This is a genomic window from Senegalia sp. (in: firmicutes) (assembly GCF_052088025.1).
Lineage (GTDB): Bacteria > Bacillota > Clostridia > Tissierellales > SIT17 > Anaeromonas.
Map to the genome: position 1 here is coordinate 1 of NZ_JBQCYD010000017.1, position 42,661 is coordinate 42,661.

The following is a 42,661-nucleotide window of genomic DNA, read 5'->3' on the forward strand; positions in this document are numbered from 1 at the left end:
GCAATTCATCTCCATACTTGAAAGTAGGAGCTTTCTTGCAGGTATATCCAGTAAGTAAAAAAACAGGATCAAAGTTTTGACCCTGTTTTAATATTAAAATATTGAATTTTTAGTTTATTTAAAATATTCCTGTTATAAATATAATTACTAATGCTACTGGTATAATGTATTTTACTGCAACAGCCCACCAATCATATACTTTAAATCCACTACTTGAACCTATATTAGTATCTTCTTTATAGTTTTCAAATTTCCATTTAAATAGCGTATACAAAGCAAGTGTTAAAGCGCCAAGTGGCATAAGTATATTTCCTGATAAATAATCAGCAAAATCAAAGAAATTTTTATCTCCTATAAGTATGTCTGACCACGGTCCTTTTGCCATTATAGTTGGAATTCCTACTATAAATATAAGTGCTAAAGATATCCAAACTGATTTTTTTCTATCTAAATTAAATACTTCCTTTCCTGTCATTACTATAGGCTCTAAATATCCTAATGCGGATGAGAGAGAGGCAAAAATTAATAGTAAAAAGAACATAGACCCAAATAAACCACTAAAAGGTATCTTGTCAAATAGATTTGACATTGTAACAAACAATAAAGATGGTCCTTGATCTGGTTGTAAACCTAGAGCAAATATAGCAGGAAACATTACTGTACCAGCTATTAAAGCTGCTATTACATCAAAAGCTATAACAAGTACTCCATCAGTTGGTATGTCACTTTTATTATCAAGATATGAACCATATACAAATGCTCCACCACTTGCAATCCCTATAGAAAAAAATGTTTGACCAAGTGCAGTTAAAATTGTATCTCCATTTATTTTAGAAAAATCTACATTTAAATACCATTTAAAGCCTTCCATAGCGCCAGGAAGAGTAATAGATCTTATAGCTAGTACTATAAGCATTATAAATAATGCTGGCATCATAATTTTACATGCCTTTTCTATTCCTTTTTCAAGGCCTCTAGCGGATATAATACCTATTATTATTATACAAACTAAAGTAAAGCCTGCAACCATAAGTGGATTAGATGTAAATTCTGTAAATGTAGCATTATATGCATCTGATGAAAGTCCACTTAACTGTCCTGTTATCATTTTATATAAATATGCTAATATCCAACCTATAATTTGTATATAATATGTTAAAATAACAAATGCTGATAATACTCCAAACCAACCAAAAAGTGTCCACGGACTTCCCTTTTTAGTTAGTTTTCTCATTCCCTTTACAGGGCTTAGCTGAGTTTTCCTACCTAAACTCATTTCCATAGTAAAAAGTGGTATTCCAATGATAATACAAATTATCAAATATACCATTACAAATGCTCCACCACCATTTTGTCCTACTAAATATGGGAACCTCCAAATATTTCCAAGTCCTATGGCAAATCCTGCAGTAGACATTATAAAACCAAATCTGGATCCCCAGTTTTCTCTTTTTTCACCCTTGCCAGATGTATTGTCTTTCATTTCCATAAACAATCACTCCTTGATTTATTTTTAACAAATCATGTGGTAAATATAGATATATAGATAATTAAAGGGAACAGCAACTGTTCCCTTTAATTATTTAAGCTTCAAATTTAGTTATACCATCTACTTGTGTAGATAAGGCTTCTAAAGCTCTTTTGATCATTTTTTTCCTTAATTTAAATTCTCCATCACTAGCTAAATCTGGATTACCTACCGGATAAGGAATTGCTATAGTAGGTACTATCCTATTAGCTCCTACAGATTCACATATAGTAGTTATTGTAGCCATGTGAACAACAGGAATTCCATATCTTTCTATTTCTTTTACCATCGTTGCACCGCAACGTGTACAGGTACCTCAGGTAGATGTAACTATAACACCATCTACTCCATTTTCTTTTAATTCTTTTCCTATTTCTACTCCGAACTTTATAGAGTTTCCTACAGATGTTCCTGTACCTGTAGTTGTATAGAAGTATTTAAATACATCTCCTATAACACCTTCTTTTTCATATTCTTTTAACATATCTAAAGGAGCAACTCTATCAGGTATTTCGTTTGCATATACAGGATCATATCCTCCATGAATAGTGCAATATTCATTTTTAAGTGAATCTATTTTTGATACATCATATTTTCCCCATTCTCTAGCACTTGCTGATTGAATATGATCAGGGTTTCCAAGTGGTACTATACCTCCAGTAGTAACTAAAGCTATAGTAGCTTTTGATAAATCTTTTATAGGAGCTGCTGGTTCAACTGTATCAAATACAGGCATTGGTAATTCAGTTTCAAATTTTTCTCCATTTAATCTTTTAAGAAGCATTTCAACTGCTCTTTTTGAGCCTCTTTTATCAGTAACTTTTGTTACTCGTCTCCCTTGTGGTATATAACCTTCTTCTTCAGGTTTATTTAACTCTTCACCCTTAGCCAATTTCTTTGTTATATTTGCCATTTTAGGAAGTGCTTTTCTCATATCTCCAGCTGAGTCTTTTGTTTGAATTACTATAGCCTTAGATTTAGTTAAATCTACCCCTGGATTTTCTTCATACATTCCAGTAACAGCTGGTATATTAAATTCATCTTTCACAGTATTACATACACCTGCACATGCCATTCCATATCTACCAGCATTAAAAGCAGGTCCAGCTACTACAATATCAGGTTTTTCTTCTTTTACTATTTTTCTAATATATTCTAAAGCTTTTTCAGTATTTTCATTGAAGTAATTATCCCCACATATAATAGTACCTACAACTTCACCTTCATCTTTTATAAGCTTTTCAAAACCCATTGCAGGACCTATAGCTTCTCTTTTAAATTCAGCTTCCATGGAAGCTTTATCTTCACCACCTACTTGGCCAAAAAATTGATTTACATAATATAGTACTTTGAATTTCTCCGTCATTTTAATCCTCCTTTCAATTATTAGTATAATTCTACTGTTAAATTATGATATCCGATTTCTGATGTTGATCCTATTATAGCGTTTAACTCACAATCTATGCTACCATCCTCTTTAAGTGAGCCTTCCCAACCACCTGCAAGTGTTGTTATTGCTTCTTTATTACCTAATACTTTTTCAGCAGCTGGCAGATGTACTAAATGACTTACATTTCCAGTAGAAATTACAGCTACTGCTTCCTTTTTAGTATCGGCTAATGGTTGGCTATCTCCCTTCCAACCTGAACATTCATCAGTTATTAAAACAGTTTTAATTCCTTTATCTTCTAATGATTTACAAATCATAAGTAAATCTGAATCTGGATTACCATATCCTTCTTCTGATACTATAACTCCATCTGCTCCAATAGTCTCACATAATTTACTTGTATAATCACATGTCCTAAATTTACCATTAAGTGTAGTTAATTCTGGAGTAAGTATAACTCCAAGGAAATTGATAGTTTTACCATGTTCTTTATATAAATCCAATATAGTAGAATTGTTTTGATGCTGATAAGTGGTTATCTTATCACATGCAGCAACACAGTTTCCACTTATTACAGCTCCATCTAATTCTTCATTTGGGTGAAGTAATGTAGGAAGTATTTTTTGGCTATTAACTCCATATATATATCCATCATGTAGTAATCCTTGTGAAATTAACATTTCAACATAAGCTACTTTTGGTAAATTAGGATATTTTTCAGTTTCTTTAGCATGACTTTCTAACTCATATGTTAAAACTTCATCTGGCTCACTTTCTCTTGCAGCTTCTCCAACATATTCAGCTGCACTAAGTCCTGCAATTCTAATAGTATCTTCATGGCTATGAGGCTCTAAATCATCAATAGGGGTAATATCTACTACTAAATTATATGTTTTAGAAAATGGCGTCCATTTTGCTCCTTCTCCCCACATATCAATTATACCTTCTTGAAAACCTACTATATCACCTACCGTTACTATAGCTGCTCCATCTAATACATTAACCTTGCCACTACCTAATTGTGCCATTTTTGTTGTAACCCCAGGAAAACCATTTCCTTCACCTTCTATTTTCACTCTAGGTTCTATTACATCTTTTACAGGAATTATTCTTACCTTTTCTCCTGGACGTGCTATAGCTAAACTCACTTCTTTAACTCTTTCATCTTCTTTTAGTTTATTGATAAGTCCTTTTTCACTTACTGTGAGTACTCCATCTTTAAAATTAGTTTCATCCCCTAATTTTATATCTTTAACATGCATTTTTCTTAATTCAAGTTTCACAAAAATCACCTCCAAATATTTTTAAATACATATTTTTTCATTCTCTAAATGTTCTTCTAGTCCTGACTTTAATAATTCACTATCAATCAATGCATAGTCATTTTTGTTTTTATTATCTGGCTTTCTCACCTCCATATTTTTTTTATAATTTAAAATACTATTTTCTATAGTTTCAATATGAAAACTATCTATATCATTTTTTCTTCCTATAATTATTGAACGATAAGGTGAATAAATCATTCTAATACTTGCTCCTAGTGGATGTGTTATCAGCTCATGTCCTCTATATACCAAATCCCTAACCTTTATTAGTACATCTAAAAAGGATCCTTCTATAAATTCCATGTTTTTGAATTCTTCTTTTACTTTTGGATTATTTGTAACTATAAAATAATTCAGATAATATCACTCCTTTTCTTATATTAAAATAATATTAACTCTTTAATGATATTATACATGTATTTCAATTGTATTTCAATAGTATTTAGTTAAACTTTTATCTAAATTTCATCTTTAAAATAAAAAACACTTTATAGCTGTGCCAAATGCACATTCTATAAAGTGTTTTTTATAATAATTCTTTTTTTATTTTATCTACAAAAGCATCTATATGCTCTTTAGTATATTTTTTAGCTTTTTCTTTGTCATTTTCCTTTATTGCATCTAAGACATTTTCTAAGGTTTCAGAAAATAGATTAATTTTATCAAAATACTTTTCACAATAATGCCATAACCTTTCAGTATGATAATGTAAGCTTTTTAATATGTCTTTAAGCCAAGGATTACCACAACTTTCAAATATTATTTCATGAAATCTTTCATCATCATTTATAGCTTCTTGATAATTTATACTAATATCATATTCTTTCAATCTGTCAATTATTTCTTCAAGCTCTTGTATAGATTCTTTATCAATCCTTTCTACTGTAAGAGAGGCTGCAAAAGGATCTAATTCTCTAGTAATCTCAAATATAGATTTCATTTCCATAAAGTCTATAGCTGAAACTTGAGCACCAACTCTAGGTATGATATTTAACAGCTTATCTTGCATAAGCAACTGAAAAACTTTTCTAATAGGTGTCCTACTTACATTAAATTCATCTGCAATATCTATTTCATTTAGTACCTCACCAGGATCATATTCTAATTTAATAATCCTTTTTTTTAATGTTTTATATATTTGATCAGAATCAAGTTTTTCTTGCATTTGACATTTCTCCTTATACTAAGCTTAAGTTTTATTTCATTTTTTGTATCTTTTCAGAACTAATAAACAAACCTTCAACATCTTTACTGTTTTTATTAAAAACCATTGTTATAATAACTTCCTTTGATTCATTAGAATAATCAGCACTATATATCAGCTTCATGTTGTCTTTTTCTAATGCTTCTGTAGTTAATAATTTTTTTGTATCTTTTATATATTCTCCAATCAAATCAAATATGGGTAATAATTGTTCATTAAATAATTCCTTGTTTAATTGATTTTTCATATTATCACTAAGATCCTTACTAAAAGAATCATAATCTTCTTTATTCATAGAAATTAAAATATTTTCGACCTTAGGATCTGTCCAATCTTGTATGCTTTGTTCAGGAGTTTTAGCTGAATTTTCTTTGTTTTCATTGTCATTATTACATGAGATAAGGAAAGTAAAAGATAGAATTATTAATACTATAATAATATTTTTCATCTAAAAAACCTCTTTCATTTTTTTCTTGTATTTAAATATTATATTTAAAAGCATAAGTGTCCAAATAATTAAATAAGACCATATAAATATTTTGTTTTTGATAATTATAATAGGTAAATTAATTAGAGTATGTATAATAAATGCATATAATAAATATTTATATTCTTTCTTTTTAACACTATATAATACAATTAAAGATAAAGCAATATGTATGATTATTGCTAAGGTTCTCTCTGTTCCTGCTAAAATTATATTTTCTGCTGATATATTACTTAATAAATTATTACCATTAAAAAATTCATAATATATTTTTATATAAGGCAATCCTACAAAATAAAATGCTTCCATTGCTCCATGACCTATTCCAAAGGCAATTCCTTTAAACCAAGTAATATTTCCCCTTAAGATGAATTTAAAAGATAAAAATCTACCACCTTCTTCAAATAAAGCTGCACTTAAAGCTAAAATTATAGCATATATATAAGTTTTTGAAGAAATATTTACTATAAACCACGGTCTTAAAGTCAAATAATTTAGTATTGGTATTCGAATTGATATTTGCACTATGAAAAATGTCAATATTCCTATTATAGCCCAAATAATAGTTTTCTTCTCTTTTTTAAATAAAAACATTAAAAATATTATTGGTAAAATTGCTGTTAAAATGATAGTTATAATTATTGAAATATGTTTAATTAAATCCATATCACACCTCTTTTCTTTCTTAGAGTATTAATATTATATCATATTAATATGTTTTGTTTAAATTTGCAAATAAAATCTTTTATTATTATATCACAAAAAAACTATCACTTTTAAAAAGTGATAGTTTTATAATCTTCTTTTAAATAATTAGTTAATGGCTCTCCCATATATTTAACATCTATATCTAAGTCTTCTAGTTTTTCTGTAACGCCATAGTTATTTGAACATGCCTTACATGCAACTATATCAATACCTTCTTCTTTCATTTTTGAAATATAGTCTTGTAATTCTTCATCTTCACTTAATAATTTTGAAGATGGTCCCCAAATTATTAAAGTTAAATCCTTCCACCATTTATGAATTTTAGCATTTAAAGCATACATAAATACCATGTTTAAAGCTACTTCCCTGTCCCCGCTAGTCCATATTATAACTAATTTATCATTCACATACATCAACTCCTTTTAGAAGTTTATACCCTAAAAAGATGTATTAATATATTTCTTTGTCAATAAAAAATTGAAAAACCAAAAACAAATCCCATAAATAGCAGCTACTATAGTAACTACAGCAATCCAAATTATGATATTAGACATACCCATTTCTATGGTAGCTTTATATGTGATACCTAATGTAAATATGGATACTACTATGCCACCAATTGTAAAGAAAGCTAAATTAATTCCAAATAAATGTTTCTTTCTTTTAGCCAATTGGGGTAAGAAAAAATGCAAGTATTTATATTGAATCAAGTCTAAAATTAAAATTAGCAATATTAACCATATAAATCCAAATGGTGGTGGAAAGTCTGCCCCTAAAAGCATGATAAATGTCCAACCAACAAAAAATAGTATAGTATTGATTTTAATAACTTTCATATTATCCATATTATATCTCCTCTAGTATTCTATTATATCTGTTTATTATTTTTTCTTTACCATTTAATATTTACTAAATCTCTAAAGCTGGTAGATTTTCATCATATTTATAAGTCCAAATTTCAATAATCTTTATCTTTTCATCATTATTTATTAGAACAACTTCATTTAAATAATTAACAAATTCTTCCGTTCCCCAACATTTTGTATTTTTGTATTTATCAAATTCTAGCAAATACTCTTTAAGCCTTTTAATGATTTCTTCAGGTCCATCAATTATCGGAGCACCTTGATTATATTCATCTGTTATTAATGCTTTCATTGTCAAAGCTCCTTTTAAAATATTTCTTTACTTAACCGTATTCCTCTGTATACTATGACAAAATTGTTACTATCATTTTTTACACATATTTAGAAATTATATTTTATTCAATAACAATATGAAAATGAAATTAGTTTATATTGATAAATTCCATATCATTGAATATTCAATTTCCCCGATTTTATTATCTTTCTTTTCTTCATATATTTTAAATTCATGTTTTTTATAAAATTTTACTGCCTTTAAATTTTTAGCATAAACATTTAATCTCAAAGTTGGATATTCTTTCTTGCATACATTAAGTAATTTTTCTCCTATTCCATTAGAATGATACTTGTTTGAAACAAATAGTCCTGCAATATATGACTTTTCCATAACTCCTATAAATCCCTTGATTTCATTATTTTCTTCATAAACAAAGACAGTTGAATCGGGTAAAACATTCTTAACATAATCATAATTGCTTTTCCAGTATTCTTCCGAAATAAAGTCATGTGCTTTAATATTCTCTTCAATCCAAATTTTCATTACATCATCTATTTTTAATATATCTAATTCTTTTATCATTAGTTCTTCCCCTTATTTTACAATGTTTTGTTGCACATAATTCTACAACTAAGATTCTTCACTTTGCTTAGGATGACAGAATTATCGATTTAGAATTCTTTCATTCTTTCTATACTTTCTTTTACTACATATACCATATCATCCTCTGCTCCTAGGCTAAAATTAAATATAATGCCTTGCCCACCTCCAGCTCCAATTGCTGAAATAAAAATATTATTTTCATGACCTACTATAGTAACACTTAAACTTGCCCTATTTCCATTTCTCATAAAATATTTATCGTAAACCCTAACTGCTACATTTGTATCTTTAAAACTATAGTTACTTTCATCAACCAAATTCATAGTTATTCCACTATTATTAATATCATTCTCTAAATGATTAACAACTTCGTCAAAGTTCCCTATAATATTTTCTTGATATTTTGCCATGATTTAACCCCCTATATTAATGATCCTTGCTTTATTTATAATTTTATTATAAATTTCAATTAAGTAAGGTTCATCCGAATACTTATCTAATTCAGAAATTTTAATCCATCCTACATCACTAGTTTCAGCTTCATTTAATATCAATTTTTCATTTTCATCTGCTATTAATATATAAGAAATATTTAAATGTAAATGAGAAGATACATATTTTCCTCTTTTAACATGTCCATATACTGGTATTATGTCAATAGAGGCTATTGTATCTGTCAAAGGTAAAACTTTAGAAATTCCTGTTTCTTCTTTAGCTTCTTTTATTGCAATTTTCAACATTTCTCTATCACCATCTGCATGACCACCAGTCCAAGCCCAAGTTTTATAAATATTATGATAAATCATCAGTGCTTTATCCAAAGACTTATTTAATATTAATCCTGAACTTGTCATATGAGCTATTTCATTTTCCCTAGTCAGTATATTATCACAGAATTTATCTATATAGTCCAATATAACTTTTTTATCATTTAATTCTTGTTCATTAAGTGGATTATATTTTCTTATTTCTTCAATGTAGTTCATAATTTCTCTTCTCCTTTATACAAAGCCAAACATTGCTATAATTACATAAAAGCTAAATATTAAAATAATATTTAATAATAGGAACAACCATTGTCTTTTATATATACTAAAAATACTTCCTATTACTCCTAAAATAGGATTGATAAATATACTTACAATTCCTATAGGTCTAGGACCTTGCCCTACTAAGTTTTCTAAACTATCATAGGGAATTATAAAAGCTATAATTAATAAAACTATGCCTATTATTAATGTTAATTTGGGTATGATTTTAGTTTTCAATTTTCCGCCTCCTTAGATAATATATTCTCAATTTTCTCTCTCGTCTCTACTGTCAACCTTCCTTTTAATGCTCTTTGTAATAGATTTGGGTTTTTAATACCTTTTAAAAGAAGTTGTTTTTCTATTAGTTCTGATTTGTATTCTCTATTTGGAATCAGATTATATATTACGTACCAATCTTCTAAAGAAGTAAAAGGAATATTAACTCCATTAATAATTCTAAATTCAGATATAGAATTACCATTAAAATCATATTCAAATACTCCACTTTTATGCTTAATTGCAAATCCTGCCATTACATCAATATCAGTACCATCTATTATATACTCATAAAAATATTTAGTTGAATATATATCAGTTTTTTCCCATTTTTTCTTTTTACCAATACCTTTTAGTATTTCATCTGCTTTGTGAATATCCTTTATATCTACAAAAATATCTATGTCATTTGGTTTATCGATAAGTCCAAATTGATTTAAAAGTACTGAAGCACCTACTGCCCATCTTATATTTGAATTATTAAGTTTTTCTCCGATATAACTAAGTGTCTCAAGCATTTTATCTATCTCCTTCTATTCTAGCAAGCCCTACTTCTATTCTACCCCTAACTAAGGTATAATTCCAAATCCAATAATAATCAATATAGAATATATAAGCAATAATATATTTCCTCCAAAACCTATTTTAGATAATATTTTAATTATTCTATTTTTTGATACCTTTGAATTTTTAATATATAACTCTCCTAAGCGTAGATAAATTAATAATATAAATAAATTTAAAATACTTGAAAAAAATATTGGTAAAAGCTCAGATCCTTTTATCCTTAACCCTGACATTAAAGCAAATATACTAAAAATCAACAATAAATATGATATAATAATTAAAAAAATTCTAATAAATCTAACAAAAACTTTAATAATTCCACCTCGCTTTAAATTACCAGAATAAAGCACAAGATTCACTTCTTTTTCTTCCACCTTTTCATAGCGTTTTTGTAACTATATCAGTGTTATAACCTATTATTAATTTACATCTCTTTATCATATTTGAAACGAAAATATATTCCATAAATTAGACTAAATATAAATGCAAAAACAAAAATAAAAATAACTCTTAAATCAACTTCCATTAATCCAAGGAATGCAGTTAATCCTGGAAACACAAATATCAACATATCATATGTTTTAGCTTTTGCTCTATTAGCTATCATGATATTTCTTTCATCATTTTCATCAATTTCAATTTGTTCTTTAATATTTGGTTTGTTTTTAAGTGTCTTTTCAATCATAATATTACTAATGCCACGGCCAAATAAAACTGCCCCTAAACCTATACAAATATTAAGTAAAACTAATACAATGCCTTGTGAATATTGCCCTAAAAAAATTCCAATTACCGCTAATAATGCTCCTGCTAAAGTGAAAATTAAACTCCTTTTATTTTTTTCCATTTTATTACCTCCCTAGGCATAATGCTTTTACTATTTATATTCTTTAAGTAGTTTTTTAAATATAACAATTCCAATTACATACATAAATACTAAGAGAATTCCTAGATAAATAACCAATAAATCTGAATCTATTACATCTAAAGCACCAAGCATTCCAAATACTATTATAGAAATTCCAATAATAATTAAAGTTATATTATATGCAATACGACCTGAACGATTTCTTAAGTTTTCTTTCAGTTCATCTTTAAGATTTATCTGTTCTTCTTCTAATTTTTTCTTATACTCATCTCTTCTTTTAGGAGATGACCAATATAAGTATTTTAAAACTATACTTATACCCCCTATAACTCCTCCAATTGAAATACTAAATAACATAGAACCTAAAGAACTATCAATTCTAATAGTAAAAAATGAACTTATTACACCTATTAGAATATAAACTAATCCAATATACAAATTATCCTTCTTCATCACTATTTCCTCCTTTATTTGGGAAAAATATTTGCTCAATGTTTAACTCAAAAAAGTCTGATATCTTAAAAGCTAAATCTAAAGAGGGATTATACTTACCATTTTCTATGGCACTAATTGTCTGTCTTGAGACTCTCAGTATCTTTGCAAAGTCTCCCTGATTTAAACCCTTATCTTTCCTTAGTTTTTCAACTATATTATCCAAATATAATCATCCTCTCTTTTGCCAAGTTACCTTTACAATTATATTATCAATTCCTTTTATTTTTGTCAAGGTCCCTTTACAAAAAAATATTTTTAGCTTAAAAACTTTAAAATATAGAAAAAGGAGAAGCCATGATTATTCATGGTTTCTCCTCCTTTAATTATCTAATTATCTTTTTTATCTAAATCATTTTGCAAGTCTTTACATCTATTTATCCACAATATTTCATAGTCTTCTTTTGTAATTATTCTTTCTTCCAATTTAGAGATATTTATTAATTCAACACCAATTTTATATAGTGCAAATGCCCTAGTATGACCATCCGTAAAAATTATTCTTCCATTTAATTTTTTAATTGGTATAGGTTTATATTTTTTAAGAGTATTATGATTTAACCATTTAGAAACTTCTTTTAATTTATCCTCAGATATAAATAACTGGGAGGGCTGAATATCTAATATTTTCATTTTTAATGTTTCTGTCAATTGGTTTCACCTCTGTTTCTATGAAATATAATTTCTATTAAACTTATGGATTCTTGGGCTGTTCTAAATCTTCATTATCAAAAAAATTTGTCCCATCATTTGTGTTAGAAGCATTTAGACCAAACATAGAGATATACTTTTCTCCATCTATTTCATAATGAATTCTAATAATATTATAATACAAAAAATACTTTTCATATTGAGTTTTATATGTCTTTATCTTATAGCTATATCTTTTCTCTGTTTTTTCTAATTTATCTTTTATAATTTTATTATTTTCAGTAGTATAAGGAGCAGTATCTGCTGATTCTTCTGGAACTTCTATTTCTATCTCCGGTATACTATCTGTTTCTACCCTTTTCTCATCTTTAATAAAAGTTATATATATAATGTCATTATCACCTTTAAGATGAACTGCTGGGATATCACCTTCTACATTACCAGAAATTGTATCCATTATTTTTTCAATTTTATTTTCACTAAATTTCCTATATTCATCTTCTTGGTAAGTTCTGATAATAGGATTTCTAGTTTCACTTTTATCATTAATATCTACTTCTATTTTTACATTAGTTTCAGATATATTTCTCTCATCTTCTGGAGTGGGTCTAATTGCACGATCTATATAGAATATAATCCCCGCTAACACTATAAAAAATATTAATATTACAAAAAATATAATTTTAAGTGTTTTTATTGCTATAACTTTATTCATTTTGTCCCTCCTTATAATATATAGAGTTAAAGAATCATTGCTTGGCCATAATTATACTAATATGTAGTAGCCTTATACTAAAAATATCAATAGCTACTTAATCTTCATTCTAAATTTCAGCTTCTTGATTCTTATATAATGTCTTTATGACCGAAAATATACGCCCACCTGCCCAAACAAGTAAGATAGAGTATATAAGTCTACTGATTAAAGCTTCTTCATTACTAATTAAATTAGACATTACTGCAAAAACTCCTAAAAAACAAAGTATATCTATAAATTTATTGATTTTTTTATCCAACTTTAAACTACTCCTTTATAAAAACTACACATTTATTTTAATTTCTAAAATTCATATTCAAAATACTCTTTTACAAAATTAGCCATAGGTTTTTCATTATCATTTTCTATATAATCAAGGTCAGTATCATAGAAATATAAATATGCTATACTCTTTTTCTTATCAGATGTTCCAATCATACCAAATGATTTTGGGTATTCTCCATTATAATTGTTATTTTCATCTACTATTTTAAAGTCATAACTATTAATGGAAAACTCGTACTCAGGGATATAATATTTCCTTTCATCAGCATCGGAAACAACTTTTCGTTTTAAAAAACTATATATTTTTGTTAACTTTTCTTTTTCATTCTCATAGGTTTCTTCATCATGTTCAGCAACAAGAGTAATTGCATCTGACGCAAAAAGTATTATTGATTTATTATTATATTTATATGATATATTTTTGTACTCAGGTAAATCTTCAATATCAGGCATAAAATCTTTAACATCCGTATCAATATCTCTTCCATTATTAATATAATGGTTAATATCAGTACTAGATTTACTACATCCAGTAAACATTAGTATTGTAAGAATCAATAATATAAATAAATATTTATTTCTCATATCTAATCCATCTCCCGAAAAAATCTTTTGAATGTTTCATAATTTTTCAATTCTATGTAATAATATATGAAATTTATACTTAGTCTTCTTTCATCCTTTCAAGTATAATAGTAGCATGATTTCCGTCAACAGATGAAAACAATGCATTGCCACTTCCTTTTATGTTGCTTATAATATTAGATATTCTCCATCCTTTTTTTGCATAATCATTTAAAGTATCCTCTAATTCCTCGGTAAGGGTTAAGTTACCAAGATTACATTTAAAAACTTTATATTCATACATAGTAAATACATCTCCTTATATTTAAAAGATTGTCCTTATGGGTGTTGACCCCTTTTATTTGCCACAACTCTTAGATTAAATATTTTAAAATAGAATTGAGAAACAACAATTAATGCAAAAAAAGCTCCAGATATAATCAGCCTGTATGTTAAATTTGGAATTAAATTTACTAGAAATAATATAGGTACGATTAAAGGAACACTAATTCGGTAAAAGGGTGTTGATGTTATTTCTATTATATCTCCATCTTTAACTGTTATTTTATTACTGTTAGCTGTGAATTGTGTGACTTTTAAGTTAGCTTTACCTTCAGGAATTTCAATTTCTATATGTTCTTTCTCCTTAATACTAGCTGCTCTTTGTCCATTTAATTTTATCTGAATTTTTGAAGCCACCCCTAACCATCCAGTATTCCGTTTAATAATTATAGACAAATTATCATCTCCCTCTGTTGTCTTGTATTTATTTTAAAATAAACAATAAAAGAATTTATTCTTTATATTTTCGTTCCAAAAGTATGGGGGTTGTATTAACTACAATAGATATAATTGTCAAAATCCATAATACCCTTTCCATACCAGGAACTACATCTAATAAAGCTGACCAATCTTCTACTTTTACCCATCCAGATACAAGGCTGTATTCTGCACAAAGAGTCAATGCTGTAAATGATAATCCCATTGCCATGGCAAACTTATAATCCTTTCCAGTCTTATACATATACAAATTTATAAAAGTAGCTACTATAGCAATAAGCCCTAATATTATCCACATAATTATACCTCCATTATATTGTTATTTATGTCACATAGTATAAAGAATGTGTAATAAATAACTTCTAATTTATTACTCATCAGAGTTGCTTCCACTCGCTAATACTCCAAAGATAATCCCTAAGCTAAGTCCTAGAGGTAAGTTTTTAAATATTATTCCAAATGCACTTCCCAGTGAAATTCCTATTGCAAGATAGGAGCCTCTATTAGATTTATTGTTATCATCCATACATAACCTCCTCAAAGTTTTAGTTCGCTATATTCTACTATTATGACACCATTATAAAGAATATGTAACTTCTAATTTTACTTAAATTTCTCAGGTTTTTCAACTCTCATTTCTATTATATATCCACACTCTGTACAAATATCTGCTATTATAGGTGAACCAAACTTAAATCTACTTTTAATAGGGAACATGGAACCTTCTCCATAAGTATCTCCTTGACCAATTTCTTCACAACCACATTTAGGACATTTATCACTTTTAATCATTATACCACCTCGTTTTAAGATTCTTCGCTTGATCTCAGAATAACAATATCATTTTCTATGCTTGTATAAATTATATCATTTTTACCATTTAATTAAAAACATAAAAAAAGAAAAGCAGAAGAATCTTACTTTTTCTTCCACTTTCCTTTTAAATATTATTTTATTTTTCGACAACATATTTCCCCGGAAATATATCTATTCTACAGTAACCGACTTTGCAAGATTTCTTGGTTTATCGACATCTGCTCCTTTTAATGTAGCTACGTGATATGCAAGTAGTTGTAGTGGTATTACACTTAATATTGGTGATAAATCATCATCTATATTAGGTATATACATCACTTCATCAGAAGCTTGATCTATTGATGTATTATCAACTTTTGCAAGGGATATTATTTTTGCACCTCTTGCACTTACTTCTCTTATATTACTTACTGTTTTTTCAAATAATCTATCTTGGGTTGCTAGTGCTATTACTGGAGTTCCATCTTCTATTAAAGCTATTGTACCATGCTTTAACTCTCCTGCTGGCATTGCTTCAGAATGGATATATGATATTTCCTTAAGTTTAAGTGATCCTTCAAGAGCTACATCATAATCTATTCCTCTACCTATATAGAATATATGATTCTTGTTATATATTTGCTCTGCAAGTGAAATTATATTTTCTGATTTATCTAATATATCTTCTATTTTAGATGGAGTATCTCTTAAATCATCTATTAATTTGTGATACTTTTCTTTACTTATAGTTCCTTTTTTATTAGCCATATCAAGAGCAATCAGTGCCATTGATACTAATTGAGTAGTATATGCTTTTGTTGATGCTACGGCTATTTCAGGTCCTGCCCAAGTGTAAAATACATCATCAGCTTCTCTTGCCATTGTACATCCAACTACATTGGTTACGGCAAGGGTTCTGGCTCCTTTTTCTTTAGCCATCCTAAGTGCTGCTAATGTATCTGCTGTTTCACCTGATTGACTCACTACTATCATAAGTGTTTTATTATCTATAAATGGATTATTATATCTGAATTCAGATCCTACTTCTGCTATAACAGGTACATTTACATATTTTTGTATAAGGCTTTTTCCAAGTAATCCTGCATGATAAGCCGTACCACATGCTACTATATACACTCTATTTATATTATCTAAATCTTCTTTTGTTAGTGTTATATCATCTAATCTAATATCATTGTTTTTGTTTAATCTTGGAGATAATGTATCTTTTACTGCTTTTGGTTGTTCAAATATTTCCTTTAACATAAAATGGTCATATCCACCTTTTTCTGCAGCTTCTATATCCCAGTCAACTACATAAACTTCCTTTTCAATAGATTTTCCACATGTAGTCATAAGACTTATATGATCTTTTTTAACTATAGCCATTTCTCCATCTTCCATTATAAATATATTTCTAGTATATTTTAATACTGCTGGTATATCTGATGCAATAAAGTTTTCATCTTCTCCTATACCTATTATTAACGGACTATCTTTTCTTACCGCTATTAATTTGTCAGGATTTTCTTTGTTTATTACCCCAAGTGCATATGCCCCTTCGAGTTCTTTAACTGCTTTTTGAACTGCTTCTACTAAATCACCTTCATAATGCATATCTATAAGATGTGCTATTACCTCTGTGTCGGTTTCTGAAACACATTCATATCCATTTGATTTTAATTTTTCTTTTATTTCCATATAATTTTCAATTATGCCATTATGAACTACTGCAATATTTCCTGAACTATTAGCATGGGGGTGACTATTTCTATCTGATGGTTCACCATGAGTTGCCCATCTAGTATGACCTATTCCAATATTTCCTTCTAGTGATTCTTTTTCTAAATTATCTTTTAATACTTGAAGTCTTCCTTTATATTTTCTTAGACCTAAATTATCATTATTTAATATTGCAACACCAGCAGAATCATATCCTCTATATTCTAGTTTAGATAATCCTTCTACTAATATATCTGATGCTTGTCTGTTTCCTATATATCCAACTATTCCACACATTTTGTCTCACTCACTTTCCATTAACATATTTATTTTTTACTACCTGATAAGTGTTGTGCAAATAATTACTTATTTGTTTTACTTATCTTTAAGGGTAGTAGTATACCCCGAGGTACCCGCCGATAGATTCGATAAACCTCGTCCTCGTCTGCAATAAAACTTCTCCGTCCTTTTATTGCCCTGGCGCTTTTATTTTTTAATATAATTTTTTTCTTTTTCTGTAGCATCACCCCTTTTGCGGAAATTATAAGAGGGCTTTAGCCCTCTTAATTTAATCTTTCTTCTATTAAAGCAGCTAATTTATTAGCTATAGTTTTAATTTCTTCCTTATCTTTTCCTTCTATCATAACTCTAACTAACGGCTCTGTTCCAGAAGGTCTAATAAGAACTCTTCCTTGCCCATGGAATCTTTTTTCAAGATTTGTAATTTCTGCTTTTATTATTTCATCTTCTAAATAATTGTTTTTCTGAGATTCCTTTACTGTGGCATTTACTAAAACTTGTGGGAGTGATGTCATAATGCTCGCAAGTTCAGAAAGTGATTTTTGTTTTTCTTTTACTATTGATGCAAGCTTAAGCCCTGTTAGAAGTCCATCTCCTGTAGTATTATGATCTAAAAATATTATATGACCTGATTGTTCTCCACCTAATTTATAATTATTTTTAGCCATTTCTTCTAATACATACCTATCTCCAACTTTGGTCTTTAAAAGTTTCATTTCATTTTGTTCACAACAAATATCTAATCCTAAATTACTCATTACTGTACCTACTATAGTATCTGCTGTAAGTAATTCCTTTTCTTTAAGGTAAAGCCCACATACAGCCATTATATGATCTCCATCTACGATTTGTCCCTTTTCATCTACAGCTATAAGTCTATCTGCATCACCATCAAATGAAAGCCCAATATCTGCTCCTACGTCCTTTACTAATTTTTGAACTTCTTCTGGTTTAGTAGATCCACAATCTACATTTATATTTAATCCATTAGGCTCATTATGAATTACGTGTACTTCTGCACCTAATTCTTCAAGTAATAAGGGTGCCACCATAGATGCAGCTCCATTTCCACAATCTACTGCTATCTTAAGTCCTGTAAAATCTAAATCAAGTGTTGTCTTTAAAAACTCACTATAATCATTTAATGCATCCATTACAGTAGTTTTTCTTCCTACTTTTTCACCTGTAGGAAATACTAAAATATCTTCTCCATTTAATATGAAGCTTTCTATTTCATCTTCTATTTCATCTGTTAATTTAAAGCCTTTATTGTTAAAAAACTTTATCCCATTATATTCTACTGGATTATGAGATGCTGATATCATAATTCCTGCATGAGCATTGTATTTTCTAGTTAAATAAGCTATAGCAGGTGTTGGTAGTACTCCTACAGATAATACATCTACCCCTGCAGAACAAATACCAGATACAAGTGCTGCTTCAAGCATATCTCCAGAAATCCTAGTATCCTTACCTACAACTATCTTTGCTCTTCCATTTCCTTTTGTAAGTAAATAACCACCTATTCTACCAAGTTTATATGCAAGTTCTACAGTCAGATCTTTATTTGCTATACCCCTTACTCCATCAGTTCCAAACAATTGTCCCATTTAAAAAACCTCCCGATTTTAGATACTTTACTATAATATCATACTGATAAATTATACTCAAGCTCTTATTTGACAGTTTCATGACGATTCTTGTCGAATGAAATCGTTATTTAAAATATTATATATTATTTTAAAAGAAGATAGTTTCTAATATTAGAAACAGCCCCTTTATTTATATGCATTTATAGTATTTTATTATCCTATTTTCCATTTAAAATTTAAATTTTTCTATTATATTTTCAGGCAATATTGTATTTATATGTATACCTGTTGCAATTTCAAAACCTGCATAGGTTGAAAATCTCGGTATTATTTTTATCTTCCAATGAAAAGAGTCATTAAACTCATCTTTAAAGTAAGTATCAAAATAAATATTAAATGATATTTCTCCTATATTAATTTTATATTTTGAAAAAATGTTTTTAAATATGTATGCTAATTTTGATATTTCATTATCACTTATATTTGAAAAGTTCATTTGATGTTTTAAGGGTAAAACCATTAATTCATATCTTTCAGCTGAAGCAAAAGGTGCTAGGACTATAAAAAATTCATCTTTATAAACTATTCTTCAATTTTAATATATTCATTTTATGATTCAAATAATTTTAAAGAGTAGGCATATGCCTACTCTTAAAATTCTATATTTCTAAATCCCTTACCCTTAACTTCTTTACTTTCAGATATATTGATAAATGCATTTTCATCTATATTTGTAACTATCTCTTTTAATTTTCCTATTTGAGTTGAGGTAACTGTACAATAAACTACCTTTTTATCGTCATTTGTATATGCTCCTTCAGCATTTAAAAATGTAGCTCCTCTTCCAAGTTCTTCAAATATTTCTCTTGCTACTATTTCTGGTTTTTTTGATATAAGCATAACAGTATGATTTGTATCTATTCCAGTTTGAACCTTATCTAATATCTTATATCCTATATATAGTCCTATTAATGTGTACATTGCTAATTTTAATCCAAATAGGAATGATGATAATCCTATTACTAGTATGTTTACTCCCATTAATGCCTGCCCTATCTCTATATTTAGACGTTTTTTTAGTATAGCAGCTATAATATCTAATCCACCTTGTGAAGCTTTATTTCTAAACATTATACCCATACCTATACCATTTAATATTCCTCCAAATATGGTTTCAAGTAACAAATCATTAATTTGAATATTCGCTCCTATATCTTGTGTTAAATTTAATAATAGAGACATCGAAAACATCGATATAAAACTATAAAGTAAAAAATCCCTATCCACTGTTTTAAATCCAATTATAAATATTGGTATATTGAGTAAAAATACTAATAATCCTGTAGGAAGGTCTGTTAAATAATGTATCATTAGTGCAATACCACTAGCTCCTCCACTAAGCAAACTATTTGGTATGAAAAAACCATTAATTGCTATAGCACATAAAAATCCTCCTACAACTATTGATCCTAATCTTAGCAAGTGAGGCAAGTCATTTGAATCATCTTTTGAACTTGATTTAAACTTTGCCTTATTAGCAAGTTCCACATTTACATCTCCTTTTTTATTCCAGGTTTTAACCTGTTTTTCAACTTCATTATATATACTTACTACCTATATTTCAACTAAATAAAGCATTTATATTATTAATATATGGTAATAGTTCTGATTATTTTAAATACAGATTTATAAGATTTTATACCATTCATTATTATATGTTTAACTTGTGTTTTGTCTATAAATATGAATATTAAATATTTAAACTTTCATATATTTTTAGTATTATAAAACCCCTTGAAAAATTTTTCAAGGGGTTTTATTTAAACTATCTTACAGCTTCAGCGCCTTTTTCAAGTGCTTCTTTATTTATTGGTATTAAGTGAGACTTTGAATCACCAAATACTTTCTTGAATGCTTCAATTATTGAATCTATTTCAACTGCATTTGTAAGTTCTAAATATGCTCCAAGCATTATCATATTTGCTACTTTAGAATTTCCTATATCCATTGCTAATTCATTTGCTGGTATATAGTATACTTTTAAATCATCTCTTTTAGGTTTACTATCTATAAGAGAACTATTTATTAATAGGTTTCCACCCTTTATTATATCATTTTCAAACTTTTCAAGAGAAGGTCTATTCATAACTATTGCTGCAGTAGCTTCTGTAACTATAGGTGAGCCTATATTACTATCTGAAACCATTACATTACAATTAGCAGTTCCACCCCTCATCTCTGGTCCATATGATGGAAGCCAAGAAACATTTTTATTTTCTATCATTCCAGCATAAGTTAAAAGTTGTCCTATACTCATTACACCTTGACCACCAAAACCTGCTATAATAATACTTTCTTGCATATTATTTTACCTCCTTAGGTGAACATATATTTCCTAATGGATAATATGGTATCATATTGTCTTCTAACCATCCTAAAGATTCTACAGGTGTTAATCCCCAGTTTGTAGGGCAAGTAGATAATACTTCAACTATTCCAAATCCTTCTCCACTTAATTGAAGTTCAAATGCTTTTTTTATAGCTTTTTTAGCTTTTCTAACTTCTGGTGCATTGTGTACTGAAACTCTTTCTACAAATTTAGCTCCATCTAAAGTTCCAAGCATCTCTGATACACGAATTGGCATACCAACATGAACTGGATCTCTACCAAAAGGTGCTGTAGTAGCTTTTTGTCCAACTAATGTAGTAGGAGACATTTGCCCTCCTGTCATTCCATATATAGCATTGTTTACAAATATAGTAGTTATCTTTTCTCCTCTTGCAGCTGCATGAACTATTTCAGCTGCTCCAATAGATGCAAGATCACCATCACCTTGATAAGTAAATACAACCTTATCAGGATGAACTCTTTTTATTCCCGTCGCAACAGCAGGTGCTCTACCATGTGCTGCTTCGTGCATATCACAATTAAAATAGTTATATGCAAATACAGAACATCCTACAGGTGCAACTCCTATAGTTTCACCTAGTACGTCTAATTCCTCTAATACTTCACCTACTAATCTATGAATTATACCATGTGTACACCCTGGACAATAATGAGTAGGTATATCAACTAAACCATTAGTTCTTTCAAATACCTTTGCCATTACTTTTCACCTCCAGTAATTTTCTTTATCTCACTAACTATAGCATCTGGTGTTGGAACCATTCCACCTGTTCTTCCATAGAAATACACAGGTTTTTTACCATTAACTGCTATCTTAACATCATCTATCATTTGACCTGTACTCATTTCTACAGTAAGTACAGCCTTAGTTTTATCTGTAATTTCTTCAAATGCCTTATCTGGGAAAGGCCATAATGTAATCGGTCTGATAAGACCTACCTTCATACCTTCTTCTTCACATTTAACTATTGCATTTTTTACTATCCTTGAAGTAGTTCCATATGCCACAACAACTACATCAGCATCAGCTACATTGTAATTTTCATATCTAGTTTCATTTTTCCTTATTTCATCATATTTCTTTTCAAGCTTTAAAACATGATTTTCTAATACTTGTGGATCTATATATAATGAATTAATTATATTAGGCTTTCTTTTTCCTTTTGTACCATCTGTAGCCCAAGTTTTAGGTGCAATTGTTCTTTTTTTGGGTTCATTAAATTCTACTGGCTCCATCATTTGACCTATCATTCCATCCCCTATTACCATTACAGGATTTCTATATTGCTCTGCTACGTCAAATGATTCCATTACTAAATCTACTGTTTCTTGAATTGTAGCTGGTGCATATACTAAATGTCTATAATCACCATTACCTCCACCACGAGTAGCTTGGAAATAATCAGACTGTGCAGGCTGAATACCACCAAGACCTGGACCACCTCTTACTATATTTACTATTACACAAGGTAATTCTGCTCCAGCTATATATGATATTCCCTCTTGCTTAAGCGCTATACCTGGGCTTGATGAAGATGTCATAACACGTGCACCTGCTCCAGCCGCACCATAAACCATGTTTATTGCAGCAACCTCTGATTCTGCTTGTAAATATACTCCTCCTACACCTGGTAGTTCTCTTGACATATATTCTGGTAATTCATTTTGTGGTGTTATTGGATAACCAAAGAAATAATTACATCCTGCCTTTATTGCAGCTGCTCCTATAGCTTCATTACCCTTCATTAATACTTTAGCCATTTCTTCGCCTCCTATTATTTTTCTATTATTCTTTCAACTTCAATTACAGAGTCTGGGCAGATTGTAGCACAATTTGCACAACCTATGCATTTATCCATATCTGTTACTGTTGCTGGATGATAACCTTTTATATTTATTTTATCTTTATTCATAGTAGTAATATTTACAGGGCATACAGTTGTACATAACTCACAACCTTTACATCTATCTTCCCTGAAAGTAACTTTACCTTTTGCCTTTGCCATTTAAAACCCTCCCTTTATTAATTAACTCATCCATTCTTCTCTCATATACATTTTTATAGGAAAAATTTCTCCTTCTAAATCTTTTGGTAATTCTTTTGCAACTTTTTCTATACAAGAGATATATTTAATAGGAATATTTAATTCCTGTGATACCTTCATGCAAAGCTCTTGACCACGCAATACTTCTTCTACTGTTGTAGATTTTAAAAGATGAGTATTGTTTATGATACCTGTCACTTTTGCTCTGGATTGAAATTCAATGCTCTTTAGATAATCTATAGTTTTTTCTACTTCTGTTGTTTCAGGTCTATTTGCATTTATCACAAAAAACATATCATAATTATCTTCTTTAAAATATTGATGATATCTTCCAAGAGCACGTGCTCCAGCTGGATCTCCACCTACATCAAATACTGCTTCAAATGAATCATCTTGAAATGGAGTTAAAATTTCTCCTGATATAGCAGGTACATCTGAAGCAAGTCCTTTTATAGAGCTTCCAACCACTCTTATACCTAAATCCTTTAGAAACTCTTCCTTCTCCCTACTTCTAAAATAAGGATTTACAACATCTAAATCACAAATAGCAGTTTTTTTATTAGCCTTAGCTAATTTTATTGCATAATTAACTGCAAATTCTGTTTTTCCACTTCCATAGTGTCCTGTTATTATTCTTATTCTCTTATCATCTAGCATAAAATCATCCTTTTTATAATACTTTATATTCTTTAGCCTCTTCTTCACCTCTAAGAACCCTAAGACCACCTTGAGCAAGTGCAATCATTTCATCTTCACCAGGATATATGAAAACTTTTCCTATAAATTCAATACTTTCTTCTATCCACGAAATAAATAATTTATCATAAGCTATACCACCAGTCAGTATTATACCATCAACCTTCCCTTTTAAAACTGCAGCACAAGCTCCTATTTCTTTAGCTACTTGATAAGCCATAGCTTTGTATATTAATTCTGCCTTTTCATCTCCATTATCTATCATTTCATCAACTTCTCTTGCATCATTTGTATCAAGATAAGCTACAAGTCCACCTTGTCCTTTTATTCTTTTCTTTACTTCATCTAAAGTATATTCACCTGAATAACACATTTTTGCTAAATCTCCTGAAGGAAGACTTCCAGCTCTTTCTGGAGAAAATGGTCCATCTCCATCTAGTGCATTATTTACATCTACTACCTTACCTTTTTCATGTGCTCCTACTGAGACTCCTCCACCTAAATGTGCTACTATAAAGTTTAATTCTTCATAGGATTTATTCATTTCACTTGAAGCTCGTCTTGCAACAGCCTTTTGATTTAATGCATGAAAAATACTTTTTCTTGTTAATTCTGGTAGGCCTGAAACTCTTGCTACATCTTTCATTTCATCAACTACCACAGGATCAACTATAAATGAAGGAATATTTAAACCACTAGCTATTTCACCTGCTATTATTCCACCTAAGTTAGAAGCATGTTCCCCTGATACTCCTTTTTTCAAATCTTCTATCATGTTATTTGACACATTATATGTTCCACCAGCTATAGGTCTTAAAAGTCCACCACGACCTACTACAGCAGATAACTTTGTAATGTTAATTTCTTTCTCTATTAACGTTTTTAATATCAATTCTTTTCTAAATTCATATTGATCATATATATTTTCATAAGGTTCAAGTTCTTCTGAACTATGTCTTATAGTTTCTTCTAATATTAATTTTTCATTATCAAAAATTGCTATTTTAGTTGATGTAGAGCCAGGGTTTATTACAAGTAATCTATAAGGATTTGTCATTAATTCTCCTCCTTCATTTTTGATGCCATTAAAACACCAAGTGCTATAGAGTTGAATTTTGCTTCATCATCATCTGCTCTAGATGTCAGTACTACTGGTGCTTTTGCTCCAACTATAACTCCAGCAATAGAAGATTTAGCTAAAAACACTAATGCTTTATATAATATATTACCTGCTTCAATATCTGGCATTAAAAGCATGTCTGCATCTCCTGCTACAGTATGTTCTATACCTTTATGCTCAGCTGCTTCTTTTGAAATAGCATTGTCAAGTGCAAATGGACCTTTAACTATACAATTAGTTATTTCACCATTTTCATTCATTTTTGTAAGCTCTGCTGCATCTACTGTAGCTGGCATTTTAGGATTCACTTTTTCTTTTGCACATATTACAGCAACTTTAGGTTCGTCAATGTCTAATGAATGTGCTACTAAATTAGCATTTTCTATTATTTTTTTCTTTGCGTCTAAGTCTGGATCTATATTCATTGCTGCATCAGTAACTAATAAAATTTTATGGTAAGTAGGTAAATCAAAAGCAACTACATGACTTAATAAATTTCCAGTTTTAAGTCCTACTTCCTTATCTAATACTGACTTTAATATTATTGAAGTATCAACAATACCTTTCATAACTAAATCAGCCTTACCACTACTTACAAGTTCTACTGCTTTAAGAGAAGCTTCCTTTTTATCTTTAATATCAATAATTTCAAATTTATTTAAATCCATATCAATAGTCTTTGCAATGTTTTCTATTTCATCTTTATCTCCCACTAATATAGAATTTGCAATTTCCTCTTCTTTTGCTTTTTTTACAGCTTGTAAGACTTCTTTATCTTGTGCTACTGCTACTGATAATGTTCTAGGTCCTTTTTTCTTTGCTAAGTCTAAAATATCATTAAAACCTTTAATCATTCGTATACACCCTCTTCTTTTATATATTTTATTTTTCTTTTAATCTTCTTAGAGTATATTAGTTGCAATTTATATGCCAACTAATATAGCTTTAATAAGATAAGACTTGGAAAACATTTTCCCTTAGCTCACACTATTAGAGCTACTTGAAAATATTAGCTCTATTATGATTTTAAAAAAATAAATATTTGTGCAACTAATTGCATGCATTTTTTTGCACATCATAATGCTTTTTGCAATTAATTGCATATTTATATTCCATGTCTTTCAAGTTTATAATATAAACTTCTAATTGAAATTCCAAGTATCTTTGCAGTTAAAGTTTTATTGCCCTTATTCTCATCTAAAACTTTTGTAATATATTCTTTTTCTGTAGAATCCAATATTTCATTTAATTCTTCAAAGGATTGTTCATGTTTTCTAGTTTCTATATTCATATTCATATTTTCTTTATATTTTTCTGTTATCTTAGGTAAATGAGATTTCTCTATTTTATTTTCATTTAATCTCATATTTATAATAGCCCTACCTACTATATTTTCAAGCTCACGTACATTTCCTGGCCAATCATGTTTTTTCAAAATCTCCAATGCTTCATCTGATATATCATTAACTGCCCTACCATATTCCTGATTTAATTTTCTTGTAGAATTATATACTAAATCTCCTAAATCATCCTTCCTATATCTTAATGCGGGTATTATAATGGGTAAGACATTTAACCTATAATATAAATCCTCTCTAAAATTGCCTTCTTCCACTGCTTTTTCTAAGTCCATATTTGTAGCACCTATTATTCTTATATCTATATCTATAGATTCTGTATCTCCTACTCTAATTATCTCCTTTTCTTGCAATACTCTTAAAAGCTTAACTTGAATATTTGAACTAACCTCTCCTATTTCATCTAAAAAAATAGTCCCTCCTGATGCTTGTTCAAAAAGCCCTTTTTTCCCAGATTTCTTAGCTCCCGTAAATGCTCCTTCTACATAGCCAAAAAGTTCAGATTCAAGAAGAGATTCACTAAGTGCTGCACAATTAACCTTTACAAATTGATTGAACTTCCTATCAGATGCATTGTGAATAGCATGGGCAAAAAGCTCTTTACCTGTACCACTTTCTCCTCTTAAAAGTACAGTTGCAGGTACATCAGCTGCTTTTTTAGCTTTTTCTATAGCTTCTTTTAAAAGAATGTTATTTCCTACAATGTCTTCAAAAGTATATTTAGCTTCTAAACTTCTTATTATTTTTTTTGCAAGATTAAGTTCATCTGTTGCCTTCATTATATCAGAAACATCATGAAGTACACCTACACTCCCCTTTAGCTCATCATCAACTATAATTGGAGCTGCATTTGCAATTACTTCTTTTCTATTTGGTCCAACTTTTATCTTAGTGTTTTTTACCCTACTCTTAGTTTCTAGGACTTTTAGATGTATACTTTCACCTTCTGCTATATCGGCAGTAGCAATTTTTCCAATTATATCCTTCTCACTTAAACCTGTAAGCCTAGTGTAGGCAGGATTAATCATTAAATTTATACCATTTTTATCTACTACAGATATGGCATCTTGTGTAGCATAAAATATCCCCTCTAACATAGATTGCATTTCTTTTAAATTATTAACTTGATTTGAAAGTCCTTGAATCTCAGTTATATCTCTAAATACAGCTACAGCACCTATAACTTCATTTTTTTCATTTTTTACAGGCATTCTATTGGTTATTATCTTTATATTTCCTAAATCTTGTTCCCTATTTAATTCAAAATCTCCAGTTTCAAGTATATAGTTAAGTCTTGTATTTAATATTACCTTTTCCACTTCTCTATTTAATGCATAATCTTTATTAATACCCGTTAAATATTCAGCAGCTTTATTAAAAAGAGTAATTACGCCATATTTATTTATTGCAATCATAGCATCATGAGTTGAATTTAATATAACTTCTAATTCTTTTCTCATATAATTTCTCCTTAATTAACATTTTCTTCTTCAAGATTTTCATCCCTAATACTCTCTTCTTCTGTAGGGAGTGTATCTTCTGCTTCCTTATCTTCAAGTATTATTTTAATTTTTTTAGGAGTGATATTATCTATTATAACATCTTCTGGAGTTTTTACTTCAATATCAATATCATGTTCCCCTTTGGACAAATCTTTTACATTTATAAATAACTCGAAATCTTTTTTTTCTAGTTTGCTCATTATATCTTCAATTGCAGTTATAGCAATAATTATTTTTTCTTTAGAATCTTCAAATTTTAAATTTAAATTATCTTTTAAATTATTAATTTTAATTTCTTCTTTATCAAACTTAAATTCATTTTCCTTATTCTCTGAGATGTTGACAGATATTTCAGGTTTTTTATCTCCTACCAGATATACCCCTTCTGGTAATTCAAGCTCTACTTCTTCATTTAAATCCTCTGATTCATAACTGATATCAATAGGTTTGGTTTTTATTTTATCAATACCTTCTATTACATCTTCTCTTCCTTTTATAGTAATAGTCTTAGGATTTATTTCAATATCTGTAATCTCATGATTTATTAATGGATTTCCATTTATAACGGGTTCAATATCAACTTCTTTAAGCTTTAATATTGATACTTGAACATCTACTGTATTAGGATCCTTCTCCAATTTTGATATTTCATCTTCTTCGCTATTTAAAAGCTTCATAGGAACTGTAGTTTTTATATCATTTTTAATTCCATCGATATTTACAGTGGCTTTTACTTTATCTACATTATTAACTATGCTTCCAGGCCCCTTTACCAATACTTCAGAAGGGGATAAGCTTATTTCTCCAGGAGCATAACCACTAGCAGCTTCTCCTAGTAAATCAACAGAAATAGCCATTTGCTTTTCCACTAGCTTATCAATATTTACAGTAAGTAGTTCAGGAGAAGAATCTACTATTTTAGCATTATATAGGTCAGATATTTTTACAGGTATCTTGTTTATTCCATATCTATATCCTTTTAAGTCAATTTTAGCTGTGATATCGCTTGGCTTTATATTTATTACATCATTTCTTCTTCCTCTTACTTCAACTGTTATAGTTTCATCACTTATATCCATAAGAGTTAAATTGTTCATTTCCAAACTTTGTTCATTTAAGATATCAACTTTAACATTAGGAATTTGTTTTACTATGCTAGGATTAACTTCACTCATAACATATGTCCACATTATAAAGGCAAAAAATGCAGCTATTATTTTCATTGTAAAATTTTTGTTTTTAAGATCTACCTTTTTCATACTTATTCCTCCATCTGTCAATTAATCCTTGCTTCTTTTTAGCATGATGTTTATACATATTTTGGAGTATTTGTCTTAAGGTTTGTATATCTACATATCTAGATAATTTACCCCTATCAGCTATAGATATAGCTCCTGTTTCTTCTGAAACTACTATAGCAAGCGCATCTGATCTTTCAGAAATTCCAAGGGCAGCCCTATGCCTTGTCCCCAATTCTTTACTTATATTCATATTCTCACTTAATGGAAGAACGCAACCTGCAGCTCTTATTGAATCTTCTCTTATTATTACTGCACCATCATGAAGTGGTGTATTTGGTATAAAAATATTAATGAGTAATCCACTTGAAACAGCTCCATTTATCATATTACCCGTTTCTACTATTTCAGAAAGTCCAGTTTCTCTTTCAAATACTATAAGTGCACCAATTTTTTGTCTAGAAAGAGAAGCTGAAGCTTCTACTATTTCTTCTATTACATGTGAAATATCTTCCTCTTTTATTTCTATAAAAGATTTGGTGAAAAACCTACTTCTACCAATGTATTCAAGTGCTCTTCTAAGTTCTGATTGAAAAACTATTAATAATGCAATAACTCCTACATTCATTGTTCTTTCCAATATCCAATTTGTAGTAAAGAATCTCAACCATTCACTCATTTTTGTAGCTACAAGTAAAACAACTATACCTTTTATAAGTTGTTCTGCTCTAGTTTCCCTAACTAAAGTATAGATTTTATAAAAAGCAATTGCAACTATTATCATATCTATGATATCTCTTATGCCTATATTTAATATAAGTCCTTTAAAATACTCCAATTATAACACCTCTATATCTAATTTGATTTTTACTCTTATAATAGAATTATATTACATATATGATAATTTTAAAACCTCTAAATACAACTATATGCTAATTATTTAAGTCTAATTCCAAAATTTTAGGGATATCTTTAAGATATCCCTAAAATTTATTCTACTATTTCCACTTTCTCCATCAATTCCATAGTTTGATTAAAGGAATTTTTAAGTCTTTTTCTTATATCTACAGATAATTTTTCATCATTTACAAAATCAGCTACAGGAAGTATCTCATATTTGTTTCTACCATTTTCAGCATATTTATATACCCAGGTAGGTAGATAATTCACATCTTCTATAATTACTTCTTCTGTTTTTAAATTCTTTTTAAAATTAATATTTACCATTATACCATCTTCTGTGTAAATGTTATTTCTAACATTTGGCAAAGTTTCTCTTCTTTGATTTGATATGAAATTGCCCATAGAGTAGATTATAAATTTATCTTCTCCATCTTTCTTTATCATTTCAGATCTTTGTATTACATGAGGATGACTTCCTAGTATTACATCTGCGCCAAAAGAAAACATCTTATCTGCTAAGGTCATTTGAAATTCACTTGGGCTCCTACTATATTCATCCCCCCAATGAATAAATACTACAACTTTATCTGATACATTTTTAGCTCTTTTTATATCCTCTTCTATTTTTTCCTCATCTATTAAATTTATCATATATTCTAATTCTTCTTTGGATAATCTAGAATCATTTCCATTTAAACCATAAGTATATGATAAAAAAGATAATACAATTTCATTTTCTTCTTTTAATATAAAGGGTTTGTAGTCTTCTTTACTAGTACCTATATAATCCATGTCATTTTTTTCTATATTATTAATAGTATTTACTACTCCTATTTTACCCGTATCAAGAGAATGATTGTTTGCTGTAGATAATATATCAAATCCAGCATATTTCAAAGCAGAAACTGTTGAATCTGGGCTATTAAATGAAGGATAGCTTGATATAGGAAGACTATCTCCTGCAGTAGTAGTTTCAAAATTGCCTATAGCTATATCTGCATTTTCCAAATGCCTTTTCACTGGTTCGAAAACTTCTTTAAAATCATATTCTCCTGTAGAATTATTATATGCAGATTTAAGTTGAGATCCATGAAACATTATATCACCTGTAGCATATAATGAAAGCTTACTATACTCATCTTTTTCTTCTACTACAATGTCATCTTTTTTTATATCATCTTTTTTTATGTCATTACCACTATTATCTATATCTGAACAAGCTAAAAGTCCGAAGGAAATAGATAATAAAAGCATAATTATTACTGTTAATTTCTTCAAAGTTAATCCCTACTTTCGTTTATTTGCATAATAAACATTGTAATATCATCTTCTGATTCTGTTTCTCCTCTAAATTCATCTAAATCATCGCAAATTTTCCTTATTATTCCTTTTGAGTTTAAATAGTATTTATTTTTAACTAATTTTTCTAACCTCTCTAAGCTATATAATTCATCATTTTCATTTGATTCCTCTATTACACCATCTGTAAAGAACAATATCCTATCACCTTTATCTAATTGTATTACTTCATTAGTATATTCTGGAACAAATATATTTCCCAGCTTACATATAGGAAAGCCTTGTTCAAGGCTTAGTATATTTATTTCTCCATTTTCTTTAATATAGATAGGATTACAGTTATGTCCTGCAGAAGAATAAGTGAATTCATTAGTTTCTACATTTATAACTCCATATAGCATAACCATATGCGTCTCATCTGGAAAATTAGATTCATTAAATACTTGATAAAAATCCTTTAATACCTCTTTTGGGTCTAGATAAAATTCTTTGTCATCTTCAGTCTCAAGATCAAAAGGTGTCAAAACTCTATCAGCAAATATGGTAAGCATAGCAGAGGATACACCATGGCCTGATACATCTATCAAAAACATACCTACATGATTTTCATCTATTTTAAAATATTTGTATGAATCTCCACTTAACTTACCCCATGGTACATATTTAGAATGAAAATCTATATTTAAATACCTTTCATGTTGCTTCGGTATTAAAGCCATTTGAATTTGTTTTGCAGCATCTAATTCCTTTAGCATTCTGTTATTTATATGTTTCAGTTTATAATTAGTCACATCCATTTCTTCAGCTTTTTCTTTAACTTCTTCTTCAAGATTATTTACATGCATATTAAGTTCTTCTCTCATCTCTGAAACTTCAATATAAGGTTTTTTAATGTTTTCAACAAACAACACCTTAAATATCATGAAATAAGCAATAGCCTTTAATACATGTCCAAGTAAATTTATACTATCATGAACATTTATATACATAGTAAATATTAATTCAGAAGCTATTGCAACTATAAGTGCAATAATCATATTTATATTTAATTCTAGAAATTCTTCTTCATTTCTCTTTTTTATAATGTATATAGATGAAATAATTAAAAATATAATAAAATATTCTAATATAATTTTAGTACTAGTTAATCCATTTATTTCATCAAAAAACCTAGGTATTAGGACACTATCATATATTACTAAATATCCTAAAACAATAGTAACAATAGTATTTGCTAAAAGAATATATCTCTTACTTATAATAGATTTTGTTTCTCTTTTAAAGAATAGCGCACTTAATACTCCAAGTGCCATTGTCATTCTAGCAAATATCCAAAAAGCTGTAGCTTTTTGGGGTAAATTTTCAGTGAAAAACATGGGCATCCCTGAATAAGATAATAAATGCATTATATCTAAAAATCCTACCATGAAAAAAGTGTTTGCAAATATTACATTCCTTATACTACTTGTAAAGTCATAGATATTATATAAAGCTAGAAATATAGTAAATGAAACCAATACACTTAGTATTTCAAGAACTGTATGTAATACTAAAAATAATGATTTATCCAATGCTATATTAAAAAACCCACTAAATCTCACAACCATTATTACTATTATAGAAATAAAAATCACAGAAATTATTTTTAAATTAGATTTATGTATATTTAAATTCATTTTATTTTCTTTTATCATTATAGTCCTCCATTGTAAATGAATTTATACTCAATTATACTCATTATATCAAATAATTATAAAAAGCGACAGTTTTTTAATTATTTTTGTCTTTTTATATAAAACATTTCATTAATTAGGAATTAATGTTATAATTAATTTAAAGTATAATGATTTATTAAATCCAATTAGGGTATTAGGGGTGAAATATAATGAGAAATAATATTCTTATAATAGAAAGTTCAAACAAAAAAATAGATCTCCTCAAAAATTTAATCTATAGGGCATTTTCTAGGAAAAAAACTATCATACATACATCTATAGATATTGAGTCTTCTTTAAATGTTGTAGAAAACTATTATATTGATTTAATAATCATAAATTTAAGCTTAAACTCAGAGAAAATTTTAGAAACTCTAATAAAAATAAATAATTTAACTTCTGATAGACAGTTTAAAATCCCCTTATTAATTTATAATGGTTTAAGAGATAAGCATATTATAAAGAAAAGCTTTGAACTTGGAGCTATTGATTATTTTTTTGATAAATTAGAGTCAGAAGATATTTCTTATCTTTTTTCCCTTAAAATTAAAAACTCACTTAAAATTTGTAATTATAATAACAACTTAATTAAAGAAAATAATCAAAATAAAAAACAATTAAAATTAGCCAATATCCTTCAGAAATCTCTTATGATTAATAAGAAAGTACTGCCCAGTATAGAGGTCTTTGGAAGATATATACCATCTACTGAAATAGGTGGAGATTCTTATGATGCTATTGACACTGATGGTAAGACATGGTTCATGATAGCTGATGTTATGGGTCATGGAGCAAGTGCTGCCATGGTTTCATTCATGGTAAAAGCTCTATTTAATCAACTCGCAAATATTCACAAAACACCAAAAACTTTATTAAATGAAATAAATAGAACTTACTATAAAATGTTTGAAAATAAAAGTGATATTATTTTTTCTATATTTGTAGGTACAATTTATAAAAACAAATTAACTTACTCTTCTGCTGGACATCCGTATCCAATATTTTATAATTCACAGGATAAAACTACTTATTTTTTAGATAATAACAATATATTAATTGGCATAGTTCCTCATTCAAATTTTTCTCAGAAATCTCAAATGATAAGTAAGGGCGATATCATTTATTTGTATACCGATGGTTTATATGAACAAATACCAGAGATGAGGGATATTAATTTAATAAATAATTATATTAAATTAAACCATAAATTACTTATTAACTCTCCAGATATATTTACAAATAATATAATAAAAGAGTTTACTAACAATGAAGAAATAGAAGATGATATAGCAATTTTGGCATTAAAAAAGAAGTAAGGATTTAAATCCTTACTTCTTTTTTATATTATTTTGTAAAAACTGTGAATCTTTCTCTTTTTGCACCACATATAGGGCAAACATCTGGAGCACCATCTATAGCTGTAAATCCGCACACATCACAAATATGTACATCACCTATATCATAGTCTTCCCCATTATCTACTGATTTTTTAGCTTCTAAATATAATCTTTCATGCACTTTTTCTGCTTCTAAAGCATAATGCATTGACGTCATAGCTGCTCTTTCTTTTTGCATTTTAGCAACTGCTAAATAAGCAGGATACATTTGATGAATTTCAAAATGCTCTCCATCTGCTGCTCCTTTTAAGTTTTCAGAAGTAGAACCTATTCCAAACCCTCCCATAGAAGCAACTAAATGATCACCTTCCACATTTTTAAGTGCTGTAAAATGATTAGTAGCATGTACCTCTTCTGCATAAGCTACTGCTATAAATAACCTTGCAACATTTGGAAAACCTTCTTTTTCAGCTTTATCAGCCCATATTCTATATCTCATATGTGCTTGCGATTCCCCACCATAAGCAGATCTTAAATTTTCAGCTGTCATTTCATTCATAATAAAATTCCTCCCTTTAATAAATTGTTTAGTAAATCTTGCCATTTAAGTTTATACCCATCATATTTAAAGTTAAACTTATAAGCTTATTATATACTATTTAACTTATAAAATCTTTACAAATTCATTATTTAAAATTTTTTAACTTTAAAAATTTAATTTTATCTTTTTTATTTTTATTTTTTTCTTCATACATTTTTTCATCAGCAGTTTTTAAAACCTTTTCTATGGTTTTTTCTCCATTTTTTATTAGATCCCAACCCATAGATATACTCATTGTGAATTCATTATAATTTTGATTGTAATTTTTTATAGATTCTTTTATTCTTTTGACTAAATTTTTAACATCATCTTTATCTATATCATAAAGAATAATTGCAAATTCATCTCCGCCTATTCTTGCAATAGTATCATTTTCTCTAAGCGATTTTTTCAAAATATCTGCTGCATCTTTAAGATACTTATCACCCATTAAATGGCCCATATTATCGTTTACATATTTCATATCGTCAAGATCTGCCATAATAATTGCAAGGATGAGTTAATATATGTAAGCCATCAAATAAAGCTACAAAACCATAAGCAAGTCCTAAAAAAGTGAAATATTGTTCTTGTGATATTTCATAAGTATTTAAAGCTATTACAGCCATAGACACTCCTGTAGTTGTTGCAAATATATTTGATATTACTTGAAAAAAAAGAAAGTTTTTAAATGATATGTATATTAATATTCCAAGAAAAAAACTGAATATCACTATAGAATATAATAAACTCTTATTATTAAGTGCTTTCTGTTTATTTAACATATTATCAACTTCAATATGGGTATAAAGTCCTATAAGGTCTTAGTGATTTATACCCAATGAGTTGATGGTGTAACAATTTTTCTAATTAATTGTCAAATTTATCTAATTATATGAATAGATTAACATCAGAGTCCTCTGCTGCCCCTAAATAATTAGCTACTCCTCCTATTTCTACTCCATCAATTAGTTCTTCTTCTTTTATTCCCATAACATCCATACTCATAGCACAAGCCACTACATTTACTCCATTTTCCATTGCTTTAGATATCAAATCTTCAAGGGAATCAATGTTTTTATCATTCATAACCTTCCTTATCATTTTTGAACCCATACCTGCCATATTCATACGAGAAAGTCCTAGCTTTTTGCTTCCTCTTGGCATCATCTTAGCAAACATTTTATCCATAAATCCTTTATCTGTATGAACCTTTTCATCTTTTCTCAAAATATTAAGTCCCCAAAATGTAAAGAACATTGTAACATCTCTTCCCATTGAAGCTGCACCATTTGCAATGATAAATGAAGCTATAGCTTTGTCTAAATCACCACTAAAAACTACCATACTTTTATCATGGCTTTTTTTAAAATTAATTTGTTCATCTTGAACTTTAGATTTAGATTTATCATTACCTTTTTTTAATAGGGCTGCAAAGGATTTTTCTCTTTTTTCTGTTTTTACAAGAGTATTTCCTGTTTTATTTGCCCATGTTTTTATATCACTCATAAATCCAGGATCAGTAGCTTCTACTTCTAATATATCTCCCTCTTCTAATTCTTTCATTTTTTTAAATACTTGCATAATAGGTCCTGGACATTGAAGACCACAAGCATTTAATTTTATAGTTTTAATTTCTTTTTCTTCAATATTTTTAGTGATTTCTGGATTTCCATATTCATCATAATTTATATCTGTATTACAACTTTCAATTGCACAATCATCATCATTACAATTCATACAACTATAGGTGGAATATCCTCCATTTAAATTTTTGACATTTTTAAATCCATTTTGAGTGAGTATTCTAGCAGCAATATATCCCCTAACTCCTATTGCACAATATACTATTATTTCTTTATCCTTATCTATTTCATCTAACCTATCTCTTAATTCATCTATAGGTATGTTAATAGAATTTTCAATGCTTCCAAGTTGTGTCTCAATATCTTCTCTCACATCTAAAATTATAGTATTATTTAAATCTAAATCTTTAATTTCTTCAAAATTAATTACATCTACAATACCTTTTAATATATTTTCAGCTGTAAAACCTGCCATATTCACAGGATCTTTTGCTGAAGAATATGGAGGAGCATAAGCAAGTTCTAATTTTTTCAAATCATAGATAGTCCCATTAAATCTAATAGCTGTTGCTATTACATCTATTCTTTTATCTACGCCATTGTATCCTACAATCTGAGATCCTAATATTTTTCCAGTCTTATCAAAAATAAGCTTTATAGTCATAGGTATAGCCCCAGGATAATAACCTGCATTTGATTTTGAATGTATTAATGCTACAAAATAATCTTCCTTATATTTTAAAGCATTTTTCTTTAATGTTTTTTCATTTATTCCAGTATTTGCAACTGTTAAATCAAATACCTTTGCAATTGATGTGCCTTGAGTTCCTTCATATTTTTCATCTTTACCAGCTATGTTATTTGCAACAATTCTACCCTGTTTATTGGCAGGTCCTGCAAGTGGAACCATTGTTTTTTCTTTTGTATTAAAATCAATCACTTCTATAACATCCCCTAATGCATAGATGTTTTCATCTGAACTTCTTAAATACTCATCTACTATTATTCCACCACGAGCATTAGTTTTAAGTCCTGCGCTTTTTGCAAGTTCTGAATTTGGTCTTATTCCAATTGAAAGTATTATAATATCAGCTTCTACTTTTTTACCAGATTGAAGCACTATTGTTGTAGTTTCATCATTATTATATACAAATTCTTTTACTCCATCTTCTAATATCAAATTCACATTTTTACTTCTTATATGATTATGTGTTATTTGTGCCATCTCCTTATCAACCGGAGCCATAACTTGATCTGCCATTTCTACTATTGATACTTCCATACCTTTATCATGTAGATTCTCAGCCATTTCAAGTCCAATAAATCCTCCACCAATAACTGCTGCTCTTTTAGGGTTTTTATTATCCATATAATTTTTTATATTATCAGTATCTGGAATATTCCAAAGTGAAAATATATTTTTGGCCTCTATTCCCTTTATGGGCGGCTTTAGAGGAGTTGAACCAGGTGATAGGACTAGATTATCATAGCTTTCTTTATATTCTTTATTTGTATTTAAATCTTTTATTGTAATTTCTTTATTTTCCTTATCAATATCTATAACTTCATTTTTTACTCTAACATCAATATCAAACCTTTTATTCATATCTTCAGGTGTTTGAAGAAGTAAATCATCTCTTTTTTCTATAGTTCCCCCTATATAATATGGCAATCCACAATTTGCAAAGGAAATATATTCACCTCTTTCTATCATTATTATTTGTGATTTTTCATCCATTCTTCTAAGCCTTGCAGCAGTACTAGCACCACCTGCAACACCACCTACTATTATTGTTTTCATTTAATTTCCTCCTATAACATAATATTTACATATTCAAATAATGCGATTTTACAAGTAAAATTAATTCGATATTAAGATATGTTATTTTAATATCGAATTAATAACATTTTTTGCATCTTCATTTTTTACATAATAATTTATTTCTGTTCCATTTCGCTTACCTTCAATAATTCCTGCAGCCTTAAGTTTAGTTAAATGTTGGGATATGGTAGATTGAGGTGTATTTAAGCAATTCTTAATTGTAGTAACATTTCTTCCCTCTTCTTCCATTAAACCTTGAACAATACATAGCCTTATGGGATGAGCTAATGCTTTTAATATTTCTGACTTTTGATTAAACAAATCTAAAGCTTCTATATCCATATTTCCCACTCCTAATATTATTATATTCTAATTTTACGATATATTACTTGATTTTGCAAGTATTAGTTTAATTTTTTTATTATTTATGATAGAATATAAAAAACCAATATGTTAAAATCTTATTTAATAATTCGTTTATTACTTTTTTTCCATATATTTGAAATTTTTATATTTTCGGAGGTGACCTATTGAAAAAAAAATTATTTGCTCAAATTGACAAATCAGAAAACTCAATAATTAAATATGTTCTATTGATACTTCCCATATCATTTTTAATAGCTGGTCTTTTATTAGATGATATTGATACTATATTAAAAGGTTTAAATACCATAATGTGGAGTGAAGACATACTCTTAACTGACTATTTAGAGGTCTCAGGTATTGGAGCTACACTTATAAATTCAGCTATTCTTACTTTTTTCAATATATTTTTACTTCATAAATTAAAGGTTCCTATAAATGGTACAGCAATTGCAGGAGTTTTTATAGTTGCTGGCTTTGCTTTCTTTGGAAAAAACATATATAATGTGTGGCCAATATATATAGGCACCTTTCTCTACTCAGTTTATCAAGGGAGAAAATATCGTTCTGTTATATACATATCCATGTTTGCTACTTCACTTTCACCTATAGTAAGCCAACTATCATTTGGACTAGGACTTCCATTACTTGAAGGTATAACACTCGGATGGATTTTTGGAATAGGCATAGGATTTATAATAACTCCACTTTCAGCTCATTTAGTCCGTGCTCATGATGGATATAATATATATAATGTTGGTTTCACATCAGGTTTTATTGCGACTGTCCTTATTGCAGTACTTCGTAGCTATGGACTAGATATTAATACACAATCCATATTATCAACAAAGTATGATATTTTTTTTAAAATAGCTTTATCATCTTTTTCTCTTATTCTTATAATTATAGGTTACATTTTAAATAAAAAAAGTTTTAAAGGTTATAGGGAAATATTTGAATACTCGGGTAGACTAGTTACAGATTTCATTTTACTTATGGGGATAGGAAATACTTTTGTTAATATGGGAATTATGGGGATTATATCTATCCTTTATGTTATAATATCTGGAGGAGTAATTAATGGTCCTGTGGTTGGAGGAATTTTAACCGTTATAGGATTCTCTGCCTTTGGTAAACACCCTAGAAATACAATTCCAGTACTGCTTGGAGTATTTGTAGCAGGATTTTTAAATATTTGGGATTTAGATTCTACAGTTGTAGTAATAGCAGGATTATTTGGTACTACACTTGCTCCTATAGCCGGAGAATATGGACCCTTTGCTGGATTCATTAGTGGATTCCTTCATTTAGCTGTAGTTATGAATATAGGAGTAGTTCATGGTGGAGTAAACCTATATAATAATGGTTTTTCAGGTGGAATTGTAGCATCTGTAGTTGTTCCAATACTTGATACATTTTCGAAAGGAGAATAAGATTGAAACATGATATTAAAAAGGTAAGTAAAATAATAGACGAAATGTCTACATTTTGTCTAACCCATGGAGCAAATACTATGAACATGATAGTAGAAAACAAAAAAAACTTTTTTAAATTGACTTTTGATATAGATTGTATGGATAACAATGATAAAAAAGTAAAGCTTCTTAAAAGATTATTATCAGTTCCAAGACAATTTGAAATGGAAGAGTTTTATTGGGAACTTACAGGTGAATCTGATCATGATACTGAACTAAGTATGGTCGGCATGATGGTAGATGAAGTAGAATTTATACAAAAAGATGAATCTCTTAGAATAATTTTATATAGAAACAAATAGCCCTATATGCAATGGGGCTTTTTTTATGCCATTTTTTATTCACACATATAGATTAATGTGAGTATTATATATAGAAACTATTTTCTATAAGGAGTTGAAAATATATGTATGATAAAAAGTATGAAGAAAAGGAATATAAAAGCCCTGAATACAGATTAGCTAAAGCTTATGTTCCTTATCAAAAAATGTGTAAGGTATATGATTTAAAAGAAGCTTTATGCAAAGGGACCTTATTCCCAGAGCTATATATGCCATATGAAATTCATGATAGAAAAAAAAGATGCTAATAGGAGGTATTTGTAATGAATGATAAGCATTTAGATTTATTAGAAGAAATTATGAGAGTAAGTTTTGCTTTAGTTGAAACAAACCTTTATCTTGATACTCACCCTTCAGATGAAAAGGCTCTGATGCTTCACAACACTCTTTCAAGACAATATAGAGATTTAAATGAAGTATATACTAGAGAGTATGGACCTTTAACCTATACTGGTATGAGTATGTGTCCATGGGCTTATGCTACTACCCCTTGGCCTTGGGATATTGAATATAGAAAATGCAAATGGGATTAAGGAGGTTATATTATGTGGATTTATGAAAAAAAATTGCAATATCCTGTAAGAGTAGATTCCTGTAACCCTACACTTGCAGCTATGATAATAGAACAATTTGGTGGAGCAGATGGAGAACTTTCAGCAGGAATCAGATATTTAACTCAAAGATGGACCATGCCTACAAATCAAGCAAAAGCTATACTTACAGATATAGGCACAGAAGAACTTGCTCATTGGGAGATGATTGGTACTATAGTTTATAAGCTTACTAAAGATGCACCTATAGAAAAAATTAAAGGTACACCTTTTGAAGCTCATTACGCTAACCATGGTAAAAGTTTATATCCTCACAATGCAGCTGGAGCTCCTTGGACTGCTACATTCTTTAACTCAAAGGATGATCCTATAGCAGATCTACATGAAGATATGGCAGCAGAAGAAAAAGCTCGTGCAACTTATGAGCATCTTATAAGGTTAAGTGATGATCCAGGTGTTAGGGATACACTAAGATTCTTACGCGAAAGAGAAGTAGTACATTTCCAAAGATTTGGAGAAACACTTAGAATAATTGAAGATTATCAAAATAGCAAAAAATATTATTAAATAAAAGACCTCCAAAGTTTGGAGGTCTTTTTAAATATTGTTAAAATAATTTCAAAATGATATACTTAAAATAATTATATTGAAAATTAAATTTATGGGGGTATCATTTATGGATTTAAAAAATAAAAGTCTCATTCAAATTCATATAGCAGTATTGTTTTTTGGGCTTTCAGGATTATTTGGAAAACTTGTTTCTCTACCTTCATTAGTAATTGTATTTGGAAGAGTTATATTTGCTTCAATTTTTTTACTTATTGTTTTACTTTACAAAAAGGAAAAAATTAAATTAAATGATAAAAAAGATTATTTTTATTTTATAATATTAGGTTTAATCTTGGCTATTCATTGGGTTTCATTTTTTTTGAGCATACAATTATCAACTGTCGCAATAGGACTTCTAACATTTTCTACTTTCCCAGTATTTGTTACATTCATAGAACCTGTTTTTTTCAAAAACAAAATTAAAGCTAAAAATATTATAATTGCATTTATTACATTCTTAGGTATTGTACTTGTAATTCCTGATTTAACTTTTGAAAATAGTATGACACAAGGTGCAATAATGGGTGTAATAGCTGGATTTACATTTGCTATACTTTCTGTATTAAATAAAAAGTATGTAAATGAATATAAAAGTTTAGTAATATCATTTTATCAATGTTCTGTAGCTACAATAGTATTGTTT

General features: G+C 28.6%; 55 protein-coding genes. 7 read left to right on the forward strand and 48 right to left on the reverse strand.

Annotated features, from left to right (window positions below):
• Positions 1-118: 118 nt before the first annotated feature.
• The 43 genes from ACTHUW_RS06095 to ACTHUW_RS06305 form a co-directional block, all read right to left on the reverse strand.
• Positions 119-1,489: a sodium-dependent transporter gene (locus tag ACTHUW_RS06095; RefSeq protein WP_442212794.1), complete on the reverse strand. Its 1,371-nt coding sequence runs from the start codon at positions 1,487-1,489 to the stop codon at positions 119-121.
• 94 nt (positions 1,490-1,583) lie between these two features.
• Positions 1,584-2,894 (reverse strand): glycine/betaine/sarcosine/D-proline family reductase selenoprotein B, encoded by a 1,311-nt coding sequence (locus ACTHUW_RS06100; protein WP_442212796.1) that lies wholly within the window; start codon positions 2,892-2,894, stop codon positions 1,584-1,586.
• 20 nt (positions 2,895-2,914) lie between these two features.
• The gene (locus tag ACTHUW_RS06105) at positions 2,915-4,201 is read right to left on the reverse strand and encodes a glycine/sarcosine/betaine reductase component B subunit (RefSeq protein WP_442198561.1); all 1,287 of its coding nucleotides are present in this window, start codon (positions 4,199-4,201) and stop codon (positions 2,915-2,917) included.
• Positions 4,202-4,222: 21 nt separating this feature from the next.
• Positions 4,223-4,600: a GrdX family protein gene (locus ACTHUW_RS06110; RefSeq protein WP_442210976.1), complete on the reverse strand. Its 378-nt coding sequence runs from the start codon at positions 4,598-4,600 to the stop codon at positions 4,223-4,225.
• 169 nt (positions 4,601-4,769) lie between these two features.
• Positions 4,770-5,408 carry a GntR family transcriptional regulator gene (locus ACTHUW_RS06115; RefSeq protein ID WP_442212799.1) on the reverse strand — a complete coding sequence of 213 codons (639 nt, stop codon included), beginning with the start codon at positions 5,406-5,408 and terminating at the stop codon, positions 4,770-4,772.
• 31 nt (positions 5,409-5,439) lie between these two features.
• Entirely contained in the window at positions 5,440-5,895 is a 456-nt protein-coding gene (locus tag ACTHUW_RS06120; RefSeq protein ID WP_442198559.1) for a DUF3887 domain-containing protein, read from the reverse strand.
• On the reverse strand, positions 5,896-6,600 hold the full coding sequence (locus tag ACTHUW_RS06125; protein ID WP_442198558.1) for a YhfC family glutamic-type intramembrane protease: 705 nt from the start codon (positions 6,598-6,600) through the stop codon (positions 5,896-5,898).
• A gap of 110 nt (positions 6,601-6,710) precedes the next feature.
• Entirely contained in the window at positions 6,711-7,055 is a 345-nt protein-coding gene (locus tag ACTHUW_RS06130; protein WP_442212801.1) for a DsrE family protein, read from the reverse strand.
• Between the two features lie 24 nt (positions 7,056-7,079).
• Positions 7,080-7,487 (reverse strand): hypothetical protein, encoded by a 408-nt coding sequence (locus tag ACTHUW_RS06135; protein ID WP_442212803.1) that lies wholly within the window; start codon positions 7,485-7,487, stop codon positions 7,080-7,082.
• A 64-nt stretch (positions 7,488-7,551) separates the two neighbouring features.
• Positions 7,552-7,800, reverse strand: a complete 249-nt coding sequence (locus tag ACTHUW_RS06140) for a hypothetical protein (RefSeq protein WP_442198628.1) — start codon at positions 7,798-7,800, stop codon at positions 7,552-7,554.
• Positions 7,801-7,935: 135 nt separating this feature from the next.
• A complete protein-coding gene (locus tag ACTHUW_RS06145; RefSeq protein WP_442199487.1) occupies positions 7,936-8,367 on the reverse strand; it encodes an N-acetyltransferase in 432 nt (143 codons plus the stop codon).
• 89 nt (positions 8,368-8,456) lie between these two features.
• Positions 8,457-8,798: a DUF6054 family protein gene (locus tag ACTHUW_RS06150; RefSeq protein ID WP_442199486.1), complete on the reverse strand. Its 342-nt coding sequence runs from the start codon at positions 8,796-8,798 to the stop codon at positions 8,457-8,459.
• A gap of 3 nt (positions 8,799-8,801) precedes the next feature.
• Positions 8,802-9,374 (reverse strand): NUDIX hydrolase, encoded by a 573-nt coding sequence (locus ACTHUW_RS06155; protein WP_442212805.1) that lies wholly within the window; start codon positions 9,372-9,374, stop codon positions 8,802-8,804.
• Between the two features lie 15 nt (positions 9,375-9,389).
• On the reverse strand, positions 9,390-9,656 hold the full coding sequence (locus tag ACTHUW_RS06160; protein WP_442212807.1) for a hypothetical protein: 267 nt from the start codon (positions 9,654-9,656) through the stop codon (positions 9,390-9,392).
• A complete protein-coding gene (locus ACTHUW_RS06165; RefSeq protein ID WP_442212809.1) occupies positions 9,653-10,213 on the reverse strand; it encodes a hypothetical protein in 561 nt (186 codons plus the stop codon). The genes ACTHUW_RS06160 and ACTHUW_RS06165 overlap by 4 nt, the downstream gene beginning before the upstream one ends.
• Before the next feature lie 473 nt (positions 10,214-10,686).
• Positions 10,687-11,109: a hypothetical protein gene (locus ACTHUW_RS06170; protein WP_442210474.1), complete on the reverse strand. Its 423-nt coding sequence runs from the start codon at positions 11,107-11,109 to the stop codon at positions 10,687-10,689.
• A gap of 30 nt (positions 11,110-11,139) precedes the next feature.
• On the reverse strand, positions 11,140-11,583 hold the full coding sequence (locus ACTHUW_RS06175; RefSeq protein WP_442199482.1) for a hypothetical protein: 444 nt from the start codon (positions 11,581-11,583) through the stop codon (positions 11,140-11,142).
• Entirely contained in the window at positions 11,570-11,788 is a 219-nt protein-coding gene (locus ACTHUW_RS06180; RefSeq protein WP_442199481.1) for a helix-turn-helix transcriptional regulator, read from the reverse strand. Before ACTHUW_RS06180 ends, ACTHUW_RS06175 begins: the two co-directional genes overlap by 14 nt.
• Positions 11,789-11,952: 164 nt before the next feature.
• Positions 11,953-12,273 carry a hypothetical protein gene (locus tag ACTHUW_RS06185; RefSeq protein ID WP_442198620.1) on the reverse strand — a complete coding sequence of 107 codons (321 nt, stop codon included), beginning with the start codon at positions 12,271-12,273 and terminating at the stop codon, positions 11,953-11,955.
• Positions 12,274-12,316: 43 nt separating this feature from the next.
• Positions 12,317-12,988 (reverse strand): hypothetical protein, encoded by a 672-nt coding sequence (locus ACTHUW_RS06190; RefSeq protein ID WP_442198619.1) that lies wholly within the window; start codon positions 12,986-12,988, stop codon positions 12,317-12,319.
• Positions 12,989-13,097: 109 nt separating this feature from the next.
• Positions 13,098-13,289 carry a hypothetical protein gene (locus ACTHUW_RS06195; RefSeq protein ID WP_442197346.1) on the reverse strand — a complete coding sequence of 64 codons (192 nt, stop codon included), beginning with the start codon at positions 13,287-13,289 and terminating at the stop codon, positions 13,098-13,100.
• A 44-nt stretch (positions 13,290-13,333) separates the two neighbouring features.
• Positions 13,334-13,900, reverse strand: coding sequence for a hypothetical protein (locus ACTHUW_RS06200; RefSeq protein ID WP_442197345.1), 567 nt, complete (start codon positions 13,898-13,900; stop codon positions 13,334-13,336).
• 79 nt (positions 13,901-13,979) lie between these two features.
• Positions 13,980-14,183 (reverse strand): DUF4177 domain-containing protein, encoded by a 204-nt coding sequence (locus ACTHUW_RS06205; protein ID WP_442197344.1) that lies wholly within the window; start codon positions 14,181-14,183, stop codon positions 13,980-13,982.
• A 35-nt stretch (positions 14,184-14,218) separates the two neighbouring features.
• On the reverse strand, positions 14,219-14,578 hold the full coding sequence (locus ACTHUW_RS06210; protein WP_442197343.1) for a hypothetical protein: 360 nt from the start codon (positions 14,576-14,578) through the stop codon (positions 14,219-14,221).
• Between the two features lie 94 nt (positions 14,579-14,672).
• Entirely contained in the window at positions 14,673-14,957 is a 285-nt protein-coding gene (locus ACTHUW_RS06215) for a hypothetical protein (protein ID WP_442197342.1), read from the reverse strand.
• A gap of 72 nt (positions 14,958-15,029) precedes the next feature.
• Positions 15,030-15,185 carry a hypothetical protein gene (locus ACTHUW_RS06220; RefSeq protein ID WP_442197341.1) on the reverse strand — a complete coding sequence of 52 codons (156 nt, stop codon included), beginning with the start codon at positions 15,183-15,185 and terminating at the stop codon, positions 15,030-15,032.
• A gap of 77 nt (positions 15,186-15,262) precedes the next feature.
• On the reverse strand, positions 15,263-15,451 hold the full coding sequence (locus ACTHUW_RS06225) for a transcription initiation factor TFIIIB (protein WP_442197340.1): 189 nt from the start codon (positions 15,449-15,451) through the stop codon (positions 15,263-15,265).
• Positions 15,452-15,646: 195 nt separating this feature from the next.
• Positions 15,647-17,473 carry a glutamine--fructose-6-phosphate transaminase (isomerizing) gene (glmS, locus tag ACTHUW_RS06230; protein ID WP_442210477.1) on the reverse strand — a complete coding sequence of 609 codons (1,827 nt, stop codon included), beginning with the start codon at positions 17,471-17,473 and terminating at the stop codon, positions 15,647-15,649.
• A 266-nt stretch (positions 17,474-17,739) separates the two neighbouring features.
• Positions 17,740-19,086: a phosphoglucosamine mutase gene (glmM, locus tag ACTHUW_RS06235; RefSeq protein ID WP_442197338.1), complete on the reverse strand. Its 1,347-nt coding sequence runs from the start codon at positions 19,084-19,086 to the stop codon at positions 17,740-17,742.
• A 211-nt stretch (positions 19,087-19,297) separates the two neighbouring features.
• Positions 19,298-19,588 carry a hypothetical protein gene (locus ACTHUW_RS06240; RefSeq protein WP_442197337.1) on the reverse strand — a complete coding sequence of 97 codons (291 nt, stop codon included), beginning with the start codon at positions 19,586-19,588 and terminating at the stop codon, positions 19,298-19,300.
• 131 nt (positions 19,589-19,719) lie between these two features.
• Positions 19,720-20,616, reverse strand: coding sequence for a YitT family protein (locus ACTHUW_RS06245; RefSeq protein WP_442197336.1), 897 nt, complete (start codon positions 20,614-20,616; stop codon positions 19,720-19,722).
• Between the two features lie 277 nt (positions 20,617-20,893).
• On the reverse strand, positions 20,894-21,430 hold the full coding sequence (locus ACTHUW_RS06250) for a 2-oxoacid:acceptor oxidoreductase family protein (protein WP_442197335.1): 537 nt from the start codon (positions 21,428-21,430) through the stop codon (positions 20,894-20,896).
• A gap of 1 nt (position 21,431) precedes the next feature.
• Complete coding sequence (locus tag ACTHUW_RS06255) at positions 21,432-22,178, reverse strand: thiamine pyrophosphate-dependent enzyme (RefSeq protein WP_442197334.1); 747 nt, start codon at positions 22,176-22,178, stop codon at positions 21,432-21,434.
• Positions 22,178-23,239, reverse strand: coding sequence for a 3-methyl-2-oxobutanoate dehydrogenase subunit VorB (locus tag ACTHUW_RS06260; RefSeq protein WP_442212811.1), 1,062 nt, complete (start codon positions 23,237-23,239; stop codon positions 22,178-22,180). The genes ACTHUW_RS06255 and ACTHUW_RS06260 overlap by 1 nt, the downstream gene beginning before the upstream one ends.
• 14 nt (positions 23,240-23,253) lie before the next feature.
• A complete protein-coding gene (locus tag ACTHUW_RS06265; protein WP_442197332.1) occupies positions 23,254-23,484 on the reverse strand; it encodes a 4Fe-4S dicluster domain-containing protein in 231 nt (76 codons plus the stop codon).
• Between the two features lie 21 nt (positions 23,485-23,505).
• Entirely contained in the window at positions 23,506-24,228 is a 723-nt protein-coding gene (locus ACTHUW_RS06270; RefSeq protein ID WP_442212813.1) for an ATP-binding protein, read from the reverse strand.
• The gene (gene buk / locus ACTHUW_RS06275) at positions 24,194-25,276 is read right to left on the reverse strand and encodes a butyrate kinase (protein ID WP_442199279.1); all 1,083 of its coding nucleotides are present in this window, start codon (positions 25,274-25,276) and stop codon (positions 24,194-24,196) included. The genes ACTHUW_RS06270 and buk overlap by 35 nt, the downstream gene beginning before the upstream one ends.
• On the reverse strand, positions 25,276-26,193 hold the full coding sequence (gene ptb / locus ACTHUW_RS06280) for a phosphate butyryltransferase (protein ID WP_442210482.1): 918 nt from the start codon (positions 26,191-26,193) through the stop codon (positions 25,276-25,278). The genes buk and ptb overlap by 1 nt, the downstream gene beginning before the upstream one ends.
• A gap of 251 nt (positions 26,194-26,444) precedes the next feature.
• Positions 26,445-28,157 (reverse strand): sigma 54-interacting transcriptional regulator, encoded by a 1,713-nt coding sequence (locus tag ACTHUW_RS06285; RefSeq protein ID WP_442199278.1) that lies wholly within the window; start codon positions 28,155-28,157, stop codon positions 26,445-26,447.
• An 11-nt stretch (positions 28,158-28,168) separates the two neighbouring features.
• Positions 28,169-29,458 carry a CdaR family protein gene (locus ACTHUW_RS06290; protein WP_442210484.1) on the reverse strand — a complete coding sequence of 430 codons (1,290 nt, stop codon included), beginning with the start codon at positions 29,456-29,458 and terminating at the stop codon, positions 28,169-28,171.
• Positions 29,439-30,275 (reverse strand): diadenylate cyclase CdaA, encoded by an 837-nt coding sequence (gene cdaA, locus ACTHUW_RS06295; RefSeq protein WP_442197326.1) that lies wholly within the window; start codon positions 30,273-30,275, stop codon positions 29,439-29,441. The genes ACTHUW_RS06290 and cdaA overlap by 20 nt, the downstream gene beginning before the upstream one ends.
• Before the next feature lie 152 nt (positions 30,276-30,427).
• Positions 30,428-31,618 (reverse strand): CapA family protein, encoded by a 1,191-nt coding sequence (locus tag ACTHUW_RS06300; protein ID WP_442212815.1) that lies wholly within the window; start codon positions 31,616-31,618, stop codon positions 30,428-30,430.
• 2 nt (positions 31,619-31,620) lie between these two features.
• Positions 31,621-33,333 (reverse strand): MASE3 domain-containing protein, encoded by a 1,713-nt coding sequence (locus ACTHUW_RS06305; RefSeq protein WP_442212817.1) that lies wholly within the window; start codon positions 33,331-33,333, stop codon positions 31,621-31,623.
• 191 nt (positions 33,334-33,524) lie between these two features.
• Between ACTHUW_RS06305 and ACTHUW_RS06310 the strand changes: the two genes are divergently transcribed.
• Complete coding sequence (locus ACTHUW_RS06310) at positions 33,525-34,670, forward strand: SpoIIE family protein phosphatase (protein WP_442197323.1); 1,146 nt, start codon at positions 33,525-33,527, stop codon at positions 34,668-34,670.
• Between the two features lie 28 nt (positions 34,671-34,698).
• Here ACTHUW_RS06310 and ACTHUW_RS06315 read toward each other — a convergent pair whose 3' ends face one another.
• The 5 genes from ACTHUW_RS06315 to ACTHUW_RS06335 all read right to left on the reverse strand — a co-directional run bounded on the left by ACTHUW_RS06315 (position 34,699) and on the right by ACTHUW_RS06335 (position 39,021).
• Positions 34,699-35,250, reverse strand: coding sequence for a rubrerythrin family protein (locus ACTHUW_RS06315; RefSeq protein ID WP_442197322.1), 552 nt, complete (start codon positions 35,248-35,250; stop codon positions 34,699-34,701).
• 127 nt (positions 35,251-35,377) lie between these two features.
• Positions 35,378-35,755 carry a GGDEF domain-containing protein gene (locus tag ACTHUW_RS06320; protein ID WP_442210486.1) on the reverse strand — a complete coding sequence of 126 codons (378 nt, stop codon included), beginning with the start codon at positions 35,753-35,755 and terminating at the stop codon, positions 35,378-35,380.
• A gap of 4 nt (positions 35,756-35,759) precedes the next feature.
• On the reverse strand, positions 35,760-36,056 hold the full coding sequence (locus tag ACTHUW_RS06325) for an MASE3 domain-containing protein (protein WP_442212819.1): 297 nt from the start codon (positions 36,054-36,056) through the stop codon (positions 35,760-35,762).
• A gap of 106 nt (positions 36,057-36,162) precedes the next feature.
• Positions 36,163-38,658 carry a DsrE/DsrF/DrsH-like family protein gene (locus ACTHUW_RS06330; RefSeq protein ID WP_442212821.1) on the reverse strand — a complete coding sequence of 832 codons (2,496 nt, stop codon included), beginning with the start codon at positions 38,656-38,658 and terminating at the stop codon, positions 36,163-36,165.
• 81 nt (positions 38,659-38,739) lie between these two features.
• Positions 38,740-39,021, reverse strand: coding sequence for an ArsR/SmtB family transcription factor (locus tag ACTHUW_RS06335; protein ID WP_442197319.1), 282 nt, complete (start codon positions 39,019-39,021; stop codon positions 38,740-38,742).
• Between the two features lie 188 nt (positions 39,022-39,209).
• Here ACTHUW_RS06335 and ACTHUW_RS06340 point away from each other — a divergent pair, with 188 nt between their 5' ends.
• The 6 genes from ACTHUW_RS06340 to ACTHUW_RS06365 form a co-directional block, all read left to right on the forward strand.
• The gene (locus ACTHUW_RS06340; RefSeq protein WP_442197318.1) at positions 39,210-40,475 is read left to right on the forward strand and encodes a DUF1576 domain-containing protein; all 1,266 of its coding nucleotides are present in this window, start codon (positions 39,210-39,212) and stop codon (positions 40,473-40,475) included.
• 2 nt (positions 40,476-40,477) lie between these two features.
• On the forward strand, positions 40,478-40,819 hold the full coding sequence (locus ACTHUW_RS06345; protein WP_442197317.1) for a hypothetical protein: 342 nt from the start codon (positions 40,478-40,480) through the stop codon (positions 40,817-40,819).
• Positions 40,820-40,923: 104 nt separating this feature from the next.
• Positions 40,924-41,106 (forward strand): spore coat associated protein CotJA, encoded by a 183-nt coding sequence (locus tag ACTHUW_RS06350; RefSeq protein WP_442197316.1) that lies wholly within the window; start codon positions 40,924-40,926, stop codon positions 41,104-41,106.
• Between the two features lie 15 nt (positions 41,107-41,121).
• The gene (locus ACTHUW_RS06355; RefSeq protein WP_442197315.1) at positions 41,122-41,391 is read left to right on the forward strand and encodes a spore coat protein CotJB; all 270 of its coding nucleotides are present in this window, start codon (positions 41,122-41,124) and stop codon (positions 41,389-41,391) included.
• A gap of 12 nt (positions 41,392-41,403) precedes the next feature.
• Positions 41,404-41,976, forward strand: coding sequence for a manganese catalase family protein (locus ACTHUW_RS06360; protein ID WP_442197314.1), 573 nt, complete (start codon positions 41,404-41,406; stop codon positions 41,974-41,976).
• A 109-nt stretch (positions 41,977-42,085) separates the two neighbouring features.
• Positions 42,086-42,661 (forward strand): DMT family transporter (locus ACTHUW_RS06365; protein ID WP_442212823.1); only part of this gene is annotated, 576 nt, incomplete at its 3' end.

What these genes read in the sequence shown, in the direction of transcription:
- glmS (WP_442210477.1), bottom strand. Translation starts at nt 17,473, where the DNA reads ATGTGTGGAATAGTTGGATATATAGGAAACAGACAAGCATCAGATATA.
- ACTHUW_RS06165 (WP_442212809.1), bottom strand. Translation starts at nt 10,213, where the DNA reads ATGCTTGAGACACTTAGTTATATCGGAGAAAAACTTAATAATTCAAAT.
- ACTHUW_RS06285 (WP_442199278.1), bottom strand. Translation starts at nt 28,157, where the DNA reads ATGAGAAAAGAATTAGAAGTTATATTAAATTCAACTCATGATGCTATG.
- ACTHUW_RS06205 (WP_442197344.1), bottom strand. Translation starts at nt 14,183, where the DNA reads ATGTATGAATATAAAGTTTTTAAATGTAATCTTGGTAACTTAACCCTT.
- buk (WP_442199279.1), bottom strand. Translation starts at nt 25,276, where the DNA reads ATGACAAATCCTTATAGATTACTTGTAATAAACCCTGGCTCTACATCA.
- ACTHUW_RS06260 (WP_442212811.1), bottom strand. Translation starts at nt 23,239, where the DNA reads ATGGCTAAAGTATTAATGAAGGGTAATGAAGCTATAGGAGCAGCTGCA.
- ACTHUW_RS06325 (WP_442212819.1), bottom strand. Translation starts at nt 36,056, where the DNA reads ATGTTAAATAAACAGAAAGCACTTAATAATAAGAGTTTATTATATTCT.
- ptb (WP_442210482.1), bottom strand. Translation starts at nt 26,193, where the DNA reads ATGATTAAAGGTTTTAATGATATTTTAGACTTAGCAAAGAAAAAAGGA.
- ACTHUW_RS06170 (WP_442210474.1), bottom strand. Translation starts at nt 11,109, where the DNA reads ATGGAAAAAAATAAAAGGAGTTTAATTTTCACTTTAGCAGGAGCATTA.
- ACTHUW_RS06095 (WP_442212794.1), bottom strand. Translation starts at nt 1,489, where the DNA reads ATGGAAATGAAAGACAATACATCTGGCAAGGGTGAAAAAAGAGAAAAC.
- ACTHUW_RS06125 (WP_442198558.1), bottom strand. Translation starts at nt 6,600, where the DNA reads ATGGATTTAATTAAACATATTTCAATAATTATAACTATCATTTTAACA.
- ACTHUW_RS06200 (WP_442197345.1), bottom strand. Translation starts at nt 13,900, where the DNA reads ATGAGAAATAAATATTTATTTATATTATTGATTCTTACAATACTAATG.
- ACTHUW_RS06265 (WP_442197332.1), bottom strand. Translation starts at nt 23,484, where the DNA reads ATGGCAAAGGCAAAAGGTAAAGTTACTTTCAGGGAAGATAGATGTAAA.
- ACTHUW_RS06250 (WP_442197335.1), bottom strand. Translation starts at nt 21,430, where the DNA reads ATGCAAGAAAGTATTATTATAGCAGGTTTTGGTGGTCAAGGTGTAATG.
- ACTHUW_RS06290 (WP_442210484.1), bottom strand. Translation starts at nt 29,458, where the DNA reads ATGAAAAAGGTAGATCTTAAAAACAAAAATTTTACAATGAAAATAATA.
- ACTHUW_RS06215 (WP_442197342.1), bottom strand. Translation starts at nt 14,957, where the DNA reads ATGTGGATAATATTAGGGCTTATTGCTATAGTAGCTACTTTTATAAAT.
- ACTHUW_RS06155 (WP_442212805.1), bottom strand. Translation starts at nt 9,374, where the DNA reads ATGAACTACATTGAAGAAATAAGAAAATATAATCCACTTAATGAACAA.
- ACTHUW_RS06225 (WP_442197340.1), bottom strand. Translation starts at nt 15,451, where the DNA reads ATGATTAAAAGTGATAAATGTCCTAAATGTGGTTGTGAAGAAATTGGT.
- ACTHUW_RS06115 (WP_442212799.1), bottom strand. Translation starts at nt 5,408, where the DNA reads ATGCAAGAAAAACTTGATTCTGATCAAATATATAAAACATTAAAAAAA.
- ACTHUW_RS06350 (WP_442197316.1), top strand. Translation starts at nt 40,924, where the DNA reads ATGTATGATAAAAAGTATGAAGAAAAGGAATATAAAAGCCCTGAATAC.
- ACTHUW_RS06330 (WP_442212821.1), bottom strand. Translation starts at nt 38,658, where the DNA reads ATGAAAACAATAATAGTAGGTGGTGTTGCAGGTGGTGCTAGTACTGCT.
- ACTHUW_RS06135 (WP_442212803.1), bottom strand. Translation starts at nt 7,487, where the DNA reads ATGGATAATATGAAAGTTATTAAAATCAATACTATACTATTTTTTGTT.
- ACTHUW_RS06315 (WP_442197322.1), bottom strand. Translation starts at nt 35,250, where the DNA reads ATGAATGAAATGACAGCTGAAAATTTAAGATCTGCTTATGGTGGGGAA.
- ACTHUW_RS06120 (WP_442198559.1), bottom strand. Translation starts at nt 5,895, where the DNA reads ATGAAAAATATTATTATAGTATTAATAATTCTATCTTTTACTTTCCTT.
- ACTHUW_RS06320 (WP_442210486.1), bottom strand. Translation starts at nt 35,755, where the DNA reads ATGAAATATGTAAACGATAATATGGGCCATTTAATGGGTGATAAGTAT.
- glmM (WP_442197338.1), bottom strand. Translation starts at nt 19,086, where the DNA reads ATGGGACAATTGTTTGGAACTGATGGAGTAAGGGGTATAGCAAATAAA.
- ACTHUW_RS06360 (WP_442197314.1), top strand. Translation starts at nt 41,404, where the DNA reads ATGTGGATTTATGAAAAAAAATTGCAATATCCTGTAAGAGTAGATTCC.
- ACTHUW_RS06130 (WP_442212801.1), bottom strand. Translation starts at nt 7,055, where the DNA reads ATGTATGTGAATGATAAATTAGTTATAATATGGACTAGCGGGGACAGG.
- ACTHUW_RS06240 (WP_442197337.1), bottom strand. Translation starts at nt 19,588, where the DNA reads ATGGTTTTACCCTTAAAACATCAAATGAACTTTTCAAATATAAGTGAT.
- ACTHUW_RS06150 (WP_442199486.1), bottom strand. Translation starts at nt 8,798, where the DNA reads ATGGCAAAATATCAAGAAAATATTATAGGGAACTTTGACGAAGTTGTT.
- ACTHUW_RS06355 (WP_442197315.1), top strand. Translation starts at nt 41,122, where the DNA reads ATGAATGATAAGCATTTAGATTTATTAGAAGAAATTATGAGAGTAAGT.
- ACTHUW_RS06175 (WP_442199482.1), bottom strand. Translation starts at nt 11,583, where the DNA reads ATGAAGAAGGATAATTTGTATATTGGATTAGTTTATATTCTAATAGGT.
- ACTHUW_RS06145 (WP_442199487.1), bottom strand. Translation starts at nt 8,367, where the DNA reads ATGATAAAAGAATTAGATATATTAAAAATAGATGATGTAATGAAAATT.
- ACTHUW_RS06190 (WP_442198619.1), bottom strand. Translation starts at nt 12,988, where the DNA reads ATGAATAAAGTTATAGCAATAAAAACACTTAAAATTATATTTTTTGTA.
- ACTHUW_RS06335 (WP_442197319.1), bottom strand. Translation starts at nt 39,021, where the DNA reads ATGGATATAGAAGCTTTAGATTTGTTTAATCAAAAGTCAGAAATATTA.
- ACTHUW_RS06140 (WP_442198628.1), bottom strand. Translation starts at nt 7,800, where the DNA reads ATGAAAGCATTAATAACAGATGAATATAATCAAGGTGCTCCGATAATT.
- ACTHUW_RS06310 (WP_442197323.1), top strand. Translation starts at nt 33,525, where the DNA reads ATGAGAAATAATATTCTTATAATAGAAAGTTCAAACAAAAAAATAGAT.
- ACTHUW_RS06305 (WP_442212817.1), bottom strand. Translation starts at nt 33,333, where the DNA reads ATGATAAAAGAAAATAAAATGAATTTAAATATACATAAATCTAATTTA.
- ACTHUW_RS06220 (WP_442197341.1), bottom strand. Translation starts at nt 15,185, where the DNA reads ATGGATGATAACAATAAATCTAATAGAGGCTCCTATCTTGCAATAGGA.
- ACTHUW_RS06255 (WP_442197334.1), bottom strand. Translation starts at nt 22,178, where the DNA reads ATGGCAAAGGTATTTGAAAGAACTAATGGTTTAGTTGATATACCTACT.